Origin of the sequence: Streptomyces sp. NBC_00390, assembly GCF_036057275.1 — a bacterium.
In the GTDB taxonomy this organism is placed as follows: domain Bacteria; phylum Actinomycetota; class Actinomycetes; order Streptomycetales; family Streptomycetaceae; genus Streptomyces.
The window spans coordinates 1-57,671 of the sequence record NZ_CP107945.1 but is presented as its reverse complement, the minus strand read 5'-3'; the positions used below and the strand labels follow the sequence as shown (position 1 = coordinate 57,671).

The following is a 57,671-nucleotide window of genomic DNA, read 5'->3' as shown; positions in this document are numbered from 1 at the left end:
CTCCCCTCCTGCCGCAGAACACCATGTACACCTCCGGCGTACTGCCCACTCTCGGCATGCCGCGCCGCAGGCTCCTGGTCGTTACCAGGGGAGCGCATGCCCTCTGGCACCTGCTGCCCAGACATGGCCTGGCCGACCCGCAGCCCGTCCCTGCTCCCGCCACGGGCGGAATCGAGTTCGCGGACACCGGCAGGCGCGCCGGCCCGGACACCACGCTGGTCACGCCGCCCATCCCCGAGGGGCAACGGGCCTCCCTGGCCTGCACCGTGGAGAGCGACCACGGAGTGACGACCGTCCGGGCAAAGACGCACCTGCAACTCCTCATGGACGGCCGCCCCCGCCCCCAGCCGGTTCCCGCCACCTTCACCTACCGCTCAAACGACCCGTACGCAGTGCGCGTCGTCTTCGGGGAACGCGTGGGAACCCAGGTCGAATGGGTCTTCGCCAGAGAACTTCTCATCGAAGGCCTGCGCCACACTTCCGGCACGGGCGACGTCAGGGTCCGCAGGCAACCGGCCGTCCCCGGGCGCGAGGGGCCTGACCGCGTGCACATCAGCCTCAGCTCGCCCGAGGGCAGAGCTGTGCTGTCCATGCTTCCGAGCGACCTGGAGACGTTCCTCGCCAGCACGCGTGCCGTGGTCGTCTACGGATCCGAGCACCAGCACATGCGCGTCCCGTGGGAGACCCTGACCGAAGAGCTGTGGTGGCACCCTCACCCCCATCGATAGACCGCCCTTGCGGTCCCGGGACATATGCGACCAGGTCCTCTTCCACTCTCCGATCGTCCGGATCGGAGCGCGATAGGTGACCGTGTGCATCCGGCGATGTCTGCCGCGACAGCCGCCGAGGCGCCCTGATGGATCAAGAAGCCCATCAGCGCGGACGCAACGCCTGGTTGAGGAGGTCGAGCACTACTTGACGGATCCCGATTGCATGACCGACGGATGGCGATGCTGATGAAACGCGCCAACCTTGGTCGGCTGAACGGTTCGGTCAGGGCATGGGGCTGGGGCGGGTGCTGATGGTGATGCTCGGTCTGGACTCCATCCGCGAGGCCATGTTCCTCTTCCGCGGGCCGAAGCGGTTCACCCCGTAACCGGCGGCGGGCTGCGTCTCACGACACGGGCCCAGTGCCTCGTGTCGTGGGACGCGGTCTCAGTAGCGGACATTGCGCAGGTCATGTGACCAGCCGCTCGAGGGGCGCAGCGCGGACGTGTTCGACGAGAACGAAAGCGCCAATGAGGTGTACGTCGCCAACCAGAACCTGTGCCCAGCCGCGTCAGGGGGTGATGTAGTCGCCCCAGCCGAACGTGGCGACGTAGGCCCGCCCGACGGCAATCCAGCCGCGTCCACCGCGGAGGTGAACGACTGCCAGCGCGAGGACGAACCAGGCGGCGAAACATCCCGAGACGATCAGGGCTCGGTGCAGGCTCCACAGACTGGCGATGACGACCAGAGCGGTGATCGTCACGGCCAGTCCGATGTGGGCGCCGCCAACAGCCAGCCGAAACGAGCCCTGTACGGCTTGACGGTCAGCAGGGATGTCGTGCGTGTAGTGATCCGGTGATGCTGCGTCGCCGTTGCCCGCCCTGCTGTCCTGCGTCAAGTGCCCCCACCCCCGAATTCCAGCCGGCCTCAGCCGCGAGCAGATTACGGCGTCACCTCACCGTCGTCGGCACGGCTGCCTTGCTCGTGGCCGTGCTGCACGCCGTCGGTACGGAGATATCGCTGGCGTGGACTGTGGCGCCGACCGGTATGGGGCCCAGCACTCAGCAGCTCGGATGCTCGAGGGCCATTCGGCGCCGGAGGAAAGACGCGGTCTGTCTCGCGGCCACTGCCCTGCATGAGCAGGCGCCCGGGCGGTCGAGGTCATAGATCACCAGGGCGGGGCGCGGCCGTCGGGCACGTGACCCGCGGAGACGGCAGCAGAGCTCGCGTGGACAAGCTGTCGCGCGACCGTCCGCTTCACGCGCTGGTGATGGGCTCGTTGACCCACGTCTGCGCTGCTGTGAGGTCGGGTGCTGTTCCGGCGGGGGTGTAGGCGAAGCCGTCCCATTCCTCCAGGACTCGCGGCTCGGTCGGGCGGAGGTGGCCACCGCCGCCGTGGAGCGGGCGGTGACGTCGGTAAATGTCCATCGGTGGACGGCGACGTCTTTCGTAAGGCGCGAGCGGGTCGCCTTCGTCAAGGCGCGGGACCGCGCGGGACGGCTGATTCGGCGGTCCGGGACGGCGGTGCTTACCCATGCGGTCGATGGTCTCAGAACACGATCGGGGTGGCACAGCAGAGGGCGGGACTGTAGGGGGGCACGTCGTGGGCGGTCTGCTGAGCGAACTGCCGCCGTGCAGGGAAGACTTGGGTGCCCATGCCGGTGGATGGTGGAAGGGGGGTGTCCGTGGTCGCGGGCAGTGGTGGGGATTCGACGCTCAAGCGGGCCAGGCTGGCGCGGAACATGACGCTGGAGGAGGCAGCCGATGCCTTGAACGTGATCACCGGGGGTGCGACGGACGCGAGCCTGATGAGCGCGTGGGAGTCCGCGCGACGACGTACGGGCAAGCGGAACCGGGCTGGGCTGTGCCAGCTGTACCGGGAGCGGCCGGAGGTGTTGTTCGCGCACCAGGACGGGGCGGCCACCAGTGTGCTGGAGACCTCTGGCACTGCGGTGGTGGTCAAGGTGCTCACCCGCTGGACGGACCTTGTCGAGGCGATGAACGACGTGGTGGCGCAGGCGCGTGAGCAGCTGGTTGTCACCGGCAGCCGGAGCCGGGAGAAGGCGTATCTAGCGGCGATTGAAACGGCCGTGGCCCAGCGGCCGGACCTGGTCCACTACCGGGTGCTGTACGGCCCGCCGCGGCACCAGGCGCTCGTCGACCACCTGGAGCGGCTGCTGGAGCTGCGCGACCCGTCCGCCCGCTGCAACGGCGTCAAGACTCTCCACATCGGGCTCGTGGAGCGCGATGTGGCGCTGGAACGCTTCTTCGTCGCCTCCGAGAGGGCCGCGGTGGTGCCGCTGCCGTCGTTCCACGGGGCGGACGGGTTCGACTGCGGGGTGTTACTCAGCCGTGAGGCAGCGGTGGGCCTGGTCCACCATGGCCGCGAGGCGTGCGCCTCGGCGCGACCGGTGGAGACGATCACGGCCGTCCGCATGCTGACGGTACGAAACTAGGAGAGAAGCGTGAGCGAGAACCTTCACCTGGCCGTCGAGGCCCGTATGGCGTCTGTAGCGAAGCTCGCGAGTGAGTTGATCCGTCGGCCGAGCCGGGCCGGGATCGACGACTACAGGCCCGTCCTTAGCGTCCTGGAGGACTGGCTTGCCGCCCGCTCCCTGCCCCACAGGCGTCTGCACGGCAGCTCCGGTGAGCTGGTGGGCCTACTGGTGGAGATCCCCGGAGGCCGGCCGGGGACATGGTGGGCGCTGGATGCCTGCGTGGACACCGCCCCCTATGGAGACGAGAGCGCTTGGTCCTTCTCCCCGACCTCCGGCGACATCCGCGGGAACTGGTTGCTGGGCCGCGGGGCGGCCGACTCCAAGCTCGCCGCGGCGATGTTCTGCCACATCGCCGCCGACCTGATGCCCCGGGCCGAGGCCCTGCACGGCGGGCTCGCCGTGCTGCTGGACGTCGACGAGCACACGGGAGGCTTCGGTGGCGCCCGCGCCTACCTCGCCGACCCGCAGGCGGCGCGCCCGACCGGAGTGATGATCGGATACCCGGGACTGGACGAAGTCGTCGTCGGCGGACGGGGCCTGTGGCGGTCCACCATCGCCGTGCACGCCCCCTCCGGACACTCCGGGGCGAGCCGAACCGTGGTCGGCGCCATCTCCCGCGCCGCCCATCTTGTACGCCTCCTCGATGCGGCCGAACTGCCCGGCGCCGACGCGGCCTCAGGGTTCCCGCTGCCGCCCAAGCTGTCGGTGACCGCCCTCCACGGAGGCCAAGGGTTCTCGACCACCCCCGACCGGTGCGACCTGAACATCGACGTCCGTACCACCCCAGCCTTCGACGCCTATGACGCCGAGACCCTTATCCGCAAGGCCGTCTCTGAGCTGGATGCGGAACTCCCCGCCCCGAAGCCGACCGAGATCACCCCGGTTGCCAGCTGGCCGCCTTTCCGTCTGGCCGACGACGATCAGCCTGGTGCCGCACTCCTTACCGCCGCCGCCGAGGCGGGACTGGCGGTGCGCGCGAAGACGGCGGGGCCCTCGAACATCGGCAACCTGCTGGCTGCGGAAGGTATTCCGGCCACGGCCGGCTTCGGCCTGCCCTACGAAGGGCTGCACGGCATCGACGAGCGCGCCCACCTTGCCGAGCTGCCCAAGGTCTACTCCGTCTACCAGCGGGCCGTCCTCCGTCTCCTGCGAGCGGGCTGACGCGTCCCAAGGACGTTCCAACTTCCTCCCAGGTGCACTCCCAGCAAGTCCCCAACTCCGTCTCTAGGAACAGATCTTCGATCGCGGTGACATGGAGGCAGCACCACCGCCGTATCCACCGGCGACACGGGAGCCCGGTCATGGCCGAGCACGCAGAGCGTGGCGTCATGTGCCACGGCGCGCGACCACTACGGTCCTGGTCGGGGCAGAGCTGTTGTCGGTCGCCGATTCCGCTCAGGCGGCAGCCGACCGGGCAGACCGCCTGACTGCACGGGAAGGGACAACGCATGACGACGCTCGCACCCAAGGCTCCGTGGGCGATGCAGCTGGTCACCGACCGGCTGCCGGTCGGCCCGCCGTCCTACGCGAGGCTGACGCTCGATGAGGCCACGCAGACCGCCCGCTATTGCGACGCCGCCGACCAGGTGGTGGACATGGGCAGCCACGGCACGAACAGGACGACCGGCACCGCGTCCGTGTCCGGGGGTGGAGACGGGCAGAGCCCGCAGCCGCAGACCCAGGACGACAACACCACGGACTACGAGTCGGACTGACTGATGGCCTCCACCGTCCTGGTCGTCACCGCGCTGGAAGACGTCACTGCGGACTGGGTCATCACGGCGCTGAATGAGCGCGAAGTGCCCGTCGTACGCGTCGACCCCGCCGACATCGGCCCCGACCTCACCTTCGCGGCCCGTATCGGATCGGCCCACCCGGCCTGGGGCGGGATGCTGCGTACGGCGAGCCGGGAGGTGGAGCTGGGGGAGGTGGCGGCGGTCTACTACCGCCGCCCCACCCCCTACGCCGCCCGGTACAAGCACCTGCCCCCGCAGACACGGCAGTTCGCCGCCGCGGAGGCGAGACACGGACTCGGCGGCACACTGAACACCCTGCACGGTGCGACGTACGTCAACCACCCCGCGGCCGTGACCCGTGCCGACTTCAAGCCCGCCCAGCTCCAACGCTTCGCCGAGCTCGACCTGACGATCCCGCCGACCCTGGTCACCAACGACCTCGAGCAGGCGCGGAGGTTCGCCGCCGAGCACGAGCACGTCATCTACAAGCCCTTCCGCGGACTGCCGACGGGCGAGGACGGATACGCGCGGGCGATCTGGGCCCAGCGCGTGAACGCCGACACGTTCGACGACTCCCTTGCGGTGACCGCGCATCTGTTCCAGGCCGAGATCCCCAAGACCGGCGACGTTCGGGTGACCGTGGTGGGCCGCCGCGTGTTCGCCCAGCAGATCGCCGCCCCGGATGGCGCGCTGGACTGGCGCCGCGGCGACTGGGACGACCTGATCCATGCCCCCATCACCGTGCCTGCCCCGATCGAGGCCGCGCTGCACAGCTACCTGGCCTCGTTCGGCCTGGTCTTCGGCTGCTTCGACTTCGCCCTGACCGGTGGCGGGGACACGCCGGAGCACTGGACCGCGATCGAGTGCAATCCGAACGGACAGTGGGGCTGGCTGCCAGACGCGCCGGCCATCACCGCGGCGTTCGCCGACATCCTGAGCAGGAAGGAGGAGTCAGGCCATGGCGATGCCCGCCGACCCTGACACCGATGCCGCACGGCTGCGCGAGACGATGGCGAAGGCCCTCGCCGAGGACGGCGTCCTCGGCGATCCGGCCTGGCGGGCGGCGGTGGAGGCGGTGCCACGGCACCGGTTCGTGCCCGGCTTCTACCTGCCCGCCGACGAGCGCGACGGTCAGGGCCTGACGGTGTGGGAGCCGGTCACCGCCGAACTCGACTACGGCCGATGGCTCGCCGCCGCGTACTCCGACATCACGCTCATCACGCAGTTCGACAGTGACGAACCCGACTGGAAGCAGCCCGCCGCACGACACGGCGGGGTCCCCACCTCGTCGTCCACGCTCCCGTCGCTCGTGCTGCAGATGTGGGCCGACGCCGACCTCCACGAAGGACACACAGTGCTGGAGATCGGCACAGGGACGGGCTACTCGACCGCGCTCGCGTGCCAACGGCTCGGCTCCACCGACATCACCTCGATCGAGGTGGACCCGCACCGGCTGGAGACCGCGGCGAGCGCGCTGTACGGCTGCGGCTACACCCCGACCCTGGCAGTCGCGGACGGGCTGTACGGCTACTGGCCCCAGGCCCGGTACGACCGGATCGTGGCCGCCTGCTCCTTCCGCGCCGTCCCACCCGCGCTGCTGGCTCAGGCGCGGCCGGGCGGGAAAATCCTGCTCACCCTGTCGGGCTGGCTTTACGGATACGCCCGTGTGTTGCTCACCGTGGCCGAGAACGGCACCGCAGAGGGCCCGCTGCTGCCCGGCACCATCTCCTTCATGTCCGCGCGGACACACGCGGCGCCAGCACTCGGCAACCCCGCCCACTGGGCCGCAGGCCTGCCGGACAAGTCCCGGATCGCTCGACACAGCCCCGACCGGATCAACGCTGCCACGGATGAGGCATTCCACCTGCGCTTCCTCGCCCAGAGCGCCGTACCGCACGCGCAACTGACGATGGTCGGCAACATCGTGCACCTGGTCGACGTGGTCACCGGCTCCGCTGCCGCCCTCACCCCCAACACCGGCACCTGGGAGGTGCGCGAGGGCGGCCCGGTGCCGCTGTGGGAGCGGATCGAGCGCCTCCTGGACGCCTACGACGCAGCCGGCAGACCGGGGCCGGAGGCCTTCAAGCTGCACGTCTATGACAACGGGCAGCACCTGACGCACCCGCTGATGCCCGCCCTGCCATTGCCCCGGCCATCAGCCTGAAAGGCTCCCAGGACAGGGCCGGCAAGCTGTGCGGGATGAATGGATCCGTCCGGGACCTCGATGATCGTCTCTACGACTGGGGCACGACGGTCAGCGCCCTTCAGCGTTGAACTTGGCGATCTTCTCCGGCAGCTCCGCCAGCGAGTTGATACGCATCGTCGTGATCGCGTCCGCGTCCGGGTCGCGCTGCTGGATCGTGCCCCACGGTCCACGTCGGATCAGGGCCGTCAACAGCCCTGCCTGCACGGCCGGGCGGATGTCGTTGTCGAGCCGGTCCCCGACGTACAGAATCTCGCCCGGCTCGGCAGGCGTCGCCTCGATGACATGCTCGAAGAACTTCACGTCCGGCTTCGACGCTCCCCAGTCGTCACTGGTGGCGATCATGTCGGTTGGAAGGTCCAGCCCCCGCAGCAGACCGCCGGCTCGCACGGTCTGGTTTCCGGCGATGCCAACCCACAGCCCCGCCTCACGCAGGGCAGTCAGGGTGGGCCGGACGTCCGGGTACAGGTCGCCCTCGCCGAACCACTCCGGCTGTCCGGCAGCCGCGCGTTTCTCCCGCTCCTCGGTCAGGTCGAACCCGGGCCGGAACTCCTGGAACGTCTCCCGGTAGTCGCGGCCTTGCGCGATGACCGCTCCGAACATGGCCGCGAAGGTGTGCCGTGACACTCCCAGCCAGTCAGCCCACGTCCCGTACTCCCGGGTTTCGTCGACAAGGCACTCGCCCACGTCGAATACCACCGCACGAATCATGCTCGGCAGGTTAGACGGTCCAGTACGACGGCAGGCGGTCCTTTCGGACTGCGACCGGCCGATCCCGTCCAGGCTCCTGGCCGTGCGGTATAGAAGACGGATGAGCCTTGCTTGGTGCGCTGGGCCTGGTTCCGGGCTGCCAGCCCTTCGAGTGTGGTGCGCACGACGGTCGTCTTGACGTTGCGTTCGGGGTGGGTCTGGCCGAGGGCTGTGGCGATCTCCGCCGCCGAGTGCGGTTCGCTCTGCTCGGAGAGGTGGCGGCGGACGAGGCCGACCAGTGTCAGCTGTGCCGTCTTTGCCGCTGCGGCCCTGCCCGCGAGCTTCTTGGCGGCCGGTTTTGCGGCTGTGGCGCGGTGGGGCTCGGTGGCGGTCTTCTTCGGCCGTGCCGTTTGCCTGTGTCGGCCTTGTCGGCCGTTTTTCTTGCGGGGATCGGGTACCGCGAGGCTGTCAGACGGGCTGCAGGCTCAGGCCCTGATCCAGCAGCGGCACGTGATGGTTCGCCCGCGAAGCGGTGAAGTGAGGCCCCACTCCCCGCACGACATGGTCATACGCGGCAGCTGTCGGGGTGGGTGACTTCGCGGAAGTCGGCGATGATGGGGCTGGCCATGGACTCGCGGTAGACGACGGCGGCGCGGCCGTAGGGCCAGGTGATGTCGTCGTGGAAGTTCTGCTGTGCCTCGGCGCAGCTGCCGAACATCAGCGAGCGCACGTTGTCGGTCCAGTCCAGGTCGTCGTGGTAGTCCTGGCCTTCGGGGAAGATACCGGGCCCGAAGGTGACGAACATGGTCTGCGCCTGCGGATGGAAGGTGACGACCACGTTGTCGCCCATGTACTCCTTTCCTTGAAGGACTTGAGTCGCTTCGCTGCGCAGGCGCTCTGCTGCGGCCTTTTCCGCCGGTGTCGCCGGGACGCGTGCGTCGGCCCATTCGTCGATGCTGGGCTGAGCGTTGTCGGTGCGTGTGTAGGCCGGCGACGGAGCGGTCTGGCGCGCATTCTCGACCTGAGATGTCCCGGTTGAGGGGACCGGCGATGCGCTGCTGTGGTGTCGGCTGCGGGTCGGTTCTGCCACGGTCGCGGTTCCGCCCGGGGTGGTCTTCGGCTGGTTGGTTGGCGCGGCGGCTACTCGTTCCTGCTCAGACCCGGAGGTCCCTGCTGCGGCGATGGCTCCGCCGACGCCGCCCACGACAAGAGCTGCCGCGGCAACTGCCGCGTACAGCCTGAGACGGCTCCGGCGCGGAGTGGGCCAGACAGGGGCGTCTTCATGCGTCACGTCCCAGTGGATGCTCACCAGGTCGGAAACCAGGGTCGGCTGCTCCCCATCAGGAGAGATGACGGCTGTGCTTTGTGCGGCGAGCAGCGTGGTGGTGGTGCGGCCGAGCTCGGCGGCGGTCGGCCGGTCGCCCGGCTCCTTGGACAGAGCCTGCTCGACCAGAGGCAGGAGGTCCTTCGGCACACCGTTGAGATCGGGCTCGGCGGACATGATGCGGAAGGCCACAGCGTCGGGGGCGCCGGTCCCGAAGGGGAGGCGCCCGGTCGCGGCATACGAGATGAGTGCGCCCCAGGCGAACACGTCTCCTTCCGGGCCGACTTCACCTGTTCGGTAGTGCTCGGGACTGATCCAGCCGGGCGTGCCGGTCATTACCCCCGTGCGTGTCACCGAGGTGCCGTCCAGAGCGTGAGCGATACCGAAGTCCAGCACCTGCGGGCCGGACGGGGCGAGGATGACGTTCTGCGGCTTGACATCCCGGTGGACGACGCCTGCCTCGTGTACGGCGGCGAGCGCAGCCGCGGTTCCAGCTGCCAGCGCGTACAGGCGGGCCCCCTGCAGAGCGCCGCTCGTGGCCAGGTACCGGTCGAGGGTGGGCCCGGGTACGAAAGGTGTGGCGAGCCACGGGGCGGGGCCGTCGGTGTCGGCCTCGAGCACCGGAACCAGGCAGGGTCCCGTCACACGTCTGGAGAGCTGTACCTCCCGACGGAAACGGGCACGGAACTCCTCGTCCGCGGCTTGCGCAGGATGTACAACCTTGACCGCCATGTGCTGTCCGGCGCCATCCAGCGCGGCATATACGGTGCCCATGCCACCCGTGCCGAGCCGGCCGGCGACACGGTAGGGGCCTATTCGGCGTGGATCACCAGTCTGCACCGGCTGGACAGGGCTGGACACAATGGCTCCTCTAATGTGATCAGCGGCAGGTACCGGCCGGATGACGATGCATGCTACCGATCCCTCCCATGCCCGTTGCCATGCCGATCGCGTGGCTGGCCGAGGCCGCCCCGCTTCTGTTCCCCCGGTGGTTCGGGGGCCTTCCTCAGCGGTGGTCGGCCGTCGAAGTCAGCCGAAGCTCGCTGCCGGCAGGAAGCTGGTGGTCGGGGGAGTGCGGTTCTCGGAGCTGACGTGCGTGGCTTTGATCTGTTCCCACAAGGGGCGGACGTCGTCCGGGCTGCCGCGCAGGATGGTGGTGAGGCTCGCGATGACGGGCCAGTCCACGGCTTGGAGCGTGGTCTTGTCATCCAGGAGGGCTTCGACGCCACGGGGGGTGAGCACTCGGGCGCCGGCACAGAGGGTAGGAACGTCAGGCTTGGCGGCGGCCAGCCACATGCCGCGCAGTGTGGCTTTGAGGGCATGTGCTGCTTCGGGATATGCCGCGGGGCTGGAGGGAGGGGCTGGACGGACGCCGCGGGCCTTGTCCCACAACGGGAGGAGATCAGCGGGATCGGCGCCACACAGGGTGGCGAGGCGCTCGACGGTCGTCCATTTCGGGTGGCGTTTGCCGAGCAGGATCCGCGACAGGAGGGAAGGGGATATCCCGATGTCGCGGGCGAGGGAGCGCACGGAACGTTCAGAGGTGCGCTGGAGATGGGACAGCGCACGGGTCAATTGGTAGCCGGGATGGCCCGGGAGGGACGCGTCGCTGCCCTTGTCCGTCGCAGGCCCCACCGTTGTTGATGCCGGGCCTGGCGTGCGCGGCTCAGGCGCCGCGGGGCTGGTGGGGCGGCCGGATCCGCGCAGTGCGCGATTCCTCAGCACGGCGGCGACTTTGTCCTTGGAGTACCGGCTACGGGCGTTGGGCGCCACTGTGCCCAGAGCATCTCCGATCTCGTCCCAGCTTGCACCGTACTCGTGAGCCTGACGCACGGCGACGGCAAGCAGGTCGTTGAGATCCCATTGCAGGCTCAGGCACTGCTTGATCAAGTCCAGAGGCTTGGCCGGCAGGGGGTGACTGCTGAGGTGGCCAGCCGACTGCGCTTTCGAGAGCAGCGACTTGCCGACACGCGTGACGTCCTCGTCATGCTCGCGGGGCGCCCCCCGGGGGCGGCTGGTGCGCGCTCGGTACGACGCGGCACGGCAGGCAGGAGAACAGTAAGTGGGCGGGCGCCCGAACTGGCTCGGACGCGGGAAATCCTTCGCGCACTGCGCGCAGCAACGAAGGGCAGGACGGTTCGTCGTCATCAGTGAGCCCTTTCCAACCTCAGGTTGAGGCGTGGTGAAGGACGACGACGGCCTTCACGATGTCGGTGATCCGGTTGGTGCTGCAGCGGAGCTTGCGTAGCAGGCGCCAGCCCTTCAGGACAGCCATGGCCTGCTCGCCGAGGCACCGGATTTTGGCGTGGGTGCTGTTGTGCCGTCGCTTCCAGCGCTTGAGCCGGCGGCCCCCGGAAAGGTACGCGGACATGGCGGCCGGCCCCTTGGTACGCCTTGTCCGCCCAGCACTTCAGCCCTGCCGTTGCGAGCGCGTCGATGATGCCGTGTTCGCGCGCGGCGGTCAGGTCGTGGGTGGAGCCGGGCAGGGCCGCGGAAGCCCACAGCAGTCGGCCGAACGGATCCGTTATGACCTGGACGTTCATGCCGTGGCGCTTGTGTTTTCCGGAGTAGTACGGGGTGTCGGCGGCGATCCGGTCGATGGGCAGGAGGGTGCCGTCCAGGATCACGTACGCCTTCGTCCGGACGCTCGTCATTGCCTCGGCCAGGGTCTGCGCCTGGGCGGCCAGCACTTCGACGGCCTCTCGTATGTAGCGGTAGACGGTCGCGATGCCGATCTCGAACCCTGCGGCGAGTTGGGCGTACGTGTCGCCGCATCGCAGGTGGGCCAGGGCGAGCAGGGCCTGACGGCCGACGGGCAGACGCCGCCATCGCGTGCCGATCTCCCGCCGGTGAGCGGCCAGTTGCCTCGTCAGGTGCCGCAGCGTGCGGCTGGACAGATCGATCGACGACGGGTAGACAAGCACGCGAAGCTCCTGGCGGACACGGGTGATCTTGGTCGAGAACCCGTCTACCAGGAGCTTCGTCGTTCCGTACAACCCATGCCCACCAACACCCCGATGCCACAGCCAGGTTGGAAAGGGCTCGGTGGTTCAGCGGAGGTCTTGGGTTTGCCAGCCGGGTGGGAGTTTCGGCAGGCCGATCAGTGCGTCGATGCCGAGGTGTTCGAGGAGGAGGGCTTTGAGGCCGCGTCCGTCGATGAGTTCCATGCGGCCGGTGCGCTGGGCGAAGTCGTGGCTGGCTTTGCCGAACCAGGCGGTGGTGACGACGATTCCTTTGGCTGCTGCTTTGTCGTGCATGACGCCGGCCAGCGCGCGTACGGAGTCCGCTGGAACGGTGTTCTTGGTGCGTTTGGCCTGGATGATGCACAGTCCGCCGACGATCGGGTCCTCGTTGACGGCAACCGCGTCGACGCCGTCGTCCCGGGACGCCTGGGTCACCCAGGCTTTGAGACCGATCGCCTCGAACAGGCGCCGGATGAGGTGCTCGAACTCGATCGGGTCGAGTGCCACCAGATCGGGCCGGTGGTCCAGGCCGGCCACGACATCGAGTTCGTCAGGTGCCCATTTGTACTTGCTCAGGTCGAACGTGACCACGGGGCGGACCGGTTCGAGATCGTAGGGGTGCTGGGAGACGACCGCGTTCAGGCGCCGCAGGCATTCGACCGGGTCGAGCTCCGGCTCGTCGAGGACGAGCTCCTCGATAGCTTCCCGGCTCGCGCGGACACTCACCAAGCAGGGCCTGATCGACTTGCCGGTGGCCCGGTCCTTGGCGTTGACATGGCCGTTGAACGCCACGACATCAACCAGGGCCGGGGGAGTGACCGCCAGCGCCTCGTCGATCGCGCGCAGCGCCAGACGCGCCACGAGCGTGCGGTACATCTGCTTCACTTCGGCTTCCTTTCGCGGCTGCGGCACCACCGTCGGCGGTGACGCCTTGTACCGGTACGCCACGGCAGTGGGCACCACCGATTGACCCGGCAGGTCGACCTCCAGCAGCAACTCACGGGTCTCCGGCGCGTACGCCGAACGCCGGACGCCGCCCAAGCCGTCCGGGTAGGGGACAGCGGCCAAGGCAGCATCGACCGCCGCGGTCAGACCGTCCGATCCCCTGTTGAGCACGGCCTTCTCGACCCCGGGCCGACGAGACTGCAGGGCGGTGGTGCGAGATGCTAGGACCGACTGGAGCCGCAGTACCTGCTCCTCCACCTCGGCAGTGCGCCGGCTCGCTTCCTGGCGTAATTCCTCGCTCGCCTGCTGCTTGACCAGACGGGCAGCCTCAACACTCTGGCGAGCCGCCGCCTTCTTCTTCTGCTCGGCCTCCCGCGCCCGCGCAGCCTCACGCTTCTCCAACTCCCGCACCACCTGCTCGGCCTTGCGCGCCTGCTCAGCCCGCTGCCGCTCCGCCTCCTTCTGCGCCCGTTCCCAATCCCTCGCCTGCTCACGCTGGCGTTCACGCTCCTGCTGCGCGGCCTGCCGCTCACGCTGCTGCCGCTTCTGAGCGGCCGCCCGCTCCGCCTGGGCCTGCTCTCGCTCCTGGCGGCGGGCTTCAGCTGCCTTGGCTTTCTGAGCATCGCGGTACGCCTGCACCAGCTGTGCGGCGAGTGACTTCTTACGCGCCACAGCCAACCCCCTCCGTCGCGGTGTCCCGGCACAGAACTGCCCAGCATGGCTCCCCACCAACCGACCAGGCGGGACACCGCCGAAGCCCCACCTCACCGCCGGCAACGACCCCACCGACCTCCGCCCCGACACCCACCTCGGCACCGTCAAGATCGGCAGCTGGCTGAACCGGCAGCTCACCCGCTGGACCGACCTCCACCCCGGTCGGCAACAACTCCTCGCAGCCATCGGCCTCATCCTCGGCACCAACCCCCTCACACCCGCCCGCCGCACCTTCGAACAGACCGTCCAGCTCCTCGAGCTCTTCCTCCACCGCGAACGCCGCGCCCCCGCCGCCCGCGAGACGATCGCCGTCGACGGCGAAACGGTCAAGATCGGCCCCTGGTTCGCCAAGACCCGTACCAAACACCGCGCCGGCCGGCTCAGCACCGAGCATGCAAGCCTGGTGGCAGCCCTCTTCGACGGCGACTGGACCGACGAGAACGCCGTGCCCGCGTTTGCCTGACGCGACGTCAATCTGGTGAGCAGCCGAAAGCGGGGTCAGGCTGTGCGGGTCATCATCAGGATCCGCTGGGCGTGCGATTGCCGACGCCCTTCTGACCGGTGGGGTCGCCGTGCCGCCGCCCTGGACGTCACCGGCATTGGGCTGGTCGCCGAAGGCCTCGAAGTCCACGTCCCCTCGGTCAGGGGCCGCCCTGCCCGCGACGAGATGGTGGCGTACGGCGAACACCCCGAAACCTGCCCGGTCCGCTGCTGGCTCGCCTGGAAAGAAGCCGCCAGCCTCGACGGCGGCCCCGCATTCCGCCCCGTCGACCAGTGGGGCAACCTCTCCGACAGGCGGCTCAGCCCCGACGGCTGCCGCCAGGCCCAGACCCGCGCCGCCGAACGCGCCGGGCTCCCCTCCCGGATCACCGGCCACTCCTACCGGGCCGGCCTCATCACCACCGGCCGCAAGAAGGGCAAGCGCGTCGAGAAGCTCCCCGCCCAGTCCGGCCACGCCGAGAACAGCCCCGTCCTCTGGAAGTACGTCCGTGACGGCGAGAAGTGGGAGGACGCCGCCACCGACGGCATCGGTCTGTAGGACAGGGAGTCGTTGCCTCCTCCCGAGGTCCTTGTCGAGATGGTCAAGTTCGGCAAGTACATCAGGAAGGTCGACGAGCTCTCCTTCTCGAACAAGGCGCGGGTCTTCATGCGAGAGCGGAGACCTGTCGGTCGAGAAGGTCGGCGACACCAAGGGCGACACGTCGGCAACCACTTCGAGGGCCAGACCAAGAAGGCGCAAGGACATGAACCTGGTGTGTACAGAAGCTCACTTGGACCGACCTGCTCCACCGTCTCCCGGAGGAGAAGTCCCAGCTGGTAACCGCAGAGATGAGCAGGGTCACCCAGCTGCACGTCGTCCGGAAGATCTGCTGGTGGGCCGTGAACAACGCTGGCTGCACGCGGTGTCGCTGCTCGGTCCAGCATGCGGACAATGCCGCAGAGGCGTATGCCCACGCAGGCCGGCCACTCCTGCTCATCCCACCGCTCCAAGGGCTTCCTTCTCGCGGCACCTCTTCACAGCCCGTCGCTGCCTTCCGGTTTCCCACTCCGGCATTGCCTTGACGGCAGTGCCGAAAACAAGGTCAGTCACCGGTGCCGCCACAGCCATTCGGCGAACAGCCCCACTATGACCTGGTAATGATCCCCGGCCGTACGGACGATGACCTCTTGGTGCAGCAGGGCGTCGATGACGCGGCTGCCCATCGGCAATTGGCGTGCCATGTAGCCGTCCAGGTGCAGGTTCCCAGGGCCTCCGGCCAGCCCGGCGGTCAGTACCTGCTGGACGACCACGGCTGGCAGACCACCGACGGCGGCGTCACCCGCATGGAGAAGGTTGTCGAAGTGTTCCGGGCCAAGAGACTTGTGGCCCTCGATGAGCAGCGCCGCGACCTCATCGACGTCTGCTGGGCCGATCAGCGGCTGTCGCCGGGCGTTCACGCGATCGACGAGAACACGGCAGAGCATCTGGATGTAGTACGGGCTGCCCCCCGTCAGATGGAGGATCCGCGCTACGGCATCCCCCCGGTAGCGGCTCGCTCCGTCGCCAAACGCGATGGGCTCGGTGATCAGTTTTTCGGCGGATCTTTCGTCCAAGTATGAGAGACGTTGCTGGCGCGCCGAGCGGAACGCGTCGGGGAACGCCTTGAGGAAACGCGTCATCCTCTCGTCCCCCACTACCACGCTCCCGAACAACCCGCCTTCCATCATCGCGCGCCAGGAGTCCATAAAGTCCCCGGGCAGAGGACCATGTTCGATGGCCGCGTACAACATGGTGAACTCGTCCAGTAGCAGCGCCAACCGGAGGTTCCGGTATACCTCGTCCGCTCTCATGCGCCGGAGGATCCCGCGCATGTAGCTCTCGAAGCGGGCCTGCGGTGAATTGCTGTCGCGGTAATCGGCGAATACTGGCCGAGGGATGCCCAGGCCCGGCAAGCCCTCATCCTCCAGATCCTCCAGGCGGTTGAAGAACGCGACGGCGATCTTGTACAGCAGTCCGGCATGAGTCAGGTCGGGAGCGAGCTCGAGCAGGCTGAACTTCGCGGCGAGCAGACCGGGTGGAAGCCTGCGCTGCAACTGGTGCAGGACGGACGACTTACCGGCCCGTCTTTGGCCGTGGAGTACTACGTGCTCGCCGCGCTGGAGCGAGCCCGTCAGCTGCCGGATCAGCACATCCCGGCCGATAAACATGTTCTCGTCGTCCACTGGCATGGATGCGGCATACGGGTTAAGGATCGGCACCCAGCCCTCGGGATCGTTCAACTGCAGCGTGAGTGGCTCCGGCTCCACGGCTGCCTCGGTTGTCGACAGACGGCTCTCTGTCCTGGCCTGACCGGCAGTAGCGCGACGCTCGGCTTGCTCCGCCTCGGCGAGCTTTGTGGTCAGGTCCGCCGCCTCCCTGCCGTACTTGGCAGCCTTCGCACTCCAGATACTTGCCTCGTGGGCGGCTCTGTTCGCTTCGGCATCGTGCCGCTGCGCGCTGCGTAGTCTGGCCGACTGGATGCTGGCACTGGTCGTCCTGGCCGCGGCCGACCGCTCTCTTGTGGCTTTTGCTCGCCGGTCGGCTACCTTTGTTCGGAATTCGCTGACCTTCTTTTCCGCGTCGGCGAGGGCCCGGCGCTTCGTGTCCAGTCGATTCCGGTCTGAGCTGGCCGTTGGGAGGGTGCTCTTGCCAGAACCGGCCGCGAGCGCCCTTCCCAGTTCCTCGGTGGATCCCTCGTACAGCCAACCGGCTTCGGGATCAGGTTGGGTACTGGGTTCGAGTGGCACAAACCGGTCCTGCAAGCCCGGGTCCAGCTTTCCTGCCGTCAGGGCGCGCAGGGTGTTGGACACGGCGAAGCACACGCGCGGGTCGGCGAAGCGCGCCGCCTGGTGCAACTGCTCCCTGAAGTACGTGTTGCTCGCAAGCCGGACGGCTTGCGACACGGCTCCACCGACAAGACCCAGATGGGTGTCCGTCACCTCACCAATGGAGGCCCCGACCCCGAGCGTCACATCATGGTGCGCGGCGACAGCGGTCTGCAGTTCGACCAGCACTCGGCCCATGTCCTGCACGGCCGTCGGGCCGTCCAGTATCACCAGCAGATCTGCTCTCGCATCAGCTACCGCTTCCTCGGCGACTACACCGTCGATGCTTGCGCGGCGCATGATCGCGGTCAGGGAATCCCGGATGTCGTGCGCCAACTCCAGTTCCAGGTGGGGTGTGCCTGTGCCCCTCCGGCCGCTGACAATGTGCGCTTCGACGGCAATGCATACGGCAGATGGCCCCTTCCAGGAATCGGCGGGCGGCTCGCTTCCTATGTCCTCCAGCTCATACGGCGTCGTCATGTGTGTCGCCAGTGTCCGGCGGAAGCCCGGGTCCTGGAGGAGGAACGCAGCGGGCACCGCCATGAGCTGGGGAAGCTGTAGGTGCCGCCGGGTGACCATTCCCACGAAGAAGCCGTCGTAGGACACCAGTGCACCCGACGACCCCGTCAACACGCCTGCTGTGAAGGGCTCTGTGCCTTCGATGGTGAGTCTCACGTCGGTAGGCCGTGCCTGCCCACGCAGCTCAGTCCGTTTGCCCGACCGCCCGATGCCGGTGACGCGCACGGGTGACGTGAGCCCTTCAGGCATGCGCCCCCAATTCAGCCGGGACGGCAGGAGCCGCTCCCAATCCTCGCTGTCGAGGATGTTCTCGTCCGTGAGCACCAGGGCGGCGTCCAGGGCCCCCGGCCTCTTCCACACGGTTCGGCAAGCGATCTCCGTGCCGTCCGTGCGTACGATCCGCAGTCGCGCTTCATCCGACATGTGGGCGCAAGTCAGCACGAGACGAGGGGTCAGCGTGATGCCGGCTTCGGTGCTTGTGTCCGTGCCGTGAGCCCCTCTCACCATGACGACACGCGGGGACTGATCGAAAGCCCGCAATCGGTCCGTTGCTGGGGGGCCGGATGCCGGCTCGGTGTCCGTCGGCGGATCCGCAACCGGCTCCGCCGGTCGCTCCGCGAAAGGCTGTTGGCCCTCACCCACCCGGCGGCTGCCGTCTGCAGCGTCGGTGACGCTGCCCAGCATCTGCTCCCTGAGGCTGGCGGTGACGAGAATCTTGGCCGTCTCGTCAAGGGTGATCATGCAACCGTCGTCGAGCCGCGGGGCCCCGTGCTCAAGATGGTCGAGCAGTTGCCTGCCCGTCAGATTCGTCATGGCCCGGAACTGGTAGTCGAGGCGGACTTCCTTACGGTGGCGCCCGATGAAGTCGAGCACGGTGAGTACGGGCTTGCCCGGGAAGCGTGGAAGGCCGACACCCAGTTGCCGCAGGAACCGAAGGGTGCTGGACGGCGGCCGCAGCAGGAGCAGTGTGTCCACCTCGGGAATGTGGACGCTTTCGCTGAGTGTGTCGACACAGAAGATGGCCTGCAAGTCGCCGCTTCTGAGAGAGGAAAGCGTCTCCTGGCGCGTTTGCGGGCGATCCCTCGCCGTGAGAGTGGCGGCATGGAAGCCGGCGTCACGGAAGCACCGAGTCATGAATTCGGCGTGTGCCACGGACTCACAAAAGCCCACGGCCCGCATAGCCCTCACCTCGGGAACCGTGTCCCCGACAGCGCGGATGACCAGTCGCGCCCGCGCGTCGTCAGCAGTCAGCAGGTTGTTCAGCGAAGCCCGGTCGTACCATCCCCGCTTCCAGCCCAGTGTTTGAAGGTCGGTGCCGTCTGCAATGCCGACGTAGTGGAGGGGAGTCAGGAGGCCACTGACCAGCGCTTCCTGAAGACGCATCTCTGCAGCGATACGACCGTCGAAGAACGCATCGTGGATGCTCGGGCCGTCCGTCCGCCCGGGGTCCGAAGAGAGGCCGAGCAACTCCATCGGCGCGAAGCGCTCCAGGACGTTGGCGCAAGCCGACAATCCGACCCCGTGGAACTCGTCGATGACAATGACATCGAAGTGATGGGGTGGCAGCTCATCCTCGATTCGCCCGAGGGACTGCACTGTGGCGAACACATGATTCCAGCCCTCGGGGAACTCTCCGCCGTACAGAGGCTCTCCGAACGTTGGGGTCATGAGAGCGTCTCGGTAGATCCGGTGCGCCCCTTGAACTGCTGCCACGCTGTCCCCGATGAAGAGAAGGCACAGGTCCCGATGATGCTGCTCGCACAGGCGCTTGTAGTCGAAGGCGGCCATGACGGTTTTGCCGGTGCCGGGGGGAGCCACGAGGAGGTTGCGGTGTCGGCCGTGGATCTCACGCTCGGCTTTCAGACGATCAAGCATGTCGCGCTGGTGGACATGCAGAATGACTTCCGCGTCGATCTGAGGGCCGTCCGGGGCGACTGCCACAACCGGTTCCGACTCTTGGAGATCGTCTGGGACAGCTGGGGCAGGAATCTGCTGGACCTCGCCTTTCTCCTCATGGGAGGACTCTGGAGCAGGGCCGACCTGTTCGTCGACGCCGGAGCGAGGGCCGGTCGTCTCGATCCCGAGGAGACGTGCCGTTGCCGCAGCCGCTTGCGCGACGGGCCGCAGCCCCGTGGGCAGCCTTTCCTGGCTGGTGGGGGAGTGCAGTGCGGCGACGATTCCATGCGGGGCTTGAGGGTGGGCTGCGAGATGGTCGGTGAGGGCGAAGTGGGCGTCCCACGCCTGATCGCGACTGAGCAGTCCGCGCAGATGGTTCGCCGCTGCCGGGTGGAAGCGGTACACGATGTCCGTGTCCTCGTGCCGTGCAGCCGTGAGCAGTCCAGCGGTGAGGAACTCCGCGGTGTCGGCCAGGGCAGCTTCGGGGACGATGCGCTCACGGATCACGTCGAGAACGGGGAGGGTGAACATGTCGAGTGACGAGGCGGCGATCGCCAGTCGGACGGCGGGCGAGCGCAGGTTGTCCGTGAAGGCCTCTGCCGCGGCTGTGACTTGTGTGTCGGTCGCCGGCGCACCGGGCGAGGCGGCACTCGATCGCGGACTGCGGCTCCTTGAGGGCACGCGCCCTGAAGCCGGGACGAGGACGGCCTCGCATCCGCTCGGGTCGGTACGCATCATGGCGCGTGCCCAGGCGAGGATTTGGTGGGCATCCATCTGCAGCACGGGCAATGCCTGCCAGGGCTGCGTCCCTGGGGCGTCGTCGCGGAAGAGGCGGGGACGGCGGTAGGCGAGGAGCCGTCCGGGGGATGCCGGGACGGAGGCGGTTGCGGTGGTCCGGGGCAGGTCGAGGCCGGAGCGTTGCCAGAGGCGTTTGGGAAGCGGGTTGATCAAGGCCACGGGGGCCGTCAGGCCCCACGTGTGGAGCGTCTGCCACAGGTCGTTCTGGCGCCAGGCGGGAGCGGCGCAGTCGGAAACGACGAGCAGGAGCCGGTGGGCCGGCTGGATATGTCGGGGGTCGGACGGGTCTATGGGGAGGGGCCGGCCGTGATGGTTGCGGAGTACGGGTGCGGCCTCCGGCGGATGCTCGAGGTGCCATACGTGGACGCTGCGGAAGGCGGACAGGGTGCGTAACACCTTGGTGAGTGCGCGTGAGGTCTCGTCCCAGACCGCCATGGAGGTGCCGCGGTCCACGACCACGACGGCCTCCAGCCAGGGCTCTGCGGCAGGCGCGAGCTGGGGGACGAGCACACCGGTGCGCGTGTAGTGATCGACGGTGGCGCCCAGGTCGAGACGGCGGTGAACCCGCGACGGCCGAAAACGGCGCAGGGGGCGCAGAGCGCGGGCGATGTCGAGAGCATTCGGGAGGGCAGGGACTCGGCCGAAGCTCAGGGGGCGGCCGGGGATCGAATGGCTGCTGCTGTCGTCCTTCAGCCAGACCGAGGCGGTCCCGGGAGCGCTTGCCTGCGGACCGGGTTCAGGGACCGACGGATCGTCGCAGGAGTCGTCTGCTGCCGGTTCGGGCTCAAGGGACGCCTCGGCGAGCGCCTCGTCGGCCTGGGGCGGATCGGTGGGCAGGTCACCGGTCCGGCCGACGCCGGATCTGGCGGCAGCGAGAAGAAAAGCATCGAGGGCTTCCTGGATGTCGCTTTCTGCGCTGCCGCTGAGGTCGCCCAGGCCGGCATGGGCCAGGGCCGCCAGCAGCCGTGCGGCCCGGTTCTCAGCCACGCCCGAGCCCTTGGAGCAGCAACTCCTGCAGCCGCGTCCGCTGCTCCTCGTCCTGCACGCGGTTGCCGCGCAGGAGATGGACGGCGCTCAGCAACTGGTCGACGGCGAGGTTCTCGCCGCGGTTCAGCCGGTCCACGAAAGCGCTCACCAGGGTATGGGTGGTGTCCTCCTCGACCTTCTCCAGGTGGGCCTCGACGATGCTGGTGAGGGTCGGGACAGTGAGGGCGGGCATGTCGAACCGCACACAACGCCGCAGAAACGGGGCGGGGAAGTCGCGTTCACCGTTGCTGGTGAGCACGATGACCGGAAACTCCTCACACACCACCAGGCCCTCTTTGACTTCATGCCGGACGCCAGGATCGACGGTGCGGACGGTGACGTGCCTCCTTGAGTGCCTGGCAAGTTCGGGAATCTCGAAACGGCCGCGTTCCAGGACGTCGAGGAGGTCGCTCGGCAGGTCAAGATCGCTCTTGTCGATCTCGTCGATCAGCAGGGCGCGGGGAAGACGGCCGGGCACCAAGGCAGTACCGAGCGGACCGAGTTGGACGAACTCCCCGATGTCGTCACCTGCCGCCCGGGCACGGCGTGCGGCCCGGCCCTTCCTTGTGGCAGCGGGGCGGTCGATGGCGCGGAGGTTGTAGGCGTGGATGCGGCCCAGGGCGTCGTAGCGGTAGAGCGCATCGGCGAGGTTGCTGCGGGAAGTGATGTGCCAGCGCAGCACACTCCCGAGCCCGAGTTCGGCGGCGACCTGCTCGATGACGGAGGACTTAGTGCGTTGTGGCTAACCGGATTTCGTTCGAGGCGTGCGGCGCGGGTGATCATCTGGACAGAGGTACGGGTGCGGTCGCGGGCATGAAAGAACGGGCCCCTTGGTAGTGACGCGGTTACGACACCAGCACGACCAAGGAAGCCCGTTGCCCGATCAGTTGAGCAGTACCACTGTGCCTGCGTCCACCGCGGTCACCCCTGCGTGTGACTGCTACGTGCACCGGTTCGGTTCGATCGCTCCGGGGCTGCGGGCAGGCTGCTATCCCAGTGACATGACGGATGCGGAGTGGGCCGAGGTCCGCTCGGCGATGCCGGTTCCGGCCTGGCTGCTGAAGCGGGGCGGGCGTCCGGAGGCGTACTGCCACCGCGAGATACTCGACGCGGTGCGCTACCTGGTCGACAACGGCGTGAAGTGGACGGCCATGCCGGTCGACTTCCCGTACTGGCGGGCGGTCTACGACTTCTTCCGCCGCTGGCGGTCCTACGGCTACGTGCGTGAACTGCACGAACGCCTGCGACGTTCGGCGAGGGAACGCTCGGGCCGCAACGCCGAGCCCAGTGCGGGAGTCATCGACAGTCAGTCGGTGGACGCCTCCGAGACCGTCGGCGAGGACAGCCGCGGATACGACGGCGGCAAGTCACGTGACGGCCGCAAGCGTCACATCCTGACCGACACCGAGGGCCTGCTCCTGGAGGTCACCGTGACCACGGCCGATGTGCACGACTCCAAGGCCGCCCCCGCACTGCTGGAGACGTTCATGGACCAGCCGGGCCGGCTGCTGAAACTGGTGTGGGTCGACAGTGCCTACCAGGGTCCGGCGCTGGCGAAGGCGTTCGCCCGCCACGGAGTCCGGACCGAGGTCGTGCGCCGCTCCGACGGACAACGCGGATTTGTCGTCCTGGCCCGCAGGTGGGTCGTGGAGCGCACGCTGAGCTGGCTGGCCCGCTCCCGCCGCCTCAACCGCGACCACGAACGCCGCCCCGACCACCACGCCCAGATGGTGTGGTGGGCCGCCGTGATCAGGCTGTCCCGGCGCCTGGCCGCAGACGCTCCGCGCTGGCCGGAGAAACGCCCCGCCCGACTGCTGCGGGCACGGGCATGAACCGTCCGTCCTTCGCCCGCACCAGCCAGCCCCGCTTCTCCAGCACGTAGGCACGGTGCCGGATCCTCTCCACCTCGTTCTTGATCTCCGCCTCCCGGCCCACCGCCCGCGTCAGCTCCACCCCGTTCACCGGCCCCGAAGCAGCCACCACCGCGGCGAACACCTCCCGGTACAGGCCGCTGAGCACCTCCTCGCCCATGCCCGACCGCCACACCGGCGGCCGCTCGCCATGCCCCGCGCCGGGGCCGCCCGATCCCACGGCAGCAGCCATCCCACCACCGGACAGCACGGAAACCGGCGTATTCACCGCGCCCTCCCCGGCCAGCACCGACACGAGCTCCTCACGCCCCACCCGGGCCCGCTCGACCCGCTCCCGCGCGGCATCCACCTCCGCCTGAGCCTGCTCCAGGACCTCCGTCCAGGACTCCAGATCCTGCCTCGCCCGCGCCTCACGCTGTTCCATCAACCCCAGCACCGACGGCATCGCACCCTCCTCGATCCACAACAAGCCGTCCGCTGCCTGCCCCTACCCCTCCGCGATCATGCCCCGCACACGACGAAGCCCCTGCTCATCGAACAGGGACTCCCTTTGCCACAACGCACTTACCCGAGCCGGCCGGCCCGGTCAGCAGCAGGGGCCGACGCAGATGGAGTGCGGCGTTGACCGCGTCGACCAGTTTGGGGTCCGCCTGGTAGGTGCTCGCAGGGGAAGGTGACGGCACTGCGTCTGCTGCGTCGGCCTTGCCCGTCGGAGCGCGCCATGGAGGCGGGGGAGGCAGCGTCTGAGGCCGCTCGGGGACGCTCCCCGTACCGGTGTAGTACGGCGTCCAGTTCATGCCTGCTCCTTCGGCGTCACGTCTTGCGGGGCGACGACCGCCCGCCCGGCGCGTCGCTGGCAGAAGTCCTGCCAGTGCGCGTCGTGCCATGTCGTACGGATATCAGCCAGATGACCGGGAACGCCCTCGCCCAGGCTGTTCTCCGACCGCTCCTGAAAGGCGCGGACAAGTTTCTCCGGCAGAGACTCCCAGTGCTCTGCGACCGCATCCTGAAGCGCCTGCACGTCGGGGACACTCTCACGCCGGGGCCAGATCAAGGCCGGGGTGTGGACAAGGAGTTCCTCCAGCATGAGGTCGAAGTCCTTCTCCGGCAGGGTGCTCACTCCCCACACGCAGCCGCCCATACGACGACGGTCGAGTAGCTCCTGCAACCTCTCAGTGCGTTGTGGCAAAGGGAGTCCCTGTTCGATGAGCAGGGGCTTCGTCGTGTGCGGGGCATGATCGCGGAGGGGTAGGGGCAGGCAGCGGACGGCTTGTTGTGGATCGAGGAGGGTGCGATGCCGTCGGTGCTGGGGTTGATGGAACAGCGTGAGGCGCGGGCGAGGCAGGATCTGGAGTCCTGGACGGAGGTCCTGGAGCAGGCTCAGGCGGAGGTGGATGCCGCGCGGGAGCGGGTCGAGCGGGCCCGGGTGGGGCGTGAGGAGCTCGTGTCGGTGCTGGCCGGGGAGGGCGCGGTGAATACGCCGGTTTCCGTGCTGTCCGGTGGTGGGATGGCTGCTGCCGTGGGATCGGGCGGCCCCGGCGCGGGGCATGGCGAGCGGCCGCCGGTGTGGCGGTCGGGCATGGGCGAGGAGGTGCTCAGCGGCCTGTACCGGGAGGTGTTCGCCGCGGTGGTGGCTGCTTCGGGGCCGGTGAACGGGGTGGAGCTGACGCGGGCGGTGGGCCGGGAGGCGGAGATCAAGAACGAGGTGGAGAGGATCCGGCACCGTGCCTACGTGCTGGAGAAGCGGGGCTGGCTGGTGCGGGCGAAGGACGGACGGTTCATGCCCGTGCCCGCAGCAGTCGGGCGGGGCGTTTCTCCGGCCAGCGCGGAGCGTCTGCGGCCAGGCGCCGGGACAGCCTGATCACGGCGGCCCACCACACCATCTGGGTGTGGTGGTCGGGGCGGCGTTCGTGGTCGCGGTTGAGGCGGCGTGAGCGGGCCAGCCAGCTCAGCGTGCGCTCCACGACCCACCTGCGGGCCAGGACGACGAATCCGCGTTGTCCGTCGGAGCGGCGCACGACCTCGGTCCGGACTCCGTGGCGGGCGAACGCCTTGGCCAGCGCCGGACCCTGGTAGGCACTGTCGACCCACACCAGTTTCAGCAGCCGGCCGGGCTGGTCCATGAACGTCTCCAGTAGTGCGGGGGCGGCCTTGGAGTCGTGCACATCGGCCGTGGTCACGGTGACCTCCAGGAGCAGGCCCTCGGTGTCGGTCAGGATGTGACGCTTGCGGCCGTCACGTGACTTGCCGCCGTCGTATCCGCGGCTGTCCTCGCCGACGGTCTCGGAGGCGTCCACCGACTGACTGTCGATGACTCCCGCACTGGGCTCGGCGTTGCGGCCCGAGCGTTCCCTCGCCGAACGTCGCAGGCGTTCGTGCAGTTCACGCACATAGCCGTAGGACCGCCAGCGGCGGAAGAAGTCGTAGACCGCCCGCCAGTACGGGAAGTCGACCGGCATGGCCGTCCACTTCACGCCGTTGTCGACCAGGTAGCGCACCGCGTCGAGTATCTCGCGGTGGCAGTACGCCTCCGGACGCCCGCCCCGCTTCAGCAGCCAGGCCGGAACCGGCATCGCCGAGCGGACCTCGGCCCACTCCGCATCCGTCATGTCACTGGGATAGCAGCCTGCCCGCAGCCCCGGAGCGATCGAACCGAACCGGTGCACGTAGCAGTCACACGCAGGGGTGACCGCGGTGGACGCAGGCACAGTGGTACTGCTCAACTGATCGGGCAACGGGCTTCCTTGGTCGTGCTGGTGTCGTAACCGCGTCACTACCAAGGGGCCCGTTCTTTCATGCCCGCGACCGCACCCGTACCTCTGTCCAGATGATCACCCGCGCCGCACGCCTCGAACGAAATCCGGTTAGCCACAACGCACTAAGCTCGGCAGGCGCCCGGCCCGCGTTGCAGTGGAAGGCAAGGACGGCCCGGTTCTCGTACAAGTACGGCCAGGTGGCGTCTGTGGGTGAACGTCCTGTTCAACATGACAGAACCGTCGCTCGGCACCACCGGCGAGACCCCTGTTTCGACGAATGAGGCTCTCTGAATTTCCTTACCTGGCGCTCATGGGTAGGACAGACCTGCTCGCTGAAGCTCCCCATGATGGGAGTCCGTGAACTGGCGCACTAGCGATCTTCGCAGGCGCCGTAGCCGAGGGCGTCGGGCTCGCGGTAGGGCCGGTCCGCCACCCCGTAGGCGTCGGTGTCCTCACGGCTCACGGACACGCCGCCCCTGTCCTGCCGGCCGAGGTAGCGGGAGACGGAGCCGTCCCCGCCCGACTGGAAGACCTCCAGCTCGGCACGGCCGTCGTGATTGGTGTCGATGGCCCGTGCTTCGTACACGAACGACGATGACCCAATACGGATGGTGCCGATCCGGTCGCTGCTCAGGTCGCGGGCGAGAGGCCCGTAATGCACCTCATGCACCACCATGTTGTCCCGCGTTGAGTCGCCCTCGTCGCGCTGACTGTAGAAGACGGCCAAGTCGAGGTATCCGTCGCCGTCGAAGTCGCCGAAGGCTCCCCGCGTCGACATGTCCTCCTTCGATGCGCCGCGCAGCTTCTGCCAAAACCCGCGGGCATCGTCGACTCTGACAGCGGTCCGGTGATCGTCTCTTCGGAAGACCACTGAGCTGGTGCCCTCGTTGATCTCGTCCAGGTGCCCGTCCGCGTCTACGTCGGCGCGCAGGGTAAAGCCGTCGGCGGCGCATATGGCCATGGGGGCGTGGTCGCCGGGTTGGGGCCCGGTGACCAGCAGAAGCCACGTACCACCGGCGATCACGACGAGACCGCCTCCGATGGCGGCGGCCAGCCTGCCGCGACCCGTACGCGGTCGCGGCAGCGACGAAAGCACGCCCCGAGACGAGGCTTGCTTCGGGGCAGTAGAGAACGGCACGCCAGGACCCTACTAAAGTCGGATGGCAGCAACCGCCCGAGCTGCGCGAGGTGCCGGTGCCCGAGCCCGGGCCGGGGCAGGTCCTGGTGAAGGTCGGGGGTGCCGGTGCGTGCCACTCGGATCTGCACATCATGGAGGCATCCGGACCCCCACCCGGTTTCGCCACGGAGCTGCCCTTCACGCTCGGCCATGAGAATGCGGGATGGGTGGAGAGATTGGGACCGGGTGTCACGGGGTTCGCGCCCGGAGACCCTGTGATGGTCTATGGCCCCTGGGGGTGTGGGGCGTGCGCCAACTGGCTGCGGTGCACGCACGGTTGTGGGGGCGACCGGGCCGCCGTAGGGAGTGTTCTCGCACCGGGCATCATGTCGGGCCTTCGCGCTCACGGCGTTCCAGTCGCCACCCGCCCGTCCCGACGGGCGGGTGTCCCGGGCCCACCGTCTTCTGGCCACGCGGCGCTTGCGGTCGTCGCGGCGCAGCGAGCCCGACGCGCATCGCCGGCGGCACGGTGGCTGCTGTGCGGCAGGCCTGCGGAGGCTCTTCGCTGCGCGGCATGGTGAGGAACGGGCCGGGGTCGGCCTGCCACGAGTGAGCGCACGGGCGGAGCCGGGCTCGCCGGTTTGGCGAAGCGCGCATGGTGTACCGGCGCGCCCACTACGTTGTCGACTGGGGCCGGAGCAGGCCGCGGTCAGCGGGGGTGCTTGATGGGTTGTTCGGACCAGATGGTCTTGCGGTTGTGGCTGTGGCGGCAGCCCCAGCGTTCGGCGAGTTGGGCGACGAGGAACAGGCCGCGTCCTCCTTCGTCGGTGGTGTGGGCGCGCCGTAGTCGGGGTTGGGTGCTGCTGGAGTCGGTGACCTCGCACACCAGGACGTTGTGGTGGATGAGCCGCAGCTGCGCCGGTGCACGACCGTAGCGGATGGCGTTGGTGACCAGTTCGCTGGCGATGAGTTCGGTGGTGAAGAGGAGGTCTGGCAGCCCCCACGTGGTGAGTTGGCGGGTTATCCATTCCCGGGCCTTGGGGACGGCGGCAGGGTCGGCCGGGATTTCCCAGTGAGCGGTGTTCTTTGCCGGGACGGCGCGGGTGCGGGCCAGGAGCAGCGTTGCGTCGTCGCGCGGCGCCCGGTCTGTCAGGTCGGCGAGGAGAGCCCGGCCGGTTTCCTCCAGAGGGCGATCGGGACGGCAGGACGCGGCGAGGGCGTCCGTCAGGCGCCGTAGGCCTTGGTCGATGTCGCGGTCGTGGTGTTCGATGAGGCCGTCGGTGTAGAGGGCGAGGACGCTGCCCGGCTCGAGGTCGATCGTGGTGGTCTCGTACGGCAGGCCGCCGATGGCGAGTGGTGGTCCCGGGGAGATCGCGACGACTTCGGTGGTCCCGTCGGGCCGGACCAGGACGGGTGGCGGGTGGCCGGCACTGGCTATGGCGCATCGCCTGGTGACCGGGTCGTAGACCGCGTACAGGCAGGTGGCGCCGACGTCGTCGTGGTCGCCGGGCGGTGCTTCGGCCGCGAGGCGCTGGACCAGGTCCGCGATCCGGGTGAGCAGCTCGTCCGGCTCCAGTTCCAGGTCGGCGAGCGTCTGGATGGCGGTGCGCAGGCGGCCCATGGTGGCGCTTGCGGGTATGCCATGGCCGACGACGTCTCCGGCGACAAGAGCCAGCCGGAAGGAGGGCAGGGCAATGGCGTCGTACCAGTCGCCGCTGGTGCCCGCTCCGCCGCCTGCGGGCAGGTAGACGCCGGCGGTCTCGGCTGCCGGGGTGTCGGTCGTGGCCGGGGGAAGGAGGCGCTGCTGCAGAGCCACGGCCGCCCTGTGCTCGCGCGTGTAACGGCGGGCGTTGTCGATGGCGAGCGCACCCCGTGAGGCGATCTGCGTCATGAGATCCGCCTCGTCCTCGGTGAAGGGGCCGGACCGGCCGCAGCGCCAGGCCGTTATGGCGCCGAGCGTGAGCCCGCGGGCATGCAACGGTGCCACCATCACCGAATGGGCGTCCTTCGGGACGAGATACTCGACCACCTGCGGGTCGCCGACCATGGCGATGAAGTCGTCAAGGCCGAAGACGAGTGTCTCGCCGTGTCGGAAGCTGCGCAGCAGGGGGTGGTCGGGATAGGGTGGGACGGGGTCGCCGCGCGTGATGCCGGCCGGCCACACTGCGGTGGCCGGCGCAAGGGCCGCGTTGCCCATGTCTCCGCCGCCCAGCTGTTTCGAGGGTTCTTCCCCCTCGAAAACGCAGTGCGCAAGGTCGACTGCGGCGAGATCCCCGAACGCGGGTACGAGAACGTCCGCAAGGTCCTGCGCGGTGCGCACGACATCCAGGGATCCTCCCACCTGCTCGGCCACCTCGCGGGCGAGATCCAGATGACGGCGGGCACGCAGATCGTCGGCGCTGTCGATGTACAGGGCTGCGACCCCCGTGGGGCGTTGCTGCGCGTCCTCCAGACGGAAGGCGGACAGGGACAGCGCGTGCTGCCGCGCCGTGTCGTGCCGCCAGCTCACCTGCATTTTTCTGCGGACCACCGGGACACCGCTCTCGAGTACCTGGCGCAGTACTGCCTCGAGGTTCTCGGCGTCCTCGGCACACAGCACGTCGCCCAGCCGAGTGCCGGGCGCCACTGGACGGCCGTCGAGAATGTCCGGCGTGGCGTTGGTCTGCACAGTGGTGAGAGCCGTGTCGTGCAGAGCGATCGTGATCCGGTTCTGTGCGGACAGTGCGCGCAGGAGCGCTGCGCCCTGCTCGTGGTCGGCGACGTGGTGGGTGGGTGCCGCCAGGACGAGGACCTTTGCCGAGCCCTCCATCTTCGTGGTCCGGAAAGTGACATCGATGGTGCTGCCGCTGCGGTGCCGCAGCCGTACCCGGCCGGATTCCGGCAGCTGTGCGGCGCCGCGCAGGTCGTCCGGGAGGCCGGCCACCAGGTCCTGCACGGGGCGGCCGTAGACCTCCTCGGCGCAAAACCCCGTCAGGTCCTCTGCCGTCCCGGTCCACCCCACCATCGCGCCTCGATCGTCGAGCACGGCGGCTGCCAGACCGTCGAAGGAGGCGCCTGCCGGGCAGGCGTTCTTGACATTCTCTACATCCATCCCTGGCTTCCTTACGAGAGGCTGCGGCCCGAGAGATCGGCCTGCTGTGGCGGCCGTCGGCCGCCCGGTCGGCAGCGCGTCACACCGCAACGGCTGTGGAGGGCAGGTCTTGTTCGGCCCAGACGACCTTGCCGTTGGCCCCGGAGCGGGAGCCCCACCTGCGGGACAGCTGAGCGACGAGGAAGAGACCGCGGCCGTTCTCGTCGGTGAGGTGGGGATGACGGGGGCGTGGGTGGCTGGTGCTGCTGTCGGAGACTTCGCAGGTCAGGACCTGGTGCTGGATGAGCCGTAGGCGGATGGGCCCGCCGCCGTGGCGGACGGCGTTGGTGACCAGTTCACTGACGATCAGCCTCACGCTGGTCACCAGATGCTCAAGCCCCCATTCGCTGAGCTGACGGGCGGCTGCCTGCCGGGCGACGCGGACGGCGGACGGCTCGTGCGGCAGTTCCCAGGAGGCGACCTGGGCCGGTTCGAGTCCGCGAGTGCGCGCAAGGAGCAAGGTGACATCGTCGGCCGGGGCCTGGGTCGCCAAGGTGTCGATCACCTGGGAGCACAGGTCTTCCAGGGACGAACCGGTCTGTGCCAGGACGGCGCCCAGGCGGTCCAGGCCCACGTCGATGTCGTCGTCGCGGGACTCGACCAGACCGTCGGTGTAGAGCGCGAGCAGAGTTCCCTCGGGCAGTTCCAGTTCCACGGACTCGAAGGGGACCAGGCCGAGGCCGAGGCCGAGCGGGGCCCCGGCGGGCATGTCGGGGAAAGTGATACGGCCCTGCGGGTCGATGACCGCGGGCGGGGGATGCCCGGCCCGCGCCATCGTGCACCGTCGGGTGACCGGGTCGTAGACGGCATACAGACAGGTGGCGCCCACCACCGCCGGGGTCTCGTCCGCAGCGTCGGCATCTTCCTCGCTCAGCCGTCTGACCGTGTCATCGAGGTGCGTCAGCAGTTCGTGGGGAGGCAGTTCCATGTCCGCGAGCGTGCGGACAGCGGTGCGCAACCGGCCCATCGTCGCCGCGGCGTTGATGCCGTGTCCGACCACATCTCCGACGACGAGGGCCACCCGGGCGCCGGACAGCTTGATCACGTCGAACCAGTCGCCCCCCACCCCGTGGTCCATGTCAGCCGGCACGTAGCGCGAGGCCACATCGACGGCGGCGCCGCCTCCCACATGGTGGGGGAGCAGGTCGCGTTGGAGCGTCAGGGCCGCGGTGCGTTGGCGCGCGTACTGGAGAGCGTTGTCCAGGCTGAGCGCGGCCCGGGTGACGAGCTCCTCGGCGAGGAGGAGGTCGTCCTCCTGGAACGGCGTCGGCTCCTCGGAGCGGCCGAACAGTGCCAGTCCCAGCACACAGCGCCGCGCACGGATGGGTACGACCATCAAGGAGTGGACGCCGGAGGCACGGACCTTCTGCGTCCGCACCGGGTCGTGGTTGACCCAGGGGCCTGAATAGGTGTCCAGCACCGGTTCCAGATAGGACCTGCCGGTGCGCAGGGCGGTGTCGAACAGCGAGTCCGGGAAGGGGTGGATCACCTCTTCGCGCACCCACGGCAACTCCAGGAGGCCCAGGTCGATGGAGGCCAGACCGGCACGGCGCATCAGATGGGGGCGGCCGCTCGCCTTGCCGGTCCCCGCCGAGGGGTCCATGCCGAACGGGACCGACTCCACCAGGTCCACGAGTGCGTGGTCGGCCAGCAGGGGCACGGCAAGGTCGGCCAGTTCCTGCCCGGTCCGCATGACCTCGAGGGTGCTGCCGATGCGCGTGCCGGCCTCGCTGAGGATGGCAAGGCGCTCGCGCGCCCGCCGGTTGCCGGTGACGTCCACGCTCATGGAGCACACTGCCAGCGCCGAGCCGTCCGCGTCCTGGAGGCAGAAGAACGAGGCCGAGAACGCGTGCTCCCGGCGCCGGTCCGCCGACGACCACGCCCGGTACTCGTGGACCATGGTGGTGCCGCTCTCCAGCACCTGCCGCATCACCGCCTCGAGTGCTTCGGCCTCGAGGGCGGGCAGCGAGTCATGCAGGCGGCGTCCGAACCGTCGCTCACGAGGGGTGCCGTCGTGGCGCTCCATGACGTCGTTGACCCACGTACAGCGCAGCTGCGGGTCATAGACGGAGATGCCGACCGGTGCGTGGGCCAGGAGCGAGTCCCGCACAGCTCCGTTGGACGACGCCCCCGAGGACAGGGTGCCTATGTCGGTGACGGACACCAGCCACCGGGTGCCGGCGTCCGGGCCCCGCAGCAGCGAGATCCGCAGCGTCATTTTGATGGCGTGGCCGTCGCGGTGGCGGACCGTCACGGTGCCGGACCAGCCCTCTTGGTCACGGCACTGCTCGGCGAACGCCGAAGCACTCGGGGCGTCCTGTGCGGGCGGCAGCACGTGTGCGGCGGACCGGCCCACCACTTCTTCGGCCGGGTACCCGACCAGATGCTCAGCGGCGTGCGTCCACCCCACCACGGTCCCCTCCGCATCGAGCATCGCTATGGCCGCATCGGGTGTCTCTCGGGGGCTCACCGCCTCGGCGAGGGGCGCGTGGTCGGTCTTCGTCATCCGGTTCTTCCCATCGGTGCGGAGGTGCGAGAAAGCGTCGGCAGGCACGGAGCCGGTCCGGTCCGTAGCCGTGGTGGAACGGTGAGGGCCGGGGGCTTCCGGCCTCACCGGCCGCGCCGGGCGTGCGATGCAGCGAGCGGCCTCGCCGGCGGTTGAACGGTCACCGGCGCGAGCATCTGCCAACCTTGGACGACTTTGTCCACTTCTGATGAAATAGTCAAATACGATCGCTTTATCGTCAAGTCCCTGAAACTGATGAAATGGTCAGATATGGCCGTGTGCTGTCGCATCTCGCCACTGCGGCGTCGGGACGGGTGGGCCACGGTGGACAGCCGGGGCGGGCAATGTAATGATGAACTGATCAGAACTGCTGCTCTTATTCATGGAGCATGCCGATGCCGGCCCCACGCAGGAACCGATTCGAACGCCGCCGTGCCGAGACCCGCCATGCACTCGTCTGCGCCGCGCGGCAGATCCTGGCCGAGTCCGGTGGCACCAGCGCCAGCATTCATGCCATCGCGGAGCGCGCGGACGTGGGCCTCGGCTCCTTCTACAACCACTTCACGGGCAAGCCGGACCTGTTCGACGCGGCCGTGGCCGATGCGCTGGAGGAGTACGCCCAGGCCGTCGACGAACGCCTGCACGGCCTCGATGATCCCGCCGAGCGCCTCGCCGGGGGCGTGCGGCTCAGCGCGCGCATGGCCGGGTCGTACCCGGAGATCATGCAGATCCTGTGCCACAGCGAGCTCGGTCGGATATGCGCCGGCGACGGGCTGGCTCCGCGCGCGAAGCGCGACGTCGAGCAGGGCATGGCCGCAGGCCGGTTCACCGTGGTCGACCCGGTGATCGCCCTGACCGCGCTGAACGGCAGCCTGCTGGCGCTCCTGGAGCTGTGGTGCAGCCGGCCCGAGGCCGACAGTGGCCAGGTCGCAGGCATCATGGCCGAGATGATCCTGCACATGCTCGGCCTCTCCCCGGATGAGGCCCGTGACCTTGCCCGGCGGTCCCTTCCTGCTGCAGCGTGAAGAGGATCTTGTCGCCGGCTGCGCACCGGTTCCCGCGGCCTGCGCAAGGTGCCGGGGTGGCTGGTCTCTCTCGCCTGCTGTCGCCGCCCCGCAGCCTCGGCATGGGAGGTTCGTGGCGCAGTGGTTCCTCCACCGCTTGCGGCAGCAGGCCGGGGTCACGGCGCAGCTGGTCCAGGTGCTCGGGTTGGCGCAGCGGGGTGAGCACCCCGTTGGTATCGGGTTGACCGTGGTCCCGTGTCCGGCGATGAAGAGCAGCGCGGCGGTTTTCGGCCTGGCCGAGCGGCACCAAGGATCGCCTGCACCGGGCGCCGCCGAGGCCTGGCGCACGCGCTCGGCCTGGTTGTCGGGGACGGCCGTGGCGTGCGGCAACCCCTCCTGCCCGTGCAGTTGGAACATTCCGGCGCGAGGAACACGCATTGCGCATGGCCCTGGCTCTGCGTGAGATCCACAACGGTCTGCATCCTCACCGCTCCCTCCGTCGTCTCACCCCCTCGTTTCCGGCGGGGCCGGACTCGGGCGCCCGCACGCCACGGCTCCTCAGACGGAAATCGCGGGCACCTCGTCCGCCCAGGGCGACGGCTCGGCCCAGGGCGTGGTCGAGTCCGAAGGCCGCTCCGATGAGGGAAAGGTGGGTGAACGCCCGGGAACGGCTGCCGAGTTGTCTGCCGATGTCACTGATGTCCTCGGTGCAGGGCCCGGGATGGCCGATGCAGGTGAGCATCTTCTCGAAGGCCAGGCGGACTTCGTCCAGGCGGCCGATGCGGCCTCGGCGAGCACGTCGAGGTGTTCATGTCGCCGCCGGTCGTGCGGACCATTTCCGCCGCCTCGACAGTTCCATACGCCGTATGGTAATCCTGGGAGGGCACTTCCATACGCCGTATGGAAAAGTTTGGCCGCGCCAGGCGCGCCGCCCATCGCCTGCATGCAGTCGATGGTGCAGCTCGCACCGATCGGGAAGGAAAGACCATGAAGAAGCTCACGAGGCGCGTTGCCGTCACCGCTTCCTCCGTGGCGGTCGCGGGTGTCGCCGTACTCGGTGCCGGGGGCGCCGCTTCGGCCGGGACCTCTGCATCCGCACCCGTCCAACGCCCGGCCGTCAGCGTCAACGCCGACGACTACCGCTGGGACCACGGTGTCGGCTACCTGCTCGAGCAGGGCTGCTCCTGGGACGAGATCCGTGGCCGGCACCACGACGGCCGGGCTGAGACCGGCAGCCGCTGACCGCCGCACAGGCGGCCGGCGCTCCGGCGCCCGGGCCCTGCTGCAACGCCTCGGCCTTCGTTGCCTCTTCGCTGCCGGCCCGCGGCGGTCCGGCGGCGGGGCGCAGCCGAGGCAGAGACACCTTGGAGTGAAAGCCGATGGAGCCTTTGAAGACCGTGATGCAGGGGGTGGCCGTGCAGCTTGTCATCTCGCGCACCTCCTCGCTGTCCATGTGCATGAGCCTGCGTTACGAGCCCACTGACCCCTACGTGCCGCCTTTTCCACCGACGCTGACGAGCCGGTCGAATGGGTCCTGGGGCGTGATCTTCTGGCCGATGGCCTGAGGGGTTCCGCAGGCAGTGGGGACGTCCGGATCTGGCCGGCCGTTGGCCGTGGTGACCAAGCGATGTACATCGTCCTCGGGTCCCCCGCGGGCACCGCCTTGCTCGAGGTTCCCGTGCAGGACGTCAGGACCTTCCTGGAGAACACGGAGGCGCTGGTGCCACGGGGTGCCGAGTCCGGACACATCGACTGGAACGTCGAACTGGCGAACCTGTTCGCGAAAGGCTGAGAGAAGCCTCCCGACTGCCTTGCGGAGGGGCGTCTTTGCCCTGGCCACAGAAGAGAAGGAAAGAGAGTTCATGTCCCAGTACCAGCTTCGTGTCTACACACTGCGCAGCCCTGAGGCGCTCGTCGCCTACGGGGACATCTGGTCCAGGCACATTCCCGGGATGGCCCAGCACAGGATCACCACACACGGCGTGTGGACGGGGCCGGCAGCTCCCGGGAGTGCGGCGTCCCAGCTGTACGCCCTCGTTTCCTACCGGGACGCCGACGACGTTCAGGAGCGGCTGGAGGCGTACCTGTCCAGCCCCGAATTCCGCGCAGACATGGAGGGCTTCGACATCGGTCAGATCGTCGATGTCGCCGAGTCCGTGCTGACGCCCACCGCCGACTCACCCTTGCGGTGACAGGCACCGGGCCGCTCGAAGTCTGCGGCGACCTTCTCGTTCGTGTCGGAGCGCCGCGCCTGCGGGACGGAGGGCCGTGTGCAGTTCCTGCCACGCAGGGCGGCGGTCAGTCCAGGGCGCGGTCGAGGTTGAAGGCGGCGCTTATGAGGGCGAGGTGGGTGAACGCCTGCGGAAAATTGCCCAGTTGCTCTCCGGTGTGGCTGATCTCCTCGGCGTACAGGCCGAGGTGGTTGGCGTAGGTGAGCATCTTCTCGAAGGCCAGCTGGGCTTCGTCCAGTCGACCGGCGCGGGTGAGGGCCTCGACGTACCAGAACGAGCAGATGGAGAAGGTGCCTTCGTCGCCTTCCAGGCCGTCGGGGCTGGCCTCGGGGTCGTAGCGCCAGACCAGGGAGTCGGAGACCAGTTCGTTGCCGAGGGCGTCGAGGGTGGACAGCCACACGGGGTCGTGGGGAGCGATGAACTTGGTCAGCGGCATCATCAGCACCGCGGCGTCCAGCACGTCGCCGCCCTCGTACTGGACGAACGCCTGCCGGGCGGAGGACCAACCCTTGTCCATGATCTGCCAGTAGATCGTGTCGCGGACCGGGCCCCAGCGGACGAGCTCGGCGGGCAGGCCGCGGTGGTGGGCGATGCGGATGGCGCGGTCGATGGCCACCCAGCACATGAGGCGGGAGTAGAGGAACTTCTTGCGCCCGCCGCGGGTCTCCCACACGCCCTCGTCCGGCTGGTCCCAGTGCCGGCAGACCCAGTTCACCAGGTCGCACACCGCGCGCCACTGGCCGCTGGTCAGAGGCCGGCACCACATGTCGTAGAGGTACACGGAGTCGATCAGGGCGCCGTAGATGTCGAGCTGCAGCTGGTTGACGGCGTCGTTGCCGACCCGCACCGGCGCCGAGCCCCGGTAGCCCTCCAGGTGGGAGAGCTCGCGTTCGGGCAACTCGGCGCGTCCGTCGATGCCGTACATGATCTGCAGCGGTCCGGCGGGGCCCTCGCGCCGGTCGTTGCGGTGGGTGAGGAAGCCCATGAACGCCTCGGCCTCCTCGGCGAAGCCGAGCCTGAGCAGCGCATAGACGGCGAACGCGGAGTCGCGCACCCACGCATAGCGGTAGTCCCAGTTCCGGCCGCCGCCGATCTGCTCGGGCAGGCTGGTGGTGGGGGCTGCCACGATGGCGCCGGTGGGGGCGTAGGTGAGCAGCTTGAGGGTGAGGGCGGAGCGGTGCACCATCTCCCGCCATCGGCCGCGGTAGCGGGACTGCTGCAGCCAGCGCCGCCAGAAGGCGACCGTGGCGGTGAACTCGTGCTCGGCCTCGGCGAGCGGGCAGCCGTGCGGCGGAGTCTCCCCGGTGACCCGGTCGAGGGCGAAGACCGCCGTCTCGCCCCGGGACAGGGTGAACTCCGTCCGGACGTCCTGCTCGTCGCACTCCAGCGGCACCGTGGCGGTCAGCGTCAGTGTCAGCGCCTCGGAAGTGAACAGGGCCGCCCCCTCCAGGAGCCGCAGGGTGTGCCGGTGGGCGCCGTAGCCGAACCGTGGAGCCACCCGGGCCCGGAACGGGATCGTTCCGCGGACGCACACCACCCGCCGGATCAGCCGGTGGCGCTCGGCTTCGCCGGCCTCCGCCACCGGCATGAAGTCCTGGATCTCTCCCAGCCCGTCCTCGGTGAAGAACCGGGTGATCAGCACATTGGTGTCCGGGAAGTAGAACTGCTTGGTGCCGGCCGGCACGGCGGCGGACAGCTCGAACGCCCCGCCCCGGTCCGCGTCCAGGATCGCGGCGAACACACTCGGGGAGTCGAAGGAGGGGCAGCAGTACCAGTCGATGGTCCCGTCGGTGCCCACCAGGGCGGCCGTGCGCAGATCCCCGATCAGGCCGTGCTCGGCGATCGGGAGATACGGCGCTGAAGTGTGCTGTGTCGGTGCTCCGGACATCGCAGCAGCCTCCCTGTGCTCCTGCCTCTACTGTGGTCCTTCCCGATCGCAGGGGCATCAGGTCGGCCCGGTGAGGGCATCGAGCACCCGGCAAGCGGAGGTCTGCCCTCCGGCCGCGATGCGGTCGAACCTGCGCACGTGAGCGACCAGGCACGCAACGTCGCCGCGCACGTCCGCCGCTCGCCGCCCTTGCGCCCAGGCGCTTCAGGCGGCGAAGAAGTGTTCGTCGGCGGAGCCCGTGGCGGCCGCTCCGCTCCGTCAGCGCTTGCGGGTCTGTGCGATATGGCTCTCCACGCCGACGATCGTGGCGTCCAGCGCCAGGCGGAAGACGCGGTTCTCGTCACGGCCTGGATGGGCGAGCCCGTCTTCGCCGACAGTGGGGGGTTTGAGGCGCGACCACCGGTGGAGCGCGCCGTTGAGCTCGGCGGTGAGGACACCGGTGATGACGCAGCACACGAGAGCGGCGATCTGCGGGAGCTCGGAGTGCGGCACCCCGGCGGCGTCCAGGATCGCGGCGAGCGCAACCCAGAACGGGTCTTCGGGCTGGATGAAGTCCGCCTGGTGGCTGAACGAGTAGGCCATCAGGTTGGGGTGGCGGTGCGCCAGCGTCCGGAAATCCGTGGCGAGCAGGCGGATGCGCTCCTGCCAGGGAGCGTCCTCCAGTGTCACGGTGCGGAACTGGGCGCCGACCGTTCTCGCCACGCCGCGCAGTAGGGCGTCCTTGTTCGGCACGTGGTGGTACAGCGACATCGGGTTCGCATCGAGCGCGGTCGCGAGTTTGCGCATGGTGAGCGCCTCGACCCCCTCCGCGTCGATGAGCTGCAGGGCGGCGGCATAGATCCCGGCCTCGGTCAGAGGCACCTCCCTCTTCCTGGTTCCCCGCGGGGGACGCTTCACCTTTTCCATGCCCCGGACGCTATCAGTTTCGTACGGCGTATGGAAATGACCTCGGCCACACGGCGGCATGGCGGCCGCTCGTGCGGCCCCGGGGTTGCAGTTGCTTTCCATACGGCGTACGGTACTAATTCCATACGGCGTATGTTTCCGTGGTGCACCGCGCATCGACCGGCGCCCTTGCCCGATTCCCTCCCCTGCCTGAAGGAGCAAGCCATGTCCACCCAGTCCAAGAACGACCTGCGACCCATCCGGTCTCCGCGCGGGGTCCCCTTCCTCGGCCACACGCCGCAGATCCCCAGCACCAACCCGGTGGAGTACTTCGGCGAGCTGTCCAAGCAGTTCCCCGAGGGCATCTACGGCATGGAGATCGCCGGCATCGAGCAGGTCTTCGTCTCCGACCCGGACCTGGTGGCCGAGGTCTGCGACGAGACGCGGTTCTTCAAGCAGATCGAGAAGACGCCGCTGAACCATGTGCGGGACTTCACGGGCGCGGGCCTGTTCACGGCCCACCAGCACGAGGAGGAATGGGGCATGGCGCACCGGATCCTCCTGCCGGCGTTCAGCCAGCGGGCCATGAAGGCCTACTACGGGCAGATGCTGGAGATCGCCCAGAACCTGGTGGGCAAGTGGGAGAGCCGGGAGGGCCGGCCGGTCAACATCACCGACGACTACACACGGCTCACCCTGGACACCATCGCCCTGTCGGGATTCGGCTACCGGTTCGACTCCTTCGCCAAGGAGGAGCTGCACCCCTTCCTCAACGCGCTGCTGGAGTCGCTGATCGAGTCGCTGCGGCGCTCCCAGGAGCTGCCGATGATGACCAAGCTCCGCAAGGCCGATGCCAAGAGGTACGGCGAGAACATCCAGCTGATGCAGGACCTGGTCGGCAGTGTGATCAAGGAGCGCCACGAGGGCAAGGGCAGCGCCGAGGAAGACCTGCTGGGCCTGATGCTGGAAGCGACCGACCCGGAGACCGGCGAACGGCTGTACGACGACAATGTCCGCGACCAGGTGGTGACGTTCCTGATCGCCGGTCACGAGACCACCAGTGGCCTGCTGTCGTTCGCCACGTACTCGCTGATGCGCAACCCGCACGTGCTGGCCCAGGCCTACGCCGAGGTGGACCGCCTGCTGCCCGGCGACACGGTCCCGGACTACGACACGATCATGCAGCTGGACGTCATCCCGCGCATCCTGGAGGAGACCCTGCGCCTGTGGGCTCCCATCCCGGCGATCTCCAAGGCGCCGCTGGAGGACACCGTCATCGGTGACCGCTACGAGCTGAAGAAGGGAACGCGGGTCAACCTCCTCATGGGCCCGCTGCACACCCACCCCAAGGCGTGGGACCGGCCGGAGGAGTTCGACATCGACCGGTGGCTGCCGGAGAACCGGGTCCACCACCACCCGCACGCCTACAAGCCGTTCGGCAACGGCGTGCGTGCCTGCATCGGCCGGCAGTTCGCGCTCACCGAGGCCCGTCTGGCCCTCGCGCTGGTGCTGCAGAAGTTCAAGTTCTCCGACACGACCGACTACAAGATGGACGTCAAGGAGGCGCTGACGCGCAAGCCCGGCGGCTTCGAACTGCACGTGCGCACCCGTCAGGAGCACGAGCGCACCGTCTTCGGCGCCGCGGACCTGCAGACCGACGGCACGCAGCAGCAGACCGCGGTCAGCGGTGTCGGGGTGAACCTGACCGTCGCCTACGGCTCCAGCCTGGGCAGCAGCGAGGACCTCGCGCGCACCATCGCCGACCGCGGTGAGCGCTCCGGGTTCGGCACCACCTTGGTCGGCCTGGACGAGCTGGGCGACAACCTGCCCACCGAGGGACTGCTCGCCGTCGTGGCCTCCAGCTACAACGGCAAGGCCCCGGACAACGCGCAGCGTTTCGACGACCTGCTCTCCGCCGGACTCCCGCAGGGCTCGCTGTCCAACGTGCGGTTCGCGCTGCTGGGTGCCGGCAACACCCAGTGGGTGGCCACCTACCAGGCCTTCCCCAAGCGGATCGAGGAAGGCCTGCTGGCCGCCGGCGCCACCCCCGTCATCGAGCGCGGCATCGCGGATGCCGCCGGTGACTTCGACGGCATGGCCACCCGCTGGATGGACACCCTGTGGACCACCCTGGCCGAGGAGTACGCCGCCGACACCTCCCAGGCGAGCGGACCGCGCTTCCAGGTGCAGATGCTCACCGAGGCCGACGTGCGCCCGGCGATCGTCTCCGAGCAGGCCTACCCGCTGACCGTGATCGCCAACGAGGAACTCGTGGCAGACGCCACCGGCCTGTGGGACTTCAGCATCGAGCCGCCGCGCCCGGCCGCGAAGTCCATCACCATCGAGCTCCCCGACGGTGTCACCTACGACACCGGCAACCACCTCGCCGTCTTCGCCAAGAACGACCCCGCGCTGGTCAACCGCGCCCTCGCGGGGCTCGGCGTCGACCGCGACCAGGCCCTGCGCCTGGACCAGCCCGCCGGCGGCCGCACCCACCTCCCGGTGGGCACCCCCGTCACCGCAGGCCTGCTGCTCACCGAGTTCCTGGAGCTGCAGGACGTGGCCACCCGCTCCCAGATACAGACGCTGGCCGAGTACACCCAGTGCCCGTGGACCCGGCCGCAGCTGCAGGCCTACACGGCCGACACCGCCGAAGCCGAGGAGCGCTACCAGGCCGAGATCCTGGGCAAGCGCGTCTCCGTACTGGGTCTGCTGGAGCGCTTCCCCGCGGTCGAACTGCCACTGGCGGTCTTCCTGGAGATGATGGGCCCGATCCGCCCCCGCTTCTACTCCATCTCCTCCTCCCCGCTGGCCAACCCGCGCCACGTGCGCCTGACCGTCGGCCTCCTGGAAGGCCCGGCCCTGTCCGGCGACGGCCGGTACCGCGGCACCTGCTCCTCCTACATCGCAGGCCTCGAGCCCGAAGACGTCGTCTACGGCTACGTGCGCGTGCCCTCCCCGACCTTCGCCCCGCCGGCCGACCCCGCCACGCCGCTGATCCTCATCGGCCCCGGCACCGGCATCGCGCCCCTGCGCGGCTTCCTCGAGGAGCGTGCCCACCAGCACGCGAACGGCACCCAGGCGGGCCTGTCCCAGGTCTTCGTCGGCTGCCGCCACCCGGAGCACGACTACTTCTACCGGCAGGAGATGCAGGACTGGGAGCAGGCCGGGATCGCCCAGGTGCACACCGCTTACTCCGCGGTGACCGGCCACCCGGCCCGGTTCGTCCAGGACGCCATCGCGGGCGCCGCCGACACCGTGTGGCAGGCCATCCAGGACGGCGCGTACATCTACGTCTGCGGTGACGGCCGCCGCATGGCACCCGCCGTGCGCGAGGCGCTCGCCGCCATCTACCGCAAGCACACCGGCAGCGACGACGAGGCCGCCCAGCAGTGGCTCGCCCAGCTGGAAGCGGACGAGCGCTACCAGCAGGACGTCTTCGCCTGACCCCCAGGCGCCGGGAGGGTGCGGCGGTCCTGACACCCCGCACCCTCCCGGCCACCACTCACCCGCGAGGCACCACACGGCACCCATCGGCCCGAACCGCCGGGAGTGCCGCTCACAGAAAGCAGAGCACCATGGACACCATGCTCGCCGGACGCTTCCACCTGGACAGCAAGAAGTTCGCCGTGGAGGAGGTCCCCGTCCCCGTGCCCGGCCCGGGCGAGGTCCTCATAGAGGTGAAGGCCGCAGGCGTCTGCCTGTCGGACGTCCACCTCATCGACGGCTCCCTCGTCCCGCTGTTCGCCACCTCCGACACGGTCACCGTCGGCCACGAGGTCTCCGGTGTGATCCACACCCTCGGACCCGGCCTCAAGCGCGGCCTGACCGTGGGCACCCGCGTCACCCTGGAGGCCGGCAAGACCTGCGGCCAGTGCGCCGGCTGCGTGCGCCGCCGCCCCTGCACCCAGATGCTCACCGCCGGCATCGACTACGACGGCGGCTGGGCCCAGTACACCCTCGCCCGCGAGGACACCCTCATCCCCATCCCCGACAACCTCCCCTTCGACCAGGCCGCGATCATCCCCGACGCGGTCTCCACCCCCTACGCCGCCGTCGTCGCCACCGCCGGTGTACGCCCCGCCCAGTCCGTCGGCATCTGGGGCGTGGGCGGTGTCGGCGCCCACAACGTCCGCGTCGCCCGCCTGGCCGGCGCCGCGCCGATCATTGCCGTCGACCCGCTGCCCGGCGCCCGGGAGCGTGCCCTGGCCTTCGGTGCGGATTTCGCCCTGGACCCGGCCGCCGACGACTTCGCCGACCAGGTCCGCGCGGCCACCGCCGGACGGGGCCTGGACTTCGCCTTCGACTGCGCCGGCGTGCCGGCGGTCCGTGAGCAGGCCGCCGCCGTGCTCGGCCTGAACGGAGTCCTCATCCTGGTCGGCATCAGTCCCAGGCCGATCACCATCAGCGAGGGCCTGACCTTCAACTACCTGGGCAAGCAGGTGCGCGGCCACTACGGCGGCACCCCCGAGTCCGTCACCGAGCTGGTCCGGCTGGCCGAGGTCGGCCGTCTCGACCTGGCCCCCTCCATCACCGACCACATCCCGCTCGCCGAGGCCGCCGACGCGGTCAACCGGCTGGAGAACAAGATCGGCGACCCGATCCGCCTCATCCTCGTCCCCTGACAACTGAACAGAAAGTTCATCAAGACCACCTCAGGGCAGGGGTGAGTGGGCGCCGGTGCTTGATGGGAGCACCGGCGCCTACGGCTTCCCGGTATCCGGGTCTGGCGCACACCGGCTCCGGGGCAGGTGAAGTCGGCAGGGCGAGCCGGGTGATACCTCTGCGTGGGACGCACCGATGTACTGGCGCCACGCCGAGTGGAGAATCAGGTCCTCGCCCGCGTCGGGATCCCGAAGGTCTGGTCGGATCATGTGCAGGTCCCGCGGCCTCCGTTCTGCGGGAGGCGGATGGGCGGGTGGGGTCGCAGGCGGGCGGACTGTACGCCGCTTCCAAGGAGCCGGTTCCGGCACCCAGGTACGAGGCGCCGGCAGCGGTTCCACAGTCCGCAGCGGACGTCCCCCCGGTCGACCTGGGCCTGTGCCCCGGGGGACGACCTCGAACCTGCGGTGCAGGCCGGCCAGTTCACCAGGACTGATGCCCAGTTCCTCAGCGATGCGGGGCCGGGCCTCCTGCGATCAGCGGCGCGACCTCATCCACCATCCGTCGACGGCCATGTCCGCGCGCGGCCCGACGGGGGCGACCGGGGCAGGCTGCCCACCGACAACCAAGATTCGGTCACGTTCGTCCGCACGTGACCGGGCGGGTCAGGTTACGCCGACAGGTGCTGCATCGTCAGCCAGTAGAAGCCCCCGGGCGATCGTCTCGGCGGGCCGGGCGAATGGTGCTCACATGATCCCAGGAATACCCTCCAGGTCCAGCGCTGCCACGTCCGGGAAGAGCTCCGGCGCGCCCAGGGCGCACTCCGCCCAGACCGTCTTGCCACTTCGGGCATGGCGCGTTCCCCAGTGCTCGGAGAGTTGGGCGACGAGGAACAGACCTCGCCCGCCCTCGTCGAAGACACGGGCCCGGCGCAGGTGCGGAGTCGTGCTGCCGGCATCCGACACCTCGCACATGAGGGTGCGGTCGTGGATGAGACGCAGCTGGATGGGAGGCCGGCCGTAGCGGATGGCGTTGGTGACCAGTTCGCTGACGACCAGTTCGGCGGTGAAGTCGAGTTCCTCCAGCCCCCAGGTGGTCAACTGCTTGGAGACGCCCGCTCTGGCCCGGGCGACCTCGGCCGGGTCGGCAGCCACGTCCCAAGTGGCGACCTGACGGTCCCCGAGGGCGTGGGTGCGGGCCAGGAGGAGTGCCACGTCGTCGTGCGGTCGGTCCGGGGGCAGCAGCGCTTCGAGGACGGTGTCGCAGGTGGCCTCCAGGGAGGCGGAGGGCTGTGCGAGGGCGTGGCACAGTCGGGTGATGCCCGCCTCGAGGTCGTGGTCGAGGGCCTCGATCAGGCCGTCGGTGTAGAGGGCGAGGAGGCTGCCCTCGGGCAGGTCGATCTCCGCCGTCTCGAACGGCAGGCCGCCCAGGCCGAGTGGCGGGCCGGCGGGCAGCTCGAGGATGTCCACGGTGCCGTCCCGGGTCATCACGGCGGGCAGCACGTGGCCCGCGCGGGCGAGGGTGCAGCAGCCGGCGACGGGGTCGTACACGGCGTACAGGCAGGTGGCTCCGATGTCCCCCGCGGATTCTGTGTCCGTTTGGGCAGGGACTTCGGAAGAGACTTCGGCGGCCAGGCGGATGACGACGTCGTCCAGGTGGGTGAGGAGTTCGTCGGGCGGCAGGTCGATGTCGGCGAGGGTGCGCACGGCGGTCCGCAGCCGGCCCATGGTGGCGGCGGCGTGGATGCCGTGGCCGACCACGTCGCCCACCACGAGTGCGACCCGGGCACCGGACAGCGGGATGACGTCGTACCAGTCGCCGCCCACGCCGAGCTGGGCGGCGGCAGGCAGGTAGCGGCAGGCGACCTCCACGGCGGACTGCGCGGGTGTGCTGTGCGGGAGCAGACTGTGCTGGAGGGTGAGGGCGGTGGTGCGCGCGTGCGTGTATCGGCGGGCGTTGTCGATGGCCACCGCGGCCCTGGCTGCGATCTCCTGGGCGAGGAGCAGGTCCTCGTCCCCGTACGCGTCGGGCTTGTGGTGACGGAAGAACTGAGCGACACCCAGCGTGGTGCCACGGGCGCACAGCGGTACCAGCAGCATGGAAGCGGACGGGCCGAGGTGGTGCCGTGAGGGCCGGCCGGTGACCAGGGCGCGAGCCGGTGGTGATCCGTCCGGGTACCTGTGGGGCTGCTGCGGCGGAACCGACGATTGCCCGTGGATCGCTTCCAGATGGGTCGTCTCGGGGTGACCGTCCGTCACCGACCGCTGGGCGACCTGGCGGACCGCGAGTGTGCCCTGCGCCGGAAACTCCTCTCCGGAAGACGTGTCGAGGAGGTCGACGGTGGCGGCGTCGGCGAAGTGCTCGGTGGCAAAGTCCGCCAACTCCTGGGCGGTGCGGGCGATGTCCAGGGTCGTTCCGACGCGTACGCTCGCCTCGTTCACCACCGACAGCCGCCACTGCACCTGGCGGTCCCGCTCCTCCTGGAAGGCCAGGACGCCCGTCTGCGATGTGCGGTCCGTGTACTCGGTCGCCAGTGCGATCAGCTTGCGTGTCGCCGCGTTGATCGGCTCGGCATCGCTGGTGAGTTGGGGCAGCTCTTCGAGCAGCCGGTCGATGATGCGGCTCTGCGCGAGCCGGAAGGCGCGCAGCATCGCTGTGACCGGCTTCCCGCGCTGAGCCAGCCGACGTGCGCGCTCTGCGTCGGCGGCCGGCGGATCGATCCGCCGTGGCTCGATGTCGTGCTCGATGCCGGAAAGCAGGGCGGCGACGTGCTCGGCGATGTTCTCTCCCGTCATCCGCGCGATGTCCGGTTCGTCCCACAGCTCGGGGACCTCGCGCCGCAGGCATTGCTCTACGTCGTGGATCAGCTCGTCCGCTCGCGGGCTGAGTTCATGCGCGGCACGGGACAGAAGACTGTCCGCGGTGAAGTCCACACTGACGACGTTACGCCGTGCCGGTGGACCGCGAAGCCTCAGCCGGCCGCGTCTGGCTGCGCGGTGTCGGGAGGAGCCCGGTCTCACGGGCTGGTCGTGGTCGAGGACGAGGGTCCGCGCGGCCACCGGCGGACGGGGTGGTGCCCACGGGGCCTGGCGCAGCCGGTGCTCCGGGTCAACTGACGGGCAGCGGCCGCCGGGTCACCTGGTGGGCGTCGTCCGGCGGGACGCCGAGCATGCGCAGGACCATCTCGGCCAGGTCCGAGGCGGCCTCGTCGCCGTCGAGGTCGGGGCGGGTCAGCCGCAGCGCCACGAGGGACAGCAGGGTCCCGCCGAGGGCGGACAGGGCGGTGGTCGGGTTGGTGCAGGTGAAGCGGCCCGAGGCGATGCCGGTCTCCAGGTCGCGCAGGGCTCGAGGGGCGAGGCCCCGGTCGGTGTGGATCTGGGCCAGACCGCGGTCACGCAGGATCCGCATGAGTTCAGGGTGGGAGTCGGCCATCCGGGCGGTGAGCCGGAAGCCCGCCGCGACGAGCTCGGCCGGGTCGTCGATTCCCTGGACGCGCTCGTCTATGACCTGCCCGAACTCCTCCAGGGCGTCTGTCACCGCGGCGTCGAACAGCTCCGTCTTGGACCCGAAGTGGTTGTAGAAGGAGCCGAAACCGACGTCCGCGCGCTCGGCGATGGCCTGGATGCTGGCGCTGGTGTCCCCGGTCTCCGCGAGGATCTGCCGGGCCGCACGGACGAGTGCCTGACGGGTCTCGGCGCGGCGCCGTGCGAAGCGGTTCTTGGGCGGGGCTGACGTCGGCATACGGGGAGTGTAACAACCGTCGCGATGAGTCTGCCATAAATGATGAGATTATCAATTATTTGACTCCACCCTATTGACGATGGGTAACGGCAAAGTTGATGATTCCATCATTACAGCAGTGTTGCTTGGAGGACACCATGTCCCACACCCCCGTTGACAGGGCCGCTCCCCAGACGCCCCACCAAGACCTCCACAGTGAGCAGGGCGCCCTGAGCGGAGAGCACCCCGGACGCTCCCGCAATCCCGTGATCAAGGTGGCGGACCTGGCCTGGCTGGAGTTCGAGAAGCCGGACCTGGACCGGGCCGAGGTCTTCGCCCACGACTTCGGATTCGCGATCGCCGCCCGCACCGAGCACGAGCTGTGGCTGCGGGGCACGTTCGCCGGCTCGCCGTGCACGGTGATCCGCAAGGGGCCTGCGTCCCGCTTCATCGGCCCGGCGTTCCGCGCGGCCGAACGGGCCGACCTGGACCGGCTGGCCCGCTCCACCGGCAGTACCGTCCGGGACATCGGCGTACCGGGCGGTGGGCAGTCGGTCGCCCTGCTCGATCCCTCGGGCCTGCCGGTCCGGGTCGTGCACTGCGCCGAGCAGCTGCCCGCGCTGCCCGAGCAGCAGCCGCTGATCCTCAACTTCGGCACGGATCACCGTCGTACGAACGCCACCCAGCGCCCGCCCCGTGAGCCGTCCCGCATCCAGCGGCTGGGCCATGTGGTGCTGGAGACGAGGGTGTTCGCCCGCGCCCTGGACTGGTACCTGGACACCCTCGGGATGATCGTGTCCGACTTCCTGTTCCTGGACGGGCAACGCGACCGTGGCCCGACGATGGCGTTCATCCGCTGCGACCAGGGCGGCCTGGCCGTCGACCACCACACGCTGGCCCTGCACCTGGGGCCCGGCACCGGCTATGTGCACTCCGCCTACCAGGTCACCGACCTCGACGCGATCGGCGCCGGCGGGGAGTACCTGGCCGAGCGCGGCTACCAGCGCAGCTGGGGCATCGGCCGGCACATCCAGGGCAGCCAGCTGTTCGACTACTGGCGCGACCCCGACCGCTTCATGCTGGAGCACTTCGCCGACGGCGACCTCTTCTCCTGCGACCTGGAGCCCGGCTGGGCGCCGATGTCGGCGAGCGGCCTGGCCCAGTGGGGCCCGCCGGTCACCCGCGACTTCCTGGGCACCAGCCCGTCCCCCGCCAAGCTGCGCGAGGTCATGACGGCCCTGCGCGGCGACAACGAACTCGACCCCGCACGCCTGCTGGGCCTGATGAAAGCGATGAGCTCATGAGCACCAACGTTCTGCGCACCACCGACGGCTGGTGGGCCGTCCGGGACGAGCGCGCCGTCCGCGTCGAGACCAAGGCGGTCACCACCGCCGAGCTGCTCGCCGACCGGGACGCGGTCCGCGAAGCCGCCGCCTTGGCCGAGAGCGGCACACCCGTCGCCGGCCTGGTGGCGCTGCCTCCGGTCACCACCCCCTGCCGGGTGGTCGCCCAGATGGTCAACTACCGCAGCCACGCCAAGGATTCGGGCTTCACCGGCGACATTCCGGCCACCTTCTTCCGCAAGGCGTCCGGCTCGGTCAGCGGACCGCACGAGAAGATCGTCCGCCCCGCGCACGTGAAGTTCCTCGACCACGAGGTGGAACTCGGCCTCGTCATGGGCGCCACCCTGCCCGTGGGCACCGTCGTCGAGGAGCAGGACCTGCCCCGGTACGTCGCCGGCCTTGTCCTGACCAACGACGTCAGCGCCCGCGACGTCCAGCTGACCAAGACCCAGTTCTACGAGAGCAAGTCCTATCCGACCTTCACGCCGACGGGGCCGTACCTGGCCCTGCTGGAGCCCGAAGACTTCGCCCACCTGCTCAACCTGCGCCTGCGGCTGTCGGTCAACGGCGTACCGCGCCAGGACCGCACGCTCGCCGACATGATCGTACGGCCCGCACAGGCGCTCACCCTGCTCGCCCGCTTCCAGACCCTCGACCCCGGCGACCTGCTGCTGACCGGCACCCCCGGCGGCACGGCCCTGAAGGCCCCGCCCAAGCCGATCGCGAAGATCAGCGCGCTGCTGCCGCCCGCGATGAAGTGGAAGGCGTTCTTCAAGGGCCAGGCCAAGAACCCCCTCTACCTGCGCGACGGTGACCTCATCACCGCCACGATCGCCACCCCCGACGGGCAGATCGACCTCGGCGAGCAGCGGACCCCCGTCACGGACGCACCATGAAGGCCCCATCCCGGACACCGGTGGTGATCATCGGTGCCGGACCCGTCGGCGTCACGGCCGCCCTCCTGCTCGCCCGGCACGGAGTGCGCAGCGTCGTCCTGGAACGCCACCGGGACGTCTACCCCCAGCCGCGCGCCGTCGTCGTGGACGACGAGATCCGCCGGATCCTGCAGAGCGTCGGTGTCCACGAGGAGTTCGCCGCCCTCGCACGCCCCGCGCGCGGGCTACGGCTGCTCGACGCCCGGCGCCGCATGATCACCGAATTCCCGCGGTCCCTGCACGGGCACCACGGCTTCCCACAGACCAGCATGTTCGACCAGCCCGAGCTGGAACGCCTGCTGCGCGACGCCCTGGCGCGCCGCCCCGAGTGCGAGCTGCGGGGCGGGGTGGAGGTCGTGTCCGTCACCCAGGACACCGACGGACCCAACGATCCCACGGGTCCGGTCCGGGTCACCTTCCGCCGCGACGGCAGCGACGAGGTGGAGCACGTGTTCGCCGATGCCGTCCTCGGCTGCGACGGTGCGGGCAGCCTCACCCGCGACGCCATCGGCACCCTCTGGCAGGACCTGCACTTCGAAGAGAGCTGGCGGGTCATCGACGTGCGCACCAGCCGCCCGGTACGCAGCTGGGAAGGCGCCGAGCAGATCTGCTGCCCCCACCGGCCGGGCACGTTCATGCGCGTCGGCGAGGACCGCTACCGCTGGGAGTTCCGGCTGGCCGAGGACGAGCACCTGGACGGCCCGGACGGGTGGGCGCGCCTGCGCGAGCTGGTCGCCCCCTGGGCGGACCTGCCGCCCGACGTCTCGCAGGCCGACGACTTCGAGGTGATCCGTCAGGCGCAGTACACCTTCCGGGCCCGTCTCGCCGACCGGTGGCGCCGCGGGCGCGTCTTCCTGCTGGGCGACGCCGCCCACCTCACCCCGCCCTTCGTCGGGCAGGGCCTGTGCGCCGGCCTGCGTGACGCCCACAACCTCACCTGGAAACTCGCCCGCGTCCTCCAACAGGGCGCACACGAGGGGCTGCTGGACACCTACGAACACGAGCGCAAGCCGCATGCCCGCCATGTGATCCGCGTCGCGGTCGCCGTCGGCTGGGCCATGACCGGCGGACAGGACCGCGGTGCGGCATTGCGCCGGGCCGTCGTGGGCACGGTCTGCCGCATCCCCGGCGTGACCGCGGCGGTGAGCCGTGACCTCAGCCCCGCCCTGACCGCCGGTCCACTCGTACGGCGCCGCCCCAGGCTGATGGGCCGCGTGCTGGCCGGCACCTTCTGCCCGCAGCCCTGGGTACGGCACGACGGCAGGCGAGTGCGCCTCGATGACGTCCTCGGGGACTCCTTCGCCGTCCTGACCGCTGTGCCGCCCACGGCGCGGATGACGGCCGTGGCCACGACACTGGGCGCACCGACGATCCACGTCGACGACCTGGGCGACGACGGCCACCTGGCCGCCTGGCTGGCACGCGGCCGGTCGGACGCCGTCCTGCTGCGCCCCGACCGCGTCGTGATGGACACCGTCCCCGCCGGCACCGGCGACTTCACGGACACCGCCGCCTGGGCTCCCCTGCTGCACACGGCCCGCCGTACCGCCGACGTCCGGCCCGCCCCCTGACGAGGAACACCACACCATGACCAGCCCGCACCCCACGCCGCACCCAAAACCCTTCTTCACCCCCGACCCGAAGACGGCCGCCCGCAGCCGCATCGCGGACTTCGCCCGATGGGCGGCCCGGCACCAGGGCGCCCGGATCCAGGACCCCACCGACTACCAGGCCCTGTACCGCTGGTCCGTCACCGACCTGGAAGGGTTCTGGGCCGCGGTGTGGGAGTACTTCGACATCGACGCGACGACCGAGTACGAGCGGGTGCTGGCCGAGGAAACCATGCCCGGCGCCCGCTGGTTCCCCGGCGCCACCCTCAACTACGCCCACCACGCGCTGCGCAACCTGCAGCCGGACGCTCCCGCCATCACCGCCCTGGACGAGACCGGAGCCGGCTACGAGATCACGGGCCGGCAGCTGCGCTCACAGGTCGCCTCCGTCGCCGCCACCCTGCGCGACCTGGGCGTCGGACAGGGCGACCGGGTGGTGGGCTACCTGCCCAACACCCCCCACGCCGTCATCGCCTTCCTCGCCGCCGCCAGCCTGGGCGCGGTGTGGTCGGTGTGCGGCCAGGACTACGCACCCAAGGCCGCCGCCGACCGCTTCGCCCAGCTCGGACCCACGGTGCTGATCACCGCGGACGGCTACCTCTTCAACGGCACCACCCACGACCGCCGGACCGCCTCGCTCGAACTGGCCGCCGCCCTGCCGACGCTGACGGCCACGGTGCTCGTGGACCACGTGGGCCTTGCCTGGCCCGAGGGCGGGCACCCGGGGCTGACGGTTCCCTGGGAGGACGCCGCCACCCGCACCGAGTACCTCACCGTCGTCCCGGTGCCGTTCGACCACCCTTTGTGGGTCGTCTTCTCCTCCGGCACCACCGGCCTGCCCAAGGGCATCGTCCACGGGCACGGCGGGATCCTGCTCGAGCACCTCAAGATGCTCGGCCTGCACACCGATCTGGGCACCGGGGACCGCCTGCTGTGGTACACCACCACCCACTGGATGATGTGGAACCTGGTCGTCTCCACCCTGCTGACCGGCGCGACCACCTGCACCTACGACGGCAGCCCGGCGCCGCTCGCGCGACCGGACATCCTGTGGGAGCTGGCGGCCCGCCACAAGGTCACCGTCTTCGGCACCAGCCCCCAGTACCTGCTGGCCATGAGCAAGCTGGGCATCGAACCCTCCGTGCACGACCTTTCGGCCGTCCGCGTCGTCGGCTGCACCGGCTCCGCTCTGCCCGCCTCCGCCTACCCCTGGGTCCGTGACCATGTGGGCCCCGGCATCCAGCTGGCCTCCACCAGCGGCGGCACGGACGTCGTCTCCGGCTTCGCCGGCAGTGCCGCCACGACCCCGGTCTGGGCGGGGGAGCTGTCCGCCCCCGGCCTGGGCGTGGCGCTGGCCGCCTACGACGCGACGGGCACCCCTGTCCTGGACCAGGTCGGCGAACTGGTCGTCACCCGGCCCATGCCGTCCATGCCGCTGTACTTCTGGAACGACCCCGACGGCAGCCGCTACCGCGACGCCTACTTCGGCGCCTACCCCGGCGTGTGGCGGCACGGCGACTGGATCACCCTCACCTCGCACGGCTCGGTGATCGTCCACGGCCGCTCCGACGCCACCCTCAACCGCAACGGCGTGCGCCTGGGCAGTGCCGACATCCACGACGTCGTCGAGCGCCTCCCCGAGATCACCGAGGCCCTCGTCATCGGCGCGGAGGACCCCGACGGCGGCTACTGGATGCCGCTCTTCGTGGTCCTCGCCGACGGGGCCGGCCTGGACGACCCCCTGCGCGAGAAGATCCGCGACGCGATCCGCGCCGGCGCCTCGCCCCGCCACGTCCCCGACGAGATCCTCGCCGTACCGGCCCTCCCGCACACCAAGACCGGCAAAAAGCTCGAGGTTCCCGTCAAGCGCCTGCTCCAGGGCATCCCCGCCGAGCAGGTCCTGAATCCCGCGGCGGTCGACAACCCCGATCTGATCGCCTACTTCGCCCGCCTGGGCGCGGAGCGGAACAAGCGGTCAGCCGACCACACATGACGCCGGCGGGGCCTAAGGCCCACGTGGCAGCACCGGGTCCTTGTGCCCCGCCCGGCTCCGCAAACCAGACCCCGTCCCCACCGTGTGGCGCCGGGGCGGTCAACCCGCCCCGGCACCACACCATCCGCACAACCGAAGTAAGAGAGAAACCATGAGCACGACCGACCGCGAACCGCAGGCCCTCGATGTCCTCGACGACGCAGGGCGAAAGGTGCTGTTCACCGAGGCCCGCACCGCGAACACCTTTGCCGAGGTGGCCGTTGCCGACGACGAACTCGCCATGATCTGGGAACTCGCCCGATGGTCGCCGAGCGCCGCCAACGGTCAGCCTCTGCGTGTGCTCTTCGTGCGCACCCGCGAGGGCAAGGAGCGACTGGCCGAGCATCTCGACGAGGGCAACAGGGCCAAGACGCTTCAAGCGCCGGCCGTGGCGATCCTGGCGTACGACGTCGACTTCCACGAGCAGATGCCGACCGTCTTCCCGGCCCGCGGCGACATGCTGCGAGCGGCGTTCGCCGACCAGATCCAGACGCGCGAGAGCCTTGCCGCCTACAACTCGGCACTGCAGAGCGGGGTCTTCCTGCTCGCGGTGCGCGCAGCAGGGCTGGCGGCCGGTCCCATGGCGGGCTTCGACCGGGCCGGCGTGGACAAGGAGTTCTTCGCCGGTACCAGCTGGCGCTCGCATCTGGTGGTCAACATCGGCCACCCCGGTGCCGACCCGTGGTTCCCGCGGCTGCCCCGCGTGCCCGTCGAGGACGCCGTCGCCTGGGCCTGACGGCACTGCCGCCGCCCGGTCGCGCGGGATCCGAAGTCCGAGCACCCGAGCGCGGTCGGCGTACAGGTGAGAGGCGCCATGCCGTGGGCGCCGGTGCTCTCCTGAGTACCGGCGCCCGGTTCGCCCCTGCCGTGGCTGTGACGGACCGCCCCCGGCCGCCGACCACCGCGCGTGTGAATCCGCCACGGGCGCAGAACAAGCGCCATCGTGTTCTGCAGCCTCTTCTCGACCGCGCCGGCGACACCGTCCATAGATGCCCCCACCGGTGGCTGCCGGCGCCGAGGGCTGCGGAACTCCCGGCCTCCTGCGTGCCTACGAACGGGAGCGGCCCGTGGCCCTGCGCTCTAGCTGCGATTGCAGCAAACGTGCAGTTGCAGGCCCAGACCGCCCTGACCAGCTGCCTTTGCCCCATGGGCGACGTTTAGCGTACCCACCCTGAGGCTGGCACACTGAATTTGTGCTTCCGCTGATGGCCGCTGCTGATCAGAATGCGTTCTCATCGCTTTCTGCTGCCAGCGTTGTGTCGGTCAGTGCATTGATCTTCACCGTTGCCTCATTCTGGTGGATCAACGCCAGACAGGGGCGCCTGGAGACATGGGAGCCTCATTCCTTTGCAGCGATTTGCCACGGCTCCATTGTTCGCCTGCGGCTTCCGCTCGTCTTTCACAACACCGGTGCCAAGCCGATAGTCGTGCACGACCTCATGCTGAGCTTCCCCGATGAGCCCGCCTCTCATCTGCCGCTCCTGTGGAAGTCTTCACCATGCCGTCTCCAACCCGGACCGGACGAGGAACCGAAGTTGCCGGCCGGATTCGTTGTGGCCGGCAGAGAAGCGCAACAACTCTTCATCGAGTTCGAGGCACCGTTTTCTGGGTTGGTTCCAGAGGCCCGTGACTACAAGGTCCGAATCCAAGTGAGAGTTGGCCACCGCAAGGGTTGGCGCTCGCTTCTGACGTTCACCTTGAGGACCACCAACATCATCTATCCCGACCGGTACACCGTCTACAACAACGTCCCTGCCGAACTGACGAAGGAAGACCAGAAAAAGGCAGACGCTGCGCTCCTGGAGCTGTTGGAGGGGCATGAGAAGGGTTCTTCCGCCAAGAGCGAGCCCAAACGGCGAGACTCTTCGAACGACGAGGGCAACGCCGGTACGGACCTGTAGATCGGGAAGATGGTCGTGAGCTCGGCAAGGGCGGACGCGTTGGTGCACTGCACGTACGGCACGTCATGACGGCGTTGCGCCCGTCCGGTGCCGCCGCCGACAGGCGCCCGGTCGCCGTCGCTCTCTGCGCCCACGCCAGGCGCCGGCGATTCATGGCGTTGCCGAAGGGCGCGCATCCCCTGCTTGTCTCCCAGCACACCCACCGGCCGCAGGCTCCCCAGGTATGCAGCACTCTGCTGCCCGTCAAAGAGCACGCGCTCGAGCGGCCGGCGCCGACGGGTCGTCCCCCGTGTCAGCGTTCAGCGCCATCCGGAGCCGACCGTCTGCAGGTGCCCAGCCGGAAGAGGCCTGGCCCCGGCGGGCCCTGTACATTCTCCTCGCCTCCGACTGCCCTACAGGCTGATCCAGGGTCCCAGAGATGCGCCCCATGGACCGGGCGGGGTTCGGGGAGAGCCGCGGAGGCTGCGGGCAGGGCAGGGCCGGCGCGAGAGCGGAGGTGCGGAAGAAGTGGTCGCGCAACGTGGTGGCAGGGCGGGAGACGGGGAGCATGGCGCTGACTTGCAACTGGGGCTCGGCAGCTGGCTGGCAGGGCTCAAGGCCGGTGCGTACGCGGTGGACGCCGACGGCGCCGTCGTCGCGGTGAACAGCGAGGCCGAGGCGTTGCTGGCTCGCAACGCCGAGGACCTGCTGGGCCGGGATGCGCATGATTTCCTCCACCGGGACGGCAATGGGACGACCATTCCCAGGAACCAGTGCGCGATGATGGACGCCTTCATCGCCCGACGCACCCGGCAGGAGGATCTGGGCTACTTCGAGCGCGGTGACGGGACGTTGCTGGCGATGTCCTGGCTGACGACCCCCTTGCGCATCAGTGCCGACGAAGTGGGCGCCCTGGTGGTATTCCACGAGCGCGATTCCGCCGAGCCGTCGCTGCAGGGCCCGGCCCTCACCATGGAGCTGCTGTCGGAGCTGGAACGTCTGGCTCTGCTGGCCGAGACCACCACCCAGCTCACCTCCACTCTGGATGTCGACGAGGCGCTGGACCGTCTGGTTCGGCTGGTCGTTCCTCTGCTGGCGGACTGGGCGGTCGTCGACCTGATCAGCGACAACGACGAGGTCTGGCGCACCGTGGTCGCGCACGAGGAGGGCGGCCGCCTGGTGCGCCGCAAGGACTTGGAGGGAGCCATGCCGCCGGTTCCCCAGGCCTCTCCCCAACCGCTGTCCCGGGCGCTGCGGGGAGCGGGGTCCACCCTGGCGACGCCCGAGACGTACCACGGCCCGCCCGACTCCGGCATTGCCGTCGAACAACGCAGGCTGTTCGACGGCACGCACATGCACTCTGCGGTCATCGCGCCCATCCGCGGCCTCCGCGAGGTCCTCGGGGCTCTGACCCTCGGCAGATCCGACCGCCCAGAATCCTTCACCGGCGCCGACATCCCGCTGCTGGAGGACATCGCCCGCCGCGCCGGCCTGGCACTCGACAACGCACGTCTCTACCAGCGCCAGCGCAAGGTCGCCGAGACCATGCAGCGTCACCTGCTGCCCCAGATGCCCCGTGTACCGGGCCTCGAGATGGCCGCCCGCTACCTGTCGGCGCCCCACGCGTCCCAGGTCGGCGGCGACTGGTACGACGCCTTCTACCTTCCTGACCAGGCCCTCGCCCTGGTCATCGGCGACGTCGTCGGGCACGACCTGGACGCAGCGGCCGACATGGCCCAGCTCCGCAACATTCTGCGGGCCTATGCCTGGTCGCACCAGGAACCGCCCAGCGTCGTGGTCAGCCGTGTCGACGAAGCCGTTCCCCGCATCTCCGAGGTCGAGATGGCCACCATGATCCTCGGCCGTCTGGAGACGGACGGCATGGGGCAGTGGACGCTGCGCTGGACGAATGCCGGCCACCCGCCGCCTCTGCTGGTCACGTACGACGGTCAGAGCCGCTACCTCACGGACGGGCACGGCCTCCTTCTCGGCACCCAGGTCAGCAATCCCCGCGAGGACGCAACGGTCGTCCTGCCGCCGCTGTCCACTCTGGTGCTCTACACCGACGGCCTGATCGAATCGCCCGGCCGTTCTCTCGACGACGGCCTGGAAAGGCTGCGCCGGAATGCCGCCTCTCTGGCCCACCGGCCCCTGGAGGGCTTCGCCGATCTCCTCATGAAAAGAGCGCGTCCCGAAGACAACGACGACGACGTCGCCCTCCTGGTCGTGCGCGTTCCTTCGCAGGACGGGCCACCCACCTGACCCCGCGCCAGTGGGGGACACCTCGCAGGCCCGGCTGTCTGTAAGCACTTCGCAGGCCCGGCTGTCTGTAAGCACTTGTTGGGACCAGAGTTCTGAGTTCTTATGGCTCCAGCGAGGGCGTGAGGAGGCCTTCGACGGGGTGCTTCGCGCCCCTGTTGTGCGTCACCTCACCAGCCGCATTTCGTCGGTAACCCAGGGGTGGGGCGAATCTACAGTTCCGCGGCGGCCATGCCCAGCTGCCACGGCAGACAGGACCGTTTGTCCAACGAACCGGTCCTGGCGGCGATGCGGTTGTGTCCCAGAGCCAGCACCAGACGGTGACGGCCAGGGGAGCGGACCGGGGCGGGCACCGCCCGGCTGTGGCACTCCAGCCACTGAAGCAAAGGTTCCTTCCCCTGCCCGAAGTCGACCTCCCAGCCGTCCATCAGAGGCTGCATCCGGTACGACAACCCTTCCCGCCTACACGGCACACTGAGCCCACCGTACGGGCATGCCATCGGGACCGAGCAGGCGAGCTGGCGGCACCGCCGCCGG

General features: G+C 69.3%; 45 protein-coding genes and 2 pseudogenes (1 of these 47 running past the window's edge). 24 read left to right on the top strand and 23 right to left on the bottom strand.

The window, feature by feature from the left end; translation table 11 throughout:
* Positions 1–728, top strand: the final stretch of a protein-coding gene (locus tag OHS70_RS00235) for an SsgA family sporulation/cell division regulator (RefSeq protein WP_328392339.1). 1,096 nt of this gene lie to the left of the window's left edge; the window shows 728 of its 1,824 coding nt (coding positions 1,097–1,824); its start codon lies beyond the left edge, outside the window; it ends in the stop codon at positions 726–728.
* Between the two features lie 551 nt (positions 729–1,279).
* On the opposite strand, the gene OHS70_RS00230 is transcribed toward OHS70_RS00235, so the two are convergent.
* Both OHS70_RS00230 and OHS70_RS00225 read right to left on the bottom strand, forming a co-directional pair.
* Complete coding sequence (locus OHS70_RS00230; RefSeq protein WP_328392337.1) at positions 1,280–1,606, bottom strand: hypothetical protein; 327 nt, start codon at positions 1,604–1,606, stop codon at positions 1,280–1,282.
* Positions 1,607–1,965: 359 nt separating this feature from the next.
* Positions 1,966–2,136, bottom strand: a complete 171-nt coding sequence (locus tag OHS70_RS00225) for a DUF6087 family protein (RefSeq protein ID WP_328392335.1) — start codon at positions 2,134–2,136, stop codon at positions 1,966–1,968.
* A gap of 251 nt (positions 2,137–2,387) precedes the next feature.
* On the opposite strand from OHS70_RS00225, the gene OHS70_RS00220 reads away from it, so the two are divergent.
* From OHS70_RS00220 to tgmC, 5 genes are all read left to right on the top strand, one after another.
* A complete protein-coding gene (locus OHS70_RS00220) occupies positions 2,388–3,164 on the top strand; it encodes a helix-turn-helix domain-containing protein (protein WP_328392333.1) in 777 nt (258 codons plus the stop codon).
* Positions 3,165–3,209: 45 nt separating this feature from the next.
* The gene (locus OHS70_RS00215) at positions 3,210–4,367 is read left to right on the top strand and encodes a M20 family metallopeptidase (protein ID WP_443062716.1); all 1,158 of its coding nucleotides are present in this window, start codon (positions 3,210–3,212) and stop codon (positions 4,365–4,367) included.
* Positions 4,368–4,654: 287 nt separating this feature from the next.
* Positions 4,655–4,921 (top strand): putative ATP-grasp-modified RiPP, encoded by a 267-nt coding sequence (locus OHS70_RS00210; protein ID WP_328392329.1) that lies wholly within the window; start codon positions 4,655–4,657, stop codon positions 4,919–4,921.
* 3 nt (positions 4,922–4,924) lie between these two features.
* Entirely contained in the window at positions 4,925–5,923 is a 999-nt protein-coding gene (gene tgmB, locus OHS70_RS00205) for an ATP-grasp ribosomal peptide maturase (RefSeq protein ID WP_328392327.1), read from the top strand.
* Complete coding sequence (tgmC, locus tag OHS70_RS00200; protein ID WP_328392325.1) at positions 5,901–7,106, top strand: ATP-grasp peptide maturase system methyltransferase; 1,206 nt, start codon at positions 5,901–5,903, stop codon at positions 7,104–7,106. The genes tgmB and tgmC overlap by 23 nt, the downstream gene beginning before the upstream one ends.
* Positions 7,107–7,196: 90 nt before the next feature.
* On the opposite strand, the gene OHS70_RS00195 is transcribed toward tgmC, so the two are convergent.
* From OHS70_RS00195 to OHS70_RS00170, 6 genes and pseudogenes are all read right to left on the bottom strand, one after another.
* Entirely contained in the window at positions 7,197–7,856 is a 660-nt protein-coding gene (locus OHS70_RS00195; RefSeq protein ID WP_328392323.1) for an HAD family hydrolase, read from the bottom strand.
* Positions 7,857–8,400: 544 nt separating this feature from the next.
* A complete protein-coding gene (locus OHS70_RS00190) occupies positions 8,401–9,999 on the bottom strand; it encodes a serine/threonine-protein kinase (RefSeq protein ID WP_328405331.1) in 1,599 nt (532 codons plus the stop codon).
* Positions 10,000–10,188: 189 nt separating this feature from the next.
* Positions 10,189–11,307 (bottom strand): helix-turn-helix domain-containing protein, encoded by a 1,119-nt coding sequence (locus OHS70_RS00185; RefSeq protein WP_328392321.1) that lies wholly within the window; start codon positions 11,305–11,307, stop codon positions 10,189–10,191.
* A gap of 19 nt (positions 11,308–11,326) precedes the next feature.
* Positions 11,327–12,083 (bottom strand): annotated as a pseudogene (locus OHS70_RS00180) (transposase family protein).
* 126 nt (positions 12,084–12,209) lie between these two features.
* Positions 12,210–13,739 (bottom strand): restriction endonuclease, encoded by a 1,530-nt coding sequence (locus OHS70_RS00175; protein WP_328392319.1) that lies wholly within the window; start codon positions 13,737–13,739, stop codon positions 12,210–12,212.
* Positions 13,729–14,412, bottom strand: a complete 684-nt coding sequence (locus OHS70_RS00170) for a hypothetical protein (RefSeq protein ID WP_328392318.1) — start codon at positions 14,410–14,412, stop codon at positions 13,729–13,731. The genes OHS70_RS00175 and OHS70_RS00170 overlap by 11 nt, the downstream gene beginning before the upstream one ends.
* Before the next feature lie 36 nt (positions 14,413–14,448).
* On the opposite strand from OHS70_RS00170, the gene OHS70_RS00165 reads away from it, so the two are divergent.
* The gene (locus OHS70_RS00165) at positions 14,449–14,820 is read left to right on the top strand and encodes a hypothetical protein (protein ID WP_328392316.1); all 372 of its coding nucleotides are present in this window, start codon (positions 14,449–14,451) and stop codon (positions 14,818–14,820) included.
* Between the two features lie 548 nt (positions 14,821–15,368).
* Here OHS70_RS00165 and OHS70_RS00160 read toward each other — a convergent pair.
* Both OHS70_RS00160 and OHS70_RS00155 read right to left on the bottom strand, forming a co-directional pair.
* Entirely contained in the window at positions 15,369–21,326 is a 5,958-nt protein-coding gene (locus OHS70_RS00160; protein WP_328392314.1) for an SAV_2336 N-terminal domain-related protein, read from the bottom strand.
* A complete protein-coding gene (locus tag OHS70_RS00155; protein ID WP_328392312.1) occupies positions 21,319–22,047 on the bottom strand; it encodes an ATPase in 729 nt (242 codons plus the stop codon). The genes OHS70_RS00160 and OHS70_RS00155 overlap by 8 nt, the downstream gene beginning before the upstream one ends.
* A gap of 319 nt (positions 22,048–22,366) precedes the next feature.
* Here OHS70_RS00155 and OHS70_RS00150 point away from each other — a divergent pair, with 319 nt between their 5' ends.
* Entirely contained in the window at positions 22,367–23,197 is an 831-nt protein-coding gene (locus OHS70_RS00150; RefSeq protein WP_328392310.1) for an IS5 family transposase, read from the top strand.
* Here the strand turns inward: OHS70_RS00150 and OHS70_RS00145 are convergent.
* The 3 genes from OHS70_RS00145 to OHS70_RS00135 form a co-directional block, all read right to left on the bottom strand.
* Positions 23,115–23,681: a hypothetical protein gene (locus OHS70_RS00145; protein ID WP_328392304.1), complete on the bottom strand. Its 567-nt coding sequence runs from the start codon at positions 23,679–23,681 to the stop codon at positions 23,115–23,117. The genes OHS70_RS00150 and OHS70_RS00145 overlap by 83 nt on opposite strands.
* Before the next feature lie 85 nt (positions 23,682–23,766).
* Positions 23,767–24,033 (bottom strand): hypothetical protein, encoded by a 267-nt coding sequence (locus OHS70_RS00140; RefSeq protein WP_328392308.1) that lies wholly within the window; start codon positions 24,031–24,033, stop codon positions 23,767–23,769.
* The gene (locus OHS70_RS00135; protein WP_328392306.1) at positions 24,030–24,377 is read right to left on the bottom strand and encodes a hypothetical protein; all 348 of its coding nucleotides are present in this window, start codon (positions 24,375–24,377) and stop codon (positions 24,030–24,032) included. The genes OHS70_RS00140 and OHS70_RS00135 overlap by 4 nt, the downstream gene beginning before the upstream one ends.
* A 153-nt stretch (positions 24,378–24,530) precedes the next feature.
* Here OHS70_RS00135 and OHS70_RS00130 point away from each other — a divergent pair, with 153 nt between their 5' ends.
* Positions 24,531–25,097, top strand: coding sequence for a hypothetical protein (locus OHS70_RS00130; protein WP_328392304.1), 567 nt, complete (start codon positions 24,531–24,533; stop codon positions 25,095–25,097).
* On the opposite strand, the gene OHS70_RS00125 is transcribed toward OHS70_RS00130, so the two are convergent.
* Both OHS70_RS00125 and OHS70_RS00120 read right to left on the bottom strand, forming a co-directional pair.
* Positions 25,015–25,845, bottom strand: a complete 831-nt coding sequence (locus tag OHS70_RS00125; RefSeq protein ID WP_328392298.1) for an IS5 family transposase — start codon at positions 25,843–25,845, stop codon at positions 25,015–25,017. The genes OHS70_RS00130 and OHS70_RS00125 overlap by 83 nt on opposite strands.
* 517 nt (positions 25,846–26,362) lie before the next feature.
* Positions 26,363–27,088, bottom strand: a complete 726-nt coding sequence (locus OHS70_RS00120; RefSeq protein ID WP_328392296.1) for an FG-GAP repeat domain-containing protein — start codon at positions 27,086–27,088, stop codon at positions 26,363–26,365.
* A gap of 92 nt (positions 27,089–27,180) precedes the next feature.
* On the opposite strand from OHS70_RS00120, the gene OHS70_RS00115 reads away from it, so the two are divergent.
* A complete protein-coding gene (locus OHS70_RS00115) occupies positions 27,181–27,690 on the top strand; it encodes an alcohol dehydrogenase catalytic domain-containing protein (protein WP_443062538.1) in 510 nt (169 codons plus the stop codon).
* Between the two features lie 128 nt (positions 27,691–27,818).
* Here the strand turns inward: OHS70_RS00115 and OHS70_RS00110 are convergent, their stop codons facing one another.
* On the bottom strand, positions 27,819–30,200 hold the full coding sequence (locus OHS70_RS00110) for an ATP-binding SpoIIE family protein phosphatase (protein ID WP_328392294.1): 2,382 nt from the start codon (positions 30,198–30,200) through the stop codon (positions 27,819–27,821).
* 79 nt (positions 30,201–30,279) lie between these two features.
* A complete protein-coding gene (locus OHS70_RS00105) occupies positions 30,280–32,745 on the bottom strand; it encodes a SpoIIE family protein phosphatase (RefSeq protein WP_328392292.1) in 2,466 nt (821 codons plus the stop codon).
* A gap of 389 nt (positions 32,746–33,134) precedes the next feature.
* Here OHS70_RS00105 and OHS70_RS00100 point away from each other — a divergent pair, with 389 nt between their 5' ends.
* Positions 33,135–33,770, top strand: a complete 636-nt coding sequence (locus OHS70_RS00100; RefSeq protein WP_328392290.1) for a TetR/AcrR family transcriptional regulator — start codon at positions 33,135–33,137, stop codon at positions 33,768–33,770.
* Between the two features lie 583 nt (positions 33,771–34,353).
* Here OHS70_RS00100 and OHS70_RS38930 read toward each other — a convergent pair.
* A pseudogene (locus OHS70_RS38930) lies at positions 34,354–34,533 on the bottom strand (hypothetical protein); the annotation flags it as partial.
* Between the two features lie 203 nt (positions 34,534–34,736).
* On the opposite strand from OHS70_RS38930, the gene OHS70_RS00090 reads away from it, so the two are divergent.
* The 4 genes from OHS70_RS00090 to OHS70_RS00075 all read left to right on the top strand — a co-directional run bounded on the left by OHS70_RS00090 (position 34,737) and on the right by OHS70_RS00075 (position 35,941).
* A complete protein-coding gene (locus OHS70_RS00090; RefSeq protein WP_328392288.1) occupies positions 34,737–34,991 on the top strand; it encodes a hypothetical protein in 255 nt (84 codons plus the stop codon).
* A 137-nt stretch (positions 34,992–35,128) separates the two neighbouring features.
* Complete coding sequence (locus tag OHS70_RS00085) at positions 35,129–35,314, top strand: hypothetical protein (protein WP_328392286.1); 186 nt, start codon at positions 35,129–35,131, stop codon at positions 35,312–35,314.
* Entirely contained in the window at positions 35,284–35,541 is a 258-nt protein-coding gene (locus tag OHS70_RS00080) for an SsgA family sporulation/cell division regulator (protein WP_328405326.1), read from the top strand. Before OHS70_RS00085 ends, OHS70_RS00080 begins: the two co-directional genes overlap by 31 nt.
* Positions 35,542–35,611: 70 nt before the next feature.
* A complete protein-coding gene (locus tag OHS70_RS00075) occupies positions 35,612–35,941 on the top strand; it encodes an NIPSNAP family protein (protein ID WP_328392284.1) in 330 nt (109 codons plus the stop codon).
* A gap of 106 nt (positions 35,942–36,047) precedes the next feature.
* On the opposite strand, the gene OHS70_RS00070 is transcribed toward OHS70_RS00075, so the two are convergent.
* Positions 36,048–37,868, bottom strand: coding sequence for a glycoside hydrolase family 15 protein (locus tag OHS70_RS00070; protein WP_328392282.1), 1,821 nt, complete (start codon positions 37,866–37,868; stop codon positions 36,048–36,050).
* A 258-nt stretch (positions 37,869–38,126) separates the two neighbouring features.
* Positions 38,127–38,729: a TetR/AcrR family transcriptional regulator gene (locus tag OHS70_RS00065; RefSeq protein ID WP_328392280.1), complete on the bottom strand. Its 603-nt coding sequence runs from the start codon at positions 38,727–38,729 to the stop codon at positions 38,127–38,129.
* A 249-nt stretch (positions 38,730–38,978) separates the two neighbouring features.
* On the opposite strand from OHS70_RS00065, the gene OHS70_RS00060 reads away from it, so the two are divergent.
* On the top strand, positions 38,979–42,200 hold the full coding sequence (locus OHS70_RS00060) for a bifunctional cytochrome P450/NADPH--P450 reductase (RefSeq protein ID WP_328392278.1): 3,222 nt from the start codon (positions 38,979–38,981) through the stop codon (positions 42,198–42,200).
* A 131-nt stretch (positions 42,201–42,331) separates the two neighbouring features.
* Positions 42,332–43,378, top strand: coding sequence for a zinc-binding dehydrogenase (locus tag OHS70_RS00055; RefSeq protein WP_328392276.1), 1,047 nt, complete (start codon positions 42,332–42,334; stop codon positions 43,376–43,378).
* Between the two features lie 723 nt (positions 43,379–44,101).
* Here OHS70_RS00055 and OHS70_RS00050 read toward each other — a convergent pair.
* The gene (locus tag OHS70_RS00050; RefSeq protein ID WP_328392274.1) at positions 44,102–46,288 is read right to left on the bottom strand and encodes an ATP-binding SpoIIE family protein phosphatase; all 2,187 of its coding nucleotides are present in this window, start codon (positions 46,286–46,288) and stop codon (positions 44,102–44,104) included.
* Positions 46,289–46,463: 175 nt separating this feature from the next.
* Positions 46,464–47,096 carry a TetR/AcrR family transcriptional regulator gene (locus OHS70_RS00045; protein ID WP_328392273.1) on the bottom strand — a complete coding sequence of 211 codons (633 nt, stop codon included), beginning with the start codon at positions 47,094–47,096 and terminating at the stop codon, positions 46,464–46,466.
* A 137-nt stretch (positions 47,097–47,233) separates the two neighbouring features.
* Here OHS70_RS00045 and OHS70_RS00040 point away from each other — a divergent pair, with 137 nt between their 5' ends.
* The 7 genes from OHS70_RS00040 (at position 47,234) to OHS70_RS00010 (ending at position 57,137) form a co-directional block, all read left to right on the top strand.
* Positions 47,234–48,379 (top strand): VOC family protein, encoded by a 1,146-nt coding sequence (locus OHS70_RS00040; RefSeq protein ID WP_328392271.1) that lies wholly within the window; start codon positions 47,234–47,236, stop codon positions 48,377–48,379.
* Complete coding sequence (locus OHS70_RS00035) at positions 48,376–49,314, top strand: fumarylacetoacetate hydrolase family protein (protein ID WP_328392269.1); 939 nt, start codon at positions 48,376–48,378, stop codon at positions 49,312–49,314. The genes OHS70_RS00040 and OHS70_RS00035 overlap by 4 nt, the downstream gene beginning before the upstream one ends.
* Positions 49,311–50,924 carry a bifunctional 3-(3-hydroxy-phenyl)propionate/3-hydroxycinnamic acid hydroxylase MhpA gene (gene mhpA, locus OHS70_RS00030; RefSeq protein ID WP_328392267.1) on the top strand — a complete coding sequence of 538 codons (1,614 nt, stop codon included), beginning with the start codon at positions 49,311–49,313 and terminating at the stop codon, positions 50,922–50,924. The genes OHS70_RS00035 and mhpA overlap by 4 nt, the downstream gene beginning before the upstream one ends.
* A gap of 16 nt (positions 50,925–50,940) precedes the next feature.
* Positions 50,941–52,956, top strand: coding sequence for an acetoacetate--CoA ligase (locus tag OHS70_RS00025; protein ID WP_328392265.1), 2,016 nt, complete (start codon positions 50,941–50,943; stop codon positions 52,954–52,956).
* 151 nt (positions 52,957–53,107) lie between these two features.
* Positions 53,108–53,731, top strand: coding sequence for a malonic semialdehyde reductase (locus tag OHS70_RS00020; RefSeq protein WP_328392263.1), 624 nt, complete (start codon positions 53,108–53,110; stop codon positions 53,729–53,731).
* A gap of 457 nt (positions 53,732–54,188) precedes the next feature.
* Complete coding sequence (locus OHS70_RS00015; RefSeq protein WP_328392261.1) at positions 54,189–54,896, top strand: hypothetical protein; 708 nt, start codon at positions 54,189–54,191, stop codon at positions 54,894–54,896.
* A 558-nt stretch (positions 54,897–55,454) separates the two neighbouring features.
* On the top strand, positions 55,455–57,137 hold the full coding sequence (locus OHS70_RS00010; RefSeq protein WP_328392259.1) for a SpoIIE family protein phosphatase: 1,683 nt from the start codon (positions 55,455–55,457) through the stop codon (positions 57,135–57,137).
* 209 nt (positions 57,138–57,346) lie between these two features.
* Here OHS70_RS00010 and OHS70_RS00005 read toward each other — a convergent pair whose 3' ends face one another.
* The gene (locus OHS70_RS00005) at positions 57,347–57,574 is read right to left on the bottom strand and encodes a hypothetical protein (protein WP_328392257.1); all 228 of its coding nucleotides are present in this window, start codon (positions 57,572–57,574) and stop codon (positions 57,347–57,349) included.
* Positions 57,575–57,671: the final 97 nt, after the last annotated feature.

Bases quoted from the DNA above. Each gene is read 5' to 3' on its own strand.
- OHS70_RS00005 (WP_328392257.1), bottom strand. From the start codon at position 57,574: ATGCAGCCTCTGATGGACGGCTGGGAGGTCGACTTCGGGCAGGGGAAG.
- OHS70_RS00090 (WP_328392288.1), top strand. From the start codon at position 34,737: ATGAAGAAGCTCACGAGGCGCGTTGCCGTCACCGCTTCCTCCGTGGCG.
- OHS70_RS00210 (WP_328392329.1), top strand. From the start codon at position 4,655: ATGACGACGCTCGCACCCAAGGCTCCGTGGGCGATGCAGCTGGTCACC.
- tgmC (WP_328392325.1), top strand. From the start codon at position 5,901: ATGGCGATGCCCGCCGACCCTGACACCGATGCCGCACGGCTGCGCGAG.
- OHS70_RS00035 (WP_328392269.1), top strand. From the start codon at position 48,376: ATGAGCACCAACGTTCTGCGCACCACCGACGGCTGGTGGGCCGTCCGG.
- tgmB (WP_328392327.1), top strand. From the start codon at position 4,925: ATGGCCTCCACCGTCCTGGTCGTCACCGCGCTGGAAGACGTCACTGCG.
- OHS70_RS00055 (WP_328392276.1), top strand. From the start codon at position 42,332: ATGGACACCATGCTCGCCGGACGCTTCCACCTGGACAGCAAGAAGTTC.
- OHS70_RS00145 (WP_328392304.1), bottom strand. From the start codon at position 23,681: ATGCCGTCGGTGCTGGGGTTGATGGAACAGCGTGAGGCGCGGGCGAGG.
- OHS70_RS00110 (WP_328392294.1), bottom strand. From the start codon at position 30,200: ATGGATGTAGAGAATGTCAAGAACGCCTGCCCGGCAGGCGCCTCCTTC.
- OHS70_RS00185 (WP_328392321.1), bottom strand. From the start codon at position 11,307: ATGACGACGAACCGTCCTGCCCTTCGTTGCTGCGCGCAGTGCGCGAAG.
- OHS70_RS00150 (WP_328392310.1), top strand. From the start codon at position 22,367: ATGACGGATGCGGAGTGGGCCGAGGTCCGCTCGGCGATGCCGGTTCCG.
- OHS70_RS00195 (WP_328392323.1), bottom strand. From the start codon at position 7,856: ATGATTCGTGCGGTGGTATTCGACGTGGGCGAGTGCCTTGTCGACGAA.
- OHS70_RS00025 (WP_328392265.1), top strand. From the start codon at position 50,941: ATGACCAGCCCGCACCCCACGCCGCACCCAAAACCCTTCTTCACCCCC.
- OHS70_RS00070 (WP_328392282.1), bottom strand. From the start codon at position 37,868: ATGTCCGGAGCACCGACACAGCACACTTCAGCGCCGTATCTCCCGATC.
- OHS70_RS00060 (WP_328392278.1), top strand. From the start codon at position 38,979: ATGTCCACCCAGTCCAAGAACGACCTGCGACCCATCCGGTCTCCGCGC.
- OHS70_RS00135 (WP_328392306.1), bottom strand. From the start codon at position 24,377: ATGGGCGGCTGCGTGTGGGGAGTGAGCACCCTGCCGGAGAAGGACTTC.
- mhpA (WP_328392267.1), top strand. From the start codon at position 49,311: ATGAAGGCCCCATCCCGGACACCGGTGGTGATCATCGGTGCCGGACCC.
- OHS70_RS00045 (WP_328392273.1), bottom strand. From the start codon at position 47,096: ATGCCGACGTCAGCCCCGCCCAAGAACCGCTTCGCACGGCGCCGCGCC.
- OHS70_RS00140 (WP_328392308.1), bottom strand. From the start codon at position 24,033: ATGAACTGGACGCCGTACTACACCGGTACGGGGAGCGTCCCCGAGCGG.
- OHS70_RS00130 (WP_328392304.1), top strand. From the start codon at position 24,531: ATGCCGTCGGTGCTGGGGTTGATGGAACAGCGTGAGGCGCGGGCGAGG.
- OHS70_RS00225 (WP_328392335.1), bottom strand. From the start codon at position 2,136: ATGGACATTTACCGACGTCACCGCCCGCTCCACGGCGGCGGTGGCCAC.
- OHS70_RS00085 (WP_328392286.1), top strand. From the start codon at position 35,129: ATGGAGCCTTTGAAGACCGTGATGCAGGGGGTGGCCGTGCAGCTTGTC.
- OHS70_RS00165 (WP_328392316.1), top strand. From the start codon at position 14,449: ATGGTGGCGTACGGCGAACACCCCGAAACCTGCCCGGTCCGCTGCTGG.
- OHS70_RS00020 (WP_328392263.1), top strand. From the start codon at position 53,108: ATGAGCACGACCGACCGCGAACCGCAGGCCCTCGATGTCCTCGACGAC.
- OHS70_RS00215 (WP_443062716.1), top strand. From the start codon at position 3,210: ATGGCGTCTGTAGCGAAGCTCGCGAGTGAGTTGATCCGTCGGCCGAGC.
- OHS70_RS00125 (WP_328392298.1), bottom strand. From the start codon at position 25,845: ATGACGGATGCGGAGTGGGCCGAGGTCCGCTCGGCGATGCCGGTTCCG.
- OHS70_RS00105 (WP_328392292.1), bottom strand. From the start codon at position 32,745: ATGACGAAGACCGACCACGCGCCCCTCGCCGAGGCGGTGAGCCCCCGA.
- OHS70_RS00100 (WP_328392290.1), top strand. From the start codon at position 33,135: ATGCCGATGCCGGCCCCACGCAGGAACCGATTCGAACGCCGCCGTGCC.
- OHS70_RS00075 (WP_328392284.1), top strand. From the start codon at position 35,612: ATGTCCCAGTACCAGCTTCGTGTCTACACACTGCGCAGCCCTGAGGCG.
- OHS70_RS00040 (WP_328392271.1), top strand. From the start codon at position 47,234: ATGTCCCACACCCCCGTTGACAGGGCCGCTCCCCAGACGCCCCACCAA.